Genomic DNA, 55,283 nt, shown 5'->3' on the forward strand with positions numbered 1-55,283 from the left:
GGCCAGCTTCCCCGGCCTGGAGGCCAAGGTGACCCGGCTGCACTCGCTGGACGAGCTGGAGCACTTCATCGCCGCCGGCATCCCCGTGGTGACCAGCCAGTCCTTCCTCGCCAGCGAGCTGGACGGGGCGGGCTACGGCACGGCGGGGCACCTCATGGTGGTGGTCGGCTTCACCGCCACCGGCGACGTGATCGCCAACGACCCGGCCTCGCCCAGCGACGCCGCCGTCCGGCACGTCTACCGACGCGACCAGTTCGAGCAGATCTGGCTGCGTACCCGGCGGACCACCGGGGGCGGCGGTACCGGCAGCGGCTCCGGCGGCGTCGTCTACCTGATCAAACCGACCGAGGTGGCCTGGCCCTCCGTGGCCGGTTCCACCAACTGGTGACCCATCCCTTCCCACCCAACGGAGTACCCATGGTCAGACCAGCCCTGCGCGCGGTCGCCCTCGTCGGCGCCGCCGCGCTCGCCCTCGTCGGTGTGACGGCGCCCGCCCACGCCGACAACAACCTGCCCGCCGTCGCGCACGACGAGCAGATCACCTTCCAGGAGTGGTCCACGTACCCCGACTGGCGCGGCGGCACCCACCAGGGCACGTCCGCCATCCCGGGGCACCGCACCGGCATCACCATCGGCGAGCCGACCGGCACCACCGAGTTCACCGACGAGCACACCGGCACGACCCGGACCTGGGAGTACGCGACCTGGACCTCGCCCCAGCGGACGGTCGGCTTCGACGCCACCGAACTGGTCGCCTCCTGGAACGCGGCGACCCCGGCCGGGACCTGGATCCAGGTCGAACTGCAGGGCACCTACAACACCGGAGCGCAGTCCGACTGGTACGTGATGGGCCGCTGGGCCTCCGGCGACCAGGACATCAAGCGGTCCACGCTCGACGGTCAGGGCGACGACTGGTCCAGCATCTGGACCGACACCTTCTCGATCGATGACGCCCAGGCCGGGGTGCTGCTGCGGTCGTACCAGCTCCGGCTGACCCTCTACCGCGCGCCGGGGCAGACCGCCTCGCCGCGGGTCTGGATGCTCGGCGCGATGAGCTCCAACGTGCCGGACCGGTTCACCGTCACCCCGAGCAAGGGCGGGATCGCCTGGGGCCGGGAGCTGGCCGTGCCGCGCTACTCGCAGAACATCCACGTCGGCCAGTACCCCGAGTACGACAACGGCGGGGAAGCCTGGTGCTCCCCCACCTCGACGGAGATGGTCGTTGAGTACTGGGGCCGCAAGCCGTCGGCTGAGGACATCGCCTGGGTCGACCCGAGCTACGCAGACCCGACCGTCGACCACGCCGCCCGGATGACCTACGACTACGAGTACGAGGGCGCCGGCAACTGGCCGTTCAACACCGCGTACGCGGCCAGCTTCCCCGGCCTGGACGCCCGGGTCACCCGGATGCACTCCCTCGACGAGGTGGAACGCTTCATCAAGGCCGGCATCCCGGTGATCACGTCGCAGTCCTTCCTGGCCAGCGAGCTGGACGGGGCGAACTACGGCACCTCCGGGCACCTGTTCGTGATCGTCGGCTTCACGGCCGACGGTGACGTGATCGTCAACGACCCCGCCTCGTCGTCCGACGACGTGGTGCGCAACGTCTACAAGCGGGAGCAGTTCGAGCAGATCTGGCTGCGCACCAAGCGCTACCGGGCGAACGGCACCGTGGCCTCCGGCTCCGGCGGCGTCGCGTACCTGATCAAGCCGACCAACAAGGCCTGGCCGGTCGTGCCCGGCTCGACCAACTGGTGAAACGGCCGGGCCCGGCGCGTTCTCCGTTCGGGGATCGCGCCGGGCCCGGGTCTGGTCAGGCGGACGGGGCGAACGAGGCCGGCGGGGCGGTGGGCTCCGTCGCCCGGCGGCGGTTCCGGATCGCCCGCACGATGATCCACACCCAGGCGACCAGGGCGGCCACACCGGCCACGGTGAGCCCGGTGACCAGCAGGTAGGTCGAGCCGCCGGCGGTGGAGAAGACGCCCTTCCGGGCACCGGAGTCGAGCGCCGGGGCGGTGGCTCCCGCGGTCAGCTCGTCCGGCGCGTCGTAGAGGATCACGTCGGCGCGCTGGGCGCCGCCCTCGGTGGCGACGAAGGTCCCGTGCCACTCGCAGTTACGCCGGCCGCATTCCTCGTTCACCGCGGTGAAGGTGCCCGGCGTGCCGCCACCGTTCTTCGCCTCCCAGGCCGGGGCGAGATCGGTGACGCTCAGCATAAGTCCGATGGCGGCGATGACCGGCAGGCCGATCCAGACGAAGACCTTCGTCCGCCACCCGTAGATCGTGTTCAGGAAACTCACGGCGGCAGACCCTAGCGGTCGGGGCGCGATCCCGCTGCCCCGTTCCCGGCGGCTCAGTTCTCCCGGCGCTCGTCCGTGCGCTCGCCCTGGTCGTCCCCGGCCAGGGCGGAGCGCAGCCGCTCCTTCTCCGCGCGGCGCCGCTCCGCCGCCTCGGACATCTCGCCGGCCATCTCGTCCCGCCAGCCGCGGAGCAGGAAGAACGACAGCGCCGCGGAGAAGACCAGCGCCAGCATCAGCCGCAGGAACATGTTCATCTCGACGAACCAGAGAGCCGCCAGCACGCCGACGAACAGCCCGATCCGGCCCAGCGTGTACTTGACCGCCGCGCTCACTGCGACGCCTCAGTTCGCGACTGCGGGGCTCGCAAACCCGGCTCACTCCTCGCGCTCACGCCCGCACTTCCTTCTCTCTCACGCCTCAGCCCGTCCGCCGGGCCAGCCAGTGCACGCCATGAAACCAGACCACCGCGTAGACCACCGTGAACACCGCCGCGGCCAGCGCGCCGGAGAACAGTGCCGGCAGCCCGGCGGCGAGGCCGGCCGCCAGCAGACCGGCGAAGACGCCGAGCGCGATCCCGGCCAGCGCCGCGAGCACCCTGGACGCGCCGAACTCCCAGGCCCGGAAGTCGTCCCAGAACAGCCAGAGCGGCAGGATCACCGCCAGCCAGCCGTTGGTCCGCCCGAACCGGCCCGCGCCCATGGTGGCGAAGGCCCACTCGAAGAGCACCAGCGCCAGCACCCCGATGACCAGCCCGGCGAGACTCACCCCGAGCAGGTCACCCAGGGTGAGGATGCGCCCCTCGGCGTCCCGCCGGGGGAAGGTGCGCTGCTGCTCCTCGGTGCTCATCGGCGTGCCGTCAGGCCCAGACCTGCTGCGGCTCGGCGCGGCGCTCGGCCAGCGACGGGGCCGCGTCGTACTCGCGGACGATCTCGTAGCGGGTGTTCCGCTCGACCGGGCGGAAGCCCGCGTCCCAGATCAGGTTCAGCAGGTCCTCGCGGTGCATGGTGTTCGGCGTGCCGTACGAGTCGGCGTCGTGCGTGATCTTGTATTCCACGACCGAGCCGTCCAGGTCGTCGACACCGAAGTTCAGCGAGAGCTGCGCCACCGAGAGGCCGTGCATCACCCAGAAGTTCTTCAGGTGCGGCACGTTGTCGAAGAGCAGCCGGGAGACGGCGAACGTCTTCAGCGACTCGGCCGGCGAGGCCATCGTGGTGCGTGCCTGGATCTTGTTGCGGATCTTGCCGTCCGCCGAGTCCACGAAGTCGTGCTGGTAGCGCAGCGGGATGAAGACCGCGAAGCCGCCGGTCTCGTCCTGCAGCTCGCGCAGCCGCAGCACGTGGTCGACCCGGTGCCGGGGCTCCTCGATGTGGCCGTACAGCATCGTCGCCGGGGTCTGCATGCCCTTGCTGTGCGCCAGGGCGTGGATCCGCGACCAGTCCTCCCAGTGGCAGGCGTGGTCGACGATGTGCTGCCGGACCTCCCAGTCGAAGATCTCCGCGCCGCCACCGGTCAGCGACTCCAGGCCGGCGTCCATCAGCTCGTCGAGGATCTCGTCGGCGCTCAGGCCGCTGATCTTCTCGAACCACTGCACCTCGGTCGCGGTGAAGCACTTGAGCTTGACGTTCGGCAGCGCCGCCTTCAGCTCGCGCAGCACCTTGGGGTAGTAGCGCCAGGGCAGGGTCGGGTGCAGGCCGTTGACGATGTGCAGCTCGGTGAGCTGCTCGTCCTCCATCTCCTTGGCCTTGCGGACCGCCTCGTCGATGCGCATCGTGTAGGCGTCCTTCTCACCCGGCTTGCGCTGGAACGAGCAGTACGCGCACGAGGCGGAGCAGACGTTCGTCAGGTTGAGGTGCCGGTTGACGTTGAACATCACCCGGTCACCGTTCATCTCGGTGCGCTTGTGGTGGGCCAGTCGCCCCAGCCAGGCGAGGTCGTCGCTCTCGTAGAGGGCGATGCCGTCCGCGCGGGTGAGCCGCTCCCCCGCGTAGACCTTCGCTTCGAGCTCGCGCTTGAGTCCGGCGTCCATCGAAAGCCACGTCCCTTCCACCTGCGGTCCCGGTCGAGCGTACGTCGCGCGCCCGACGACCCGGCGACCCGGTCAACCGCAGCGACCGACTTCACCGGACTCCCGGCTGACCGTCACCCTCCGCACATCGACATACCTGCGTTGGTGAGGTAAGACAGGATGGGGCGGAACACACACCGGTACCGTCCTGGCCCAGCGCGCCCACCTCGCGCGGAAGGCACCAGATGACGGGGAGCGGAATGGTCGAGAGCACCCAGGGCCGATACCGACGAAACCGGATTCCGGTGATCTCGCCGGTGCTGCGCCCGGCGCTCTGGTCCGCCCTGCTCGGGGCGGTCGCCGCCGCGGCGCTGGCCACCCCGGCCTGGGCCGACCCGCTGCCCGACACCGTCCCCGACACCGGCTCCCGTCCCCGGGCCGCCGGCACCCTCCAACTTCCCACCGTGCCCGGCGCCGTCCCGGGCGCGCCCGGCACGGTCACCGGCCTGCCCGGCACGGTTACCGGCGTGCCCGGCGCCACTCCGGGCCTCCCCGGCGTCACACCGACCGGTGTCACCAACCCCGCCGACGGCCCGCTGATCGCCCAGATCAACCAGGTCGACACGCAGGTCGCCCAGCTCGGCGACACCCTGCTCAACATCAAGGGCGAGCGGGACACCGCGCGGGCCGACCTGGCGCTGGCCGCCGCCCGGCTGAAGGAGGCCCAGGAAGCGCTCGTCCGGGCCCAGGAGAACGCGAAGACCGCCGCCGCCGACGCCGTCAAGGCCGACGCCGCGCTGCCGCCCGGCGAGTTCGGGGCCAGCCTGCGCGACCTCGCCAACCTCCAGCGCATCACCCGGGGCGACAAGGCCGAGGGCGCCACCACCGCGGTCACCGGCGAGCTGACCCGGGCCACCGCCGCCGAACAGGTCGCCCGCCAGGCGCACGACTCGGCCGAGCGGCGCGCCGCCGAGAAGACCGCGGAGTACACCCGGGTCGAGGCCGACCTGCACAAGCAGGAAGCCACGCTGCTCAAGCTGCGCCGCGACAACGCCGCCAAGCTGCGGGAGATCGAGCGCCGCGAGGACGCCGCCGAGCAGCAGATCGGCAGCTCGTACGTCGTCAACCAGAGCGTCAGCGGGCGGGTCGCCGACCCGCGGGCGCTGGCCGCGGTGCGCTACGCCCTCGCCCAGCTCGGCGACCCCTACCTCTGGGCGGCCGAGGGGCCGGACCGGTTCGACTGCTCCGGTCTGGTGCTCGCCTCCTACCAGGCGGCCGGCTACCACGGCCTGCCCCGCGTCTCCCGGGACCAGTACTACGCCACCCGGTCCCGCACGGTCGACCCCAACGCTCTCCTCCCCGGCGACCTGCTCTTCTTCGCCTCGGGCAGCAGCTGGACGAGCATCCATCACGTCACCATGTACATCGGCAACGGCAAGATGGTCGAGGCCCCGCGGACCGGCGACGTCGTCAAGATCTCCGTGGTCCGGTGGTCCCGGCTCTACGCGGCCACCCGGGTGATCGGCGCGGTCCCCGCCCCGGCCACCCCGCCGCCGGCCCCGACGCCGCCGACCACCCCGCCGAAGCCCAGCCCGACGCCGAAGCCGACCAAGACGGCCACGCCGAAGCCGACGCCCAAGCCGACGAAGACGGCCACGCCGAAGCCGACGCCGAGCACGTCGAGCCCGACGCCCACCCCGTCGACCCCGTCGACCTCGCCGACCACCCCGCCGCCGACCACCCCGCCGCCGACGACGCCGCCGCCGAGCCCGTCCGATTCGCCCACCTCGGCGCCGAGCAGCACCGCCGCCGCGCCGACCGACAGCGCGGCCGGGAGCACCTCGGCGAGCGCGAGCGCCACCGACTGACCCAACCATCCGCTCCGGCTGTGCTCTCGGGCCGGAATGTGGCACGGTGAGATCCAGGCACGCCCGACCGGCGCCACGGTCGGGGGCGAGCGTGGGCGCGGAGGGGCGAGATGGGCGAGCAGGACGTTCCGGCGGAGACGGTCCACCCCGGATCCGCGCCCGAGGCCGCCGACGACCGGCCGGCCGACCCCGCGGAGGAGCGGCCGGGCCAGGACGCCCCGGTGGCCGTCGCCCGGGCCCGGGTGAGCGTCGCCGGCGCCGCGGCGCCGCCGCAGGCCGAGGAGCTGCCGGGCGCGCCGGCCAGCGCCACCACGTACCGGGCGGGCGGCCCGGCGGAGTCGGTCCCGGCGCTCGACCGGCGCCAGCCCGGTGCCTCCGTCGCGCCGTCGTCGACCTGGTCCGCCTTCGCCGCCGCCGAACGCCCCGGGACGCAGGCGTCCGTGCCCGCGCAGCCGCCGGCCGCGAAGACCGCCGTCCCCGCTCAGGCGCAGGCCAGGGCCAGCGCGTCGGTCCCCGGGCTGACCCGGGCCTCGGCCGACGAGGTCGCCGCCGCGGTCGCCGGGACGCCCGGCGGCGCCAAGGTCTACCGGGCCGGGCCGGTCAATCCCGAACCGCCGGAGCCGGCCCAGCCGCCGGAGCCGGCCCAGCCCCCGACGCCGCCCGTGCCGGAGCCCGAGCCGGCGCCGACGCCCGTACCGGGTCCGAACCCGCCCTCCCCGGCGCCGCCCGGGCCGGCGCCGGAGCCCCCGTTCCGCCCGGCGCCACCGGTGCCCGCACCGCCGCCGGGCCCGACCCCGCCGGGACCGGTGCCCCCCGTGCCGGGGCCGCCGGTGCCACCGCCGGGACCGCCGGTGCCGCCGCCTCCGTCGCCACCCGGCCCGATGCCCGCGCCGCCGTTCCCGCCGCCGCCCGCCATGGCCGGCGTACCGGGGCCGACGCCGCTCGCGGGCGCCGGGCAGTCGGACGTGCCCGCCGCGCCGTGGGCCGCCGCGCCACCGCCGCCCACCGCGCCACCGGTGGTGCCCGCCCCGGCCCTCCCGGCCTGGCCGCCGTCGACCGGAGCCACCGAATACGGGTCCCCGGCCGCCGGCCGCACCCCCGGGCCGACCGCTCCGGTGGGCGGTCCCGCCGGCAGCGTGTACGGCGGCGGCACCGAGGGGCCGGGCTTCGCCACGGTCTCCTTCCCGCAGGGCAACCCGCTGGAGAACTCCGGCTCGCTGACCGGGCACATCCTGGCCCAGGGCTGGACCGAGGACGCCCCGGCGACCCGGTCGAGCAACACCAAGGTCGTGATCGTCCTGGCCGGCGCGCTGGCGCTGCTGGTCGCGATCAGCCTGGTGGTGGTCTTCCTGGCCAACGACGCGCTCAGCGGGATCACCGGCGCCACGCTGACCAGGTGATCGGGGTGAGCCCGCCCACTACGTACTCGTGGTGCGGTGGCGGGTTCGCCACACCGCCGTACACTTGTGGAGATCACTGACCTGGCGCGCCCGTTGCGCGCCCATGGGCGATCTTGCGGGCGAATCGGCGGCGTCACGAAGCCGCGGCGGGCCATCGCGAAGATGCGCCCCGCTCGAAAGGCATTTCTTGACCACGTTCGCTGCCACCGGCACGTCCCCGTCCGCCGACCCCACCGTCGACACCCCTGACTTCGCCGCCCTCGGCCTGCCCCGCCCGCTGGTCGAGGCGCTCGCCCGGCAGGGCATCACCACCCCGTTCGAGATCCAGCGGGCCACCGTGCCGGACGCCCTCGCCGGGCGTGACGTGCTCGGCCGCGGCCAGACCGGCTCGGGCAAGACCCTCGCCTTCGGCCTGCCGGTGATCGCCCGCCTCGCGGAGCGGAACCGGGCCCGGCCGCTGCACCCGCGCGCCCTGGTCCTGGTGCCGACCCGCGAGCTGGCCATGCAGGTCAACGACGCGCTGGTGCCGCTCGGCAAGGCGGTCGGCATCTTCCTGAAGACCGCCGTCGGCGGTGTCCCGTACGACCGGCAGATCGACGCGCTGCGCCGCGGCGTGGAGATCGTCGTGGCCACCCCCGGGCGGCTCGGCGACCTGATCGAGCGGGGCGTCTGCAAGCTCGACGACGTCGAGATCACCGTGCTGGACGAGGCCGACCAGATGGCCGACATGGGCTTCCTGCCCGAGGTCACCCAGCTGCTGGCGAAGACGCCGGCGGACGCCCAGCGGCTGCTCTTCTCGGCCACTCTGGACAACGACGTCGACAGCCTGGTCAAGCGGTTCATGACCGACCCGGTCACCCACTCGACCGCGCCGGCGACCGCGGCCGTGTCCACCATGGACCACCACCTGCTGCTGATCCCGCCGCACGACAAGTTCGCCGTGACGGCGTCCATCGCGGCCCGCGAGGGCCGCACCATGCTCTTCGCGCGTACCCAGCTCGGCGTCGACCGGCTGGTCGAGCAGCTCACCGCCGTCGGCGTGCGGGCCGGCGGCCTGCACGGCGGCAAGACCCAGCGGATGCGCACCCGCACCCTGGCCGAGTTCCGCGAGGGACGGATGAACGTGCTGGTCGCCACCGACGTGGCGGCCCGCGGCATCCACGTCGACGGCGTGACGCTGGTGCTGCACGTGGACCCGCCCAAGGACCCGAAGGACTACCTGCACCGGGCGGGTCGCACCGCGCGGGCCGGTGAGTCCGGCGCGGTGGCGACGCTGGTGCTGCCGAAGCAGCGCCGGACCACGCTCGCCATGCTGGAGAAGGCGGGCGTCGAGCCGGCCGAAGCCCGGGTCCGCGCCGGTGATGCGGCGCTGGCCGAGCTGACGGGCGCCCGCGAGCCCAGCGGCGTGCCGGTCCGCGAGGAGCCGGAACCCCGCCGGGGCGGCCCGCGCCGCTTCGGCGACCGGGACGGGCGCGGCGAGCGGCGCTTCGGTGACCGGCCGACCGGCCGTGGCTTCGACCGGGGCGAGCGCCGCCACGACGACCGCCCGGCCGGCGGCCGCGGCTACGACCGGCCCTCCGGCGAGCGGCGCTTCGACCGCGACGACCGGGGCTTCGGCGAGCGGCGCCAGGCCGACCGGGGCGGATTCGACCGGGACGCGCGCGGCGACCGGCGCTTCGGCGACCGCGACGAGCGCGGCTCCGGCCGGCCCTCGGGCGACCGCCACTTCGCCGAGCGGGCCGGGCGCGACCAGCACCGGCCGACCGGCGCCGGTCGCGGCTACGACCGGGACGCGCGCGGCGACCGGCGGCACGACGACCGACCCACCGGCGGGCGCACCTACGGCGACCGACCCAGCGGCGGCTACGGCGACCGGGACGGCGCGCGCCGCTACGGCGACCGGCCGACCGGCGGCTACGGCGACCGACCCACCGGCGGTGGTTACGGCGACCGGGACGGCGCTCGGACCAACGGCGACCGGCCCACCGGCGCGCGCGGCCACGGCGACCACGGCCGCCGCTACGAGGACCGCCCGCAGGGCGAGCGGCGCTTCGGCGAGCGGGGCGAGTTCCGCCCGGCCGAGCGCCGGGGCGGCTTCCGGCCGGAGGCCCGGGGCCGGGAGGACCGGCCGCGCGACGACCGGCGCGGCTTCGGCGGCCGTGCGCCGGCCCGCACCCACTGACCGGAGCCACTCCGCAACACCCACGCGAACGCCGCCGTCGAGCCACCGCTCGGCGGCGGCGTTCGCGCATCCGCTGCCGGTGTCCGCCGGGTCGCGTAACGTCCGGTTCATGCCGACCATGCCGAAGTCGCTGTTCTGGACCCGGACCGACACCGCCGGCTCGGAGCACGTGGTGCTCGACGACCGGCAGGGGCTGACCGCGCAGGGCGTGGCGCTGGCCGTCGACCCCATCCCGTACACCTGCCGCTACCAGCTCACGGTGGGCGCGGACTGGTCGACCAACCGGCTGGAGGTCACCGCGGAGGGCGCGGGCTGGTCGCGGAGCGTACGCCTGGAACGGGGCGGGGACGGGTGGCGGGTGCGCACCGGCGAGGAGGGTGACCTGGACGCGGCGTTGCGCGCGGCCGGGCATCCGCCGGCCGGGCTGCCGGGCACCGACGACCCGGGCCGGCTGGACGAGGCGCTCGACGTCGACCTGGGCGGCTCACCGCTGACCAACACCCTGCCGGTCCGCCGGCTCGACCTGGGTCGGGCCCCGGCCGACCAGCCGCGCACCGTGACCGTCGCGTGGGTGCTGCTGCCCGGCCTGGCGGTCCTTCCCGCCGAGCAGGTCTACAGCTCGCTCGGCCCGGGCCGGGTCCGCTACGTCAGCGACTCCTTCACCGCCGACCTGGACGTGGACCAGGAGGGTTACGTGGTGCGTTACCCGGGGCTGGCGGAGCGGATCGACCCGCGCTGACGGCTCAGGCCGGCCAGGCCCCGGTGGCCAGGAAACGGTCGATGGTGGCCAGGTGCGGGGCGAGGTCGAGGCCCTGCGCGGCCACCCACCCGTCGTCGTAGTAGGTGTGCGCGTAGCGGTCGCCCGGGTCGCAGATCAGGGTGACCACCGAGCCGGTCCGGCCGGCGGCCAGCAGCTCCGCGATCAGCGCGAAGGCGCCCCACAGGTTGGTGCCGGTGGAGCCGCCCACCCGGCGGCCGAGCACCGCCGACCCGGCCCGCATGGCGGCCAGCGACGCGGCGTCCGGCACCTGCATCATCCGGTCCACCACGCTGGGCAGGAAGGACGCCTCGACGCAGGGCCGGCCGATGCCCTCGATCCGGGAGCCCTTGTCGGTGCGGACCGACCAGTCGCCGGCCTGCCACGCCGGGTAGAACGCGGAGTTCTCCGGGTCGACCACGCAGAGCTTCGTGGGCAGCCGGCGGTAGCGGGCGTACCGGCCGATGGTCGCGCTCGTGCCGCCGGTGCCGGCGCCCACCACGATCCAGGCCGGCACGGGGTGCCGTTCCAGGGCGAGCTGCGCGTAGATCGACTCGGCGATGTTGTTGTTGCCCCGCCAGTCGGTGGCCCGCTCGGCGTAGGTGAACTGGTCCATGTAGTGCCCGCCGCTGTCCTCGGCGAGCCAGCGCGCCTCGATGACCACCTTGGCCGGGTCCCGCACCAGGTGGCAGCGGCCGCCCTGGAACTCGATCTGGGCGATCTTCTCGGGCGAGGTGGTGGCGGGCATGACCGCGATGAACGGCAACCCGAGCATCCGCGCGAAGTACGCCTCGGAGACCGCGGTCGAGCCGGACGACGCCTCGACGACGGTGGTCTCCGGGCCGATCCAGCCGTTGCAGAGCCCGTACAGGAAGAGCGACCGGGCCAGCCGGTGCTTGAGCGAGCCGGTCGGGTGCACCGACTCGTCCTTGAGATAGAGGTCGATGCCCCACTCCCGGGGCAGCGGGAAGGGCAGGAGGTGGGTGTCGGCGGAGCGGTTGGCGTCCGCCTCGACCGTGGCGATGGCCTCGGTCACCCAGCTCCGGCTGGCCTCGTCACACCGGTCGAGATGAGTCACGCCGGCAACGTTACAAGCGCGGCCCGCTCGCCTCGGGACCCGCCCGGCGCGCCTGCCGGCGCTGGCCGGCCCGGCCGGCGGCCCGGACCACCGGGGTGAGGGCCAGGGCGAGCCGGGGGAAGGCGTCCAGGAGCCGCACCTGGGCGCCGCGCCAGCGCGGCAGGCTGACCACCGGCCGGGGCCGCCGGGCCAGCCGCACGGCCCGCGCGGCCACCCGCTCCGGGGTGAGCAGCGACCCGGTGAAGGACGCCAGGGCCCCCGGGTCGTCGAGCTTGTCGTGCAGCATCGGCGTCCAGATCCCGTCCGGGCAGAGGCACGACACGTGTACGCCCCGGACGCCGGCCATCCGCAGGTCGGCGAGGGTGCCGAGGCTGAACGCCAGCAGGGCGTGCTTGCTGGCCGCGTAGACGGTCTCGCCGGGTGCGGCGATCAGCCCGGCCAGCGAGACGACGTTGAGCACGTGGCCGTGGCCCTGCGCCCGCATCACGGTCAGGGCCGCGTGGGTGCCGTTCATCGCGCCCAGCGCGTTCACCTCGACGAGCCGCCGCCGGGTCGTCGCGTCGTGCGTCCAGGACGGCCCGGTGGCCAGGATGCCGGCGTTGTTGACCCAGAGCGCGAGCCCACCCGGCGCACCGGCCGCCTCGGCGGCCACCGTCGCGCAGGCCGCCTCGTCGCGGACGTCGAGCGGGCGGGACCAGCCACCGAGGGGTGCCGCCGCGGTGGCCACGACGTCGGCGTCCAGATCGGTGAGCAGCACCCGCCAGCCGTCGGCGTGCAGCGCGGCGGCGATCGCCCGGCCGAGGCCGCCGGCCGCCCCGGTCACCACGGCGGCGCCCCGCCCCGGAGTCGTCATCGGCGCACGGTAGCGCCCCCGGGGCGGCCGGGACCAGAGCGAGCGGTCAGGAGGCGGCGGATTCGAGCGGCTGGGGCCGGTTCTCCCACTTGGTCGACAGGGCGATGCCGGTGCGGGTGGAGGCCACCCCGGCGGTCCGGTTCAGCCGGACGATCAGCTGCTCCAGCTCGGCGATGGTGCCCACCCGGGCCTTCAGCAGGAACGATTCGACGCCGGCCATGAAATAGCAGGACTCGATCTCCGGGATCTGCCGGAACGCCTCCAGCACGTCGTCGGTGTCCGCGGTCGAGTCTTCCACGATGCCGATCAGCGCCGTGACGCCGAGCCCGATCGCCTCCGGTTCCACCTCGGCCCGGTACGCGCGGATGACGCCGCTCGACTCCAGCTTGCCGACTCGTTCATGCACGGCCGGGGCGGAGAGGCCGACCTGGCGGGCCAGTTCGGCGTACGACAGTCGGGCGTTGCCCCGCAACAGCTCCACGAGGCTCAGGTCGATCGCGTCCACGGACAGTGACCCTATCCTTTCGGGCGTAACGCCAGACACCGGGCATCAGTTGAACATGACGTCGCGTTGCCATTCACAAACGTGCCGTCACGGGGGTTCTGCGCCGGTAGCATTTACTAACTTCTCACTGTGTGCGTTTTTCGCGTTTGGCGGACACGCCAGGTCGCTGGTGCTGTAATTGCCATACGTCCCTCATGACGGCTCTGGGCTCGCACCGGCCGGGGGCAGTGTGTTCAGCCGGGGGCTTCGTCGACGCGAGGAGGGGGCTGTGGACACTGGAGATCGCCTGCTGACACCGGGTGAGGTCGCCGCGCTGTTTCGGGTTGACCCGAAGACCGTCACCAGATGGGCAGCGGCCGGCCGGATCGGCAGCATCCGGACTCCAGGCGGGCATCGCCGGTTTCGGGAATCCGAGGTGCGGGCCCTGCTTGAGGGGGAGGGCATGCTGGACGAGGCGGAGGACATGGGCAAGGCACGCAACATGGGTCCGACCGCCTCGACCGGCCCAGGGCCGGCGAACGCCGGAATGTACTGAGGCGACACCGATCGGGGCGCGGTCCGGCTCGGTCCGCGTCCCGATCCGCGCCGTCATGCCGGGTCCACGTCCCGGCGGGCGGCGGCCAGCTCCCCGGACCAGCGGCGGAACAGCGTGTGCGGCACGCCGAGCGCGTCCAGCACCTTCCCGGCCACGAAGTCGACAAGTTGCTGGGCGGAGGCCGCCGCCCCGGCGCCGTAGAAGCCGGGGCTCGCCGGCAGGACCACCGCGCCGGCGTCGTGCAGCGCGATGAGGTGCTCCAGGTGGCTGCGGGTCACCGGCGTCTCCCGGGGGACCACCACCACGGGCCGCCGCTCCTTGAGGTTCACCTCGGCGGCGCGCTGCAACAGGTCCTTGGACAGCCCGATGGCGATGCCGGCGCAGGCCGCCGTGCTGGCGGGGACGACCGCCATGCCGCGTACCCGGTAGGAGCCGCTGCTCGGGCCGGCGGCCAGGTCACCGGCCGGCCAGTGCCGTAGGTCCGCGTCGGCGAGATCGCGGCCCAGCCAGGCGGCCAGGTCCTCGGCCCAGTGACCGTCGCGGAACGCCCGGCCGGTCTCGTCGAGGATGGTCAGCCGGGCGGCCCGGGAGACGATGAGGTCCACCGCCTGGCCGGCGTCGAGCAGGCCGCGGACGACCGCGGCCGCGTACGGCGTGCCGGAGGCGCCGGAGACGCCGACCACCCATGGTTCGCGCATGCCGTCCAGACTGCCTGGTCGACCCGGAGGCCGGGCGCCCACCCCGGCAGTGTCCCGCTTGTCCGCGACCAGCGGCGTTGTCCGGCGGGTCGGCGGGCGTGCCGGGAACGTGGGATTCTTCCCTCGGCGATCCACGTCCATGGAAGGGATCGGTGATGACGGCGGCGGTGCTGCGGGCGTTGCGGTCCGACTTTCCGATCGCGCCCCGGCTCTCCCCGCACGCCGACGGTGTGCAGGAGTGGCTCGTCGGCCAGCTCGACCGGCTCGGCCTGCCGCTGGATCCGGCCATGCGGGAGCGGTTGGCCCGGGCCGGCTTCGCGCGCTACGCCGGCCGCCTCTACCCGGAGGCCAGCGAGCCCGACCTGCGGGCACTGGCCGCCCTGTTCACGTGGTTCTTTCTGGTGGACGACGCCTGCGAGGGGCCGGACCGGCTCGCTCCGGCGCAGATCCGGGCGCTGCGCGACGGGGCGCTCGCCCTGCTCCGGGAGGGTCCCCGGGCCCGCCATCCCGGCTTCTCCGGCCCGCTGCGCCGGCTGCTGGTCCAGGCGTGGCGGGAGCCGCGGCGCCGGATGCCGGCCCGCTGGCGGTTGCGCTTCGCCGACGCCGTGGCCGACCACCTCGACGGCGCCTGGCGGGAGGCGGTCGCCACCGTCGCCGGGCGGCAGCCGGGCGTCGCCGAGTACGTGCAGCTGCGCCGGGCCACCTCGGCCGCGTACGTGTCGTACCCCTTGATCGAGTTCGCCGCCGGGCGGCCGCTGCCGGACGCGGTCTACCACCATCCCGCGTTGCGCCGGCTCGCCGACCTCGCCAACGACCTGCTGTCCTGGTACAACGACCTGGCCTCGCTGGAGCGCGACCGGGCCGGCGCCGGCGGCCACAACCTGGTGCTGGCGGTGGCCGCCGAGGAGGGCGTGCCGGTGCCGGCCGCGGTGGACGTGGTCGCCGAGCGCTGGCGCGCCGAGATGGCCCGCTTCGTGGCGCTGCGCGCCGCGGTGCCGTCGTTCGGGCCGGCGCTGGACGAGGCGGTCACCGCCCACCTCGACGGGCTGGCCAACGCGGTCCGCGGCACGATCGACTGGACGATGGAGAGCGCCCGCTACCCCGTGGCCGGGTGACGCCCCGTCAGGGGCGCAGGTCGAGGCGGACCACCAGGTCCAGCAGGGCGAAGACGAACAGCGCGATGCCGACGAAGCCGTTGGCGGTGAAGAACGCCCGGTTGACCTTGCTCAGGTCGGTCGGGCTGACCACCAGGTGCTGGTAGCCGAAGGCGACCGCGGTGAACGCGAGCCCGATCCACCAGAGCCAGCCGAAGCCGACCAGCGCGCCGAACCAGATGAACAGCGCGAAGGTGACCACATGCGCGACGGTGGAGGCGTGCAGCGCGAAACGCCGGCCGTAGCGGGCGGGAACGCTGTGCACCCCGATCTCCCGGTCGATTTCGGAGTCCTGGCAGGCGTAGATGAGGTCGAAGCCGCCGATCCAGAGGCCGACGGCCGCGCCGAGCAGCCAGGCCGGCCCGGAACCGGCGAGGGTGCCGGTGACGGCCAGCCAGGCGCCGACCGGGCCGACCGCCTGGGCGATCGCCAGGATGGCGTGCGGCCAGTCGGTGAACCGCTTGCCGTAGGGGTAGACGACCAGCGGCACCACGGCGAGCGGGGCGAGCGCCAGGCAGAGCGGGTTGAGCAGGGCGGCGGCGGCCAGGAAGACCACCAGCGCGACGGCCGCGCCGGTCCAGGCCGTCCGCACGCTCACCGCCCCGGTCACCAGCTCCCGGTTGGCGGTACGCGGGTTCCGCGCGTCGATCCGCCGGTCGAGGATCCGGTTGGCGGCCATGGCGAATGTCCGCGCGCCGACCATCGCCACGGTGATCAGCAGCAGGTCGAGCCAGCGCACCCGCCCGCCGTCGACCTGCATGGCGGTCAGCGCCGACAGGTACGCGAACGGCAGCGCGAAGACCGAGTGCTCGATCGTGACCAGCTTGAGGAAGGACTTGACCCGGCCCGGGCGCTCCACGGGGACCTCGGCGACGGTGGCCATCAGATGCCGTACTCCTTCCAGCGCTTGTCGACCAGCGAGACCACCTCGGGCGACATGGTCATCTCCTCGGGCCAACCCCGGGTGTAGCCCTCGGTGGGCAGCTTGCGGGTCGCGTCGAGGCCCGCCTTCCCGCCCCAGAACTGCTGGTACGAGGCGTGGTCCAGATGGTCCACCGGGCCCTCGGTGACGAGCAGGTCCCGGGCGTAGTCGACGTTGCCGAAGGCGCGGAACGCGACCTCGTTGTAGTCGTGCACGTCGCAGTCCTCGTCCACGATCACGATGAGCTTGGTCAGCGACATGAGGTGCGCGCCCCAGATCGCGTTCATCACCTTCTGCGCGTGCTTCGGGTAGCGCTTGCGGATGGAGACGATCGCGCAGTTGTGGAAGACGCCGGCGGCCGGCAGGTCGTAGTCGACGATGTCCGGGATCATCAGCTTGAGCAGCGGCAGGAAGATCCGCTCGGTGGCCTTGCCGAGGCCGTGGTCCTCCTGCGGCGGCTTCGAGGTGATGATCGAGTGGTAGACCGGGTCGCGCTGCATGGTCATCGTCTCGACGTGCAGCACCGGGAACGGCTCGACCGGGGTGTAGAAGCCGGTGTGGTCGCCGAAGGGGCCCTCGGGCAGCCGCTCGCCGGGCTCCAGGTAGCCCTCCAGCACGATCTGCGCGTTCGCCGGCACCTGCAGCGGCACGGTCAAGCAGTCGACCATCTCGACCCGCTCGCCACGCAGGAAGCCGGCGAACAGGTACTCGTCGATGTCGCTGGGCAGCGGCGCGGTGGCGGCGTACGAGACGACCGGGTCGCAGCCGATCGCGATGGCGACCGGGAGCCGCTGGCCGAGCCGCTCGGCGACGGCGTGGTGGGCGGTGGAGTCCTTGTGGATCTGCCAGTGCATGCCGAGGGTGTTCCGGCCGTGCTGCTGGAGCCGGTAGAGGCCGAGGTTGCGCTTGCCGGTCTCCGGGTGCTTGGTGTGGGTCAGCCCGAAGTTGTGGAAGATCCCGCCGTCGCCGGGCCAGACCTGGAGGCCGGGCAGCCGGTTCAGGTCGACGTCGTCACCGCGGTAGACCACCTGCTGGCAGGGGGCGGTCTTGACCTTCCGCGGCGGCAGCGACTTGAGCTGCATGACCTTGCCGAGGCCCTCGCGGATGCCGGACCAGCCGACGGGCAGCTCCGGCTTGATCATCGCGCCGATCCGCTCGCCGATCTCGTCCAGCGTGTCGACGCCCAGCGCCATGGCCATCCGCTTCTCGGTGCCGAACAGGTTGATCGCCACCGGCATCTCGCCCCGGGTGGGCCGCTCGAAGAGCAGCGCCGGGCCGCCGTCACGGACGGTCCGCGTGACCACCTCGCTGATCTCCAGCGAGGGGTCGACCGGGACGCTCACCCGCCGCAGCTCGCCCGCGGCCTCCAGGGCCGCGAGGAAATCCTTGAGATCGGTGTACGGGAAGCCACGAGCCGCCATGCCCGCCAGTCTCCCGCACCGGTCTTCCCAGCGTCCAAGCCGGGTGGTGTGAGCTGAGCGATGGCGTCGGACGAGCGCGGCCGGCCCCGGTTCGGCGGGCCCGGCATGGCCCTCCACTCGCCGGGTAGTCGAGCTGCCGGACGAGAGGGGGCGCCGATGGGCGAGGGACGGGTCCCGGCGGGGTTCACCGAGCAGCGGACCCGGGTCGGTGACGTGACGATCAACCACGTCCGCGGGGGCAGCGGGCCCACCCTGGTGCTCCTGCACGGCTATCCGCAGTGCTGGCGGATGTGGCGGCACCTGCTGCCGGAACTGGCCGAGTCGTTCGAGGTGGTCGCGCCCGACCTGCGCGGCTTCGGCGACAGCGACGCTCCCACCGCCGGGTACGACAAGAAGAGCGTCGCCGCCGACCTGCACGGGCTGCTGACCGGGCTCGGACTGGTCGAGGACATCCGCCTGGTCGGCCACGACCTCGGCACGATGGTCGCCTACGCCTACGCCGCCGCCCATCCCGACCGGGTGTCCCGGCTGGTGCTCACCGAGGCGCCGATCCCCGACGAGAGCATCTTCGCGATCCCGGCCCTGACCGCCGCCGGCCCGGCGGTGTGGAACTTCGGCTTCTTCAACCTGACCAACGGTCTGCCCGAGCAACTCGTCACCGGCCGGGAACCGCTCTGGGTGGACCGGTTCACCGACTCGATCATGGTCAACAAGGGCAGCATCGGCCCGGAGGTGGCGGCGGAGTACGCCCGGCACCTCCGGGACCCGGCCCACCTCTGGGCCAGCTTCGCCTACTTCCGCGCGTTCGGTCAGGACGTGGCGGACAACGCGGCGTACCGGGCGCAGAAGCTGCCGATGCCGGTACTCGCCGTCGGCGCCCGGGCCAGCCTCGGTGAGCAGGTGGCCGAGCAGGTCCGCCGGTACGCCGACACGGTCACCGGCGAGGTGGTGGAGGGGTGTGGCCACTGGCTCTTCGAGGAGCGGCCGGCCGAACTGGCGGAGCTGCTGCTGCCGTTCCTGCGAAGCTGAGGCCGCCGGTCAGGCGGCCGGGGACCAGGCGTACGCGGCCAGGGACGGGTCGAGCGGGGCGTCGGTGAGGCGGTTGGCGAAGGTCGAGATCGTGTACGTGCCGACGCCGAGCACCACGTCCAGCGCGTGCCGCGGCTGCCAGCCGGCGGTGAGGAAGGCATCCAGCTCGTCGTCGGGGACGTCGCCCCGGTGGTCGAGCACGGCGACGGTGAACCGGCGCAGCGCCTCCAGGCGCGGATCGGGCAGCGCGGTGCCGGCCCGGAGCGCCTCGATCAGCTCGGGCGCCCCGCTGCGCCGGGTGAGCGTCGCGGTGTGCATGGCCACGCAGAGGTGGCACTCGTTGCGGGTGGCCACGGTCAGCACGACCACCTCCCGGGCGACCGGGTCGAGGTCGGTGGACTCGAAGGTGGCGCTGGCGGTGAGGAAGCCCTTGAGCAGCTCGGGCGACTCGGCCATCAGGGCCACCGCGCCAGGCAGGTGGCCGAGCTTGCGGTGGACGCCGACCATGGTGGGACGGGCGGCCGCGGGCGCGGTGTCGGGGGTGTGGGTGGTGAAGACCGGACGGGACATGACGGGTTCCCTCGCATAAGATAGTCAACGTGGTTGACGAAATAGTAAACGAGGTTGTCGAACATGGCAACGCCTGACCGCCCCGGCTTCGTGCTCCCGCTGCTCCTGCTCGCCGGCTTCCGCACGCTCATCGACGACCTGCACGCCGAGCTGGCCCGGCAGGGGCACACCGAGCTGCGGCCGGCCCACGGCTTCGTGCTCCAGGCCGTCGGCCCCGCCGGCACCACCGCCTCCGACCTGGGCCAGCGCCTCGGCGTCTCGAAACAGGCGGCCGGCAAGACCGTCGACCGCCTGGTCGCCCTCGGCTACCTGGAACGCGCCGACGACCCGGCCGACGCCCGGCGCAAGCTGGTCCGGATGACGGCCCGGGGCCACGACGGGCTGCGCCGCTCGGCGATCGTCTTCGACGCCCTACGCGACCGCTGGGTGGCGACCCTCGGCGCCGACCGGGTCGCGGCCATGGAGGACGACCTGCGCCGGATGGTCCCGGCCGACGTCTTCCGCCTCGACGTCCCCGGCTGGTTCGGCGCGTGACAAACATCGTCGCGCCTTGACCCACCGGCCGGACCAGGGGCCACGATGTCCGCATGGACGACGCGTACGTGGTGGGCGACCCGGACGGGCTCAGCCCCCTACAGGCCGAGATCCGGGACGCCGTGGCCCGCGAGCTGCACGCCCAGTTCGCGCTGCGGGCCGACCGCCTCGACCTGGCCGACCTCCCCGAGGTGGCCTACCAGATCACCCTGCGCGTCGACGGGCTGCTGACCGGCCGCCGGGGCCGCTGACCGCCGGGGTCAGAGGCCGGCGTAGGAGTGCAGGCCGGTGAAGAAGAAGTTGACCCCGAACAGGTTCATCAGCATGGTCAGGAAGCCCACGACCGAGATCCAGGTGGCCACGTTGCGCTTGACGCTCGGGGTGGCCCGGGCGTGCAGGTAGCCCGCGTAGACCACCCAGGAGATGAACGCCCAGGTCTCCTTCGGGTCCCAGCCCCAGGCGCGACCCCAGGCCGCCTCGGCCCAGATCGCACCCGCGATCACCGCGAAGGTGAAGACCGGGAAGGCGAAGGCGTGCAGCGTGAAGGTCAGCCGCTCCAGGCCGGCCGCCGCCGGCAGCCGCCGGGCGAGGGTGTACGGGAAGCTCCGCTTCCCCTGCTCCCAGCCGGCCCGCATCAGGTAGGCCACGGCCGGCACCACGCCCAGCAGGAAGATGCCGGAGGCGAAGATGATCGTGGACACGTGGATGACGAACCAGTAGGACTGCAGCGCCGGCATCAACGGCACGACCTGCACGTAGAGCTTCAGCTCGGCGAACGCCAGCAGCAGCACCATGACCAGGGTGAGGAACAGCCCGAGCCGGCGCAGCGACGGCTGCTTCCAGAGCACCACGAGCCAGGCGGCCGCCCCGATCCAGGTGACGGTCAGCACGAACTCGTACATGTTGCCCCAGGGCATCCGCTCGGCGGCGATGCCCCGGGTGACCACCGCGCCGATGTGCAGCGCGGCGGCGAGCACGGTGATCCAGGCGGCGATCCGCCCGGCCAGCGCGGCCCGGGCGGCGGAGCGGCCGGCTCGGGCCGCGGCCGTGGGGACCGGACCCGCCGGCTCCTCGACCGTCCCGCCGGGGCCGCCGACGCCGGCGCCGACCAGCTCCCGGGCCGGGGCCGCCGCCGGCACCTTCCGGGCGTTGCCCAGGGCGTACTCGACGGCGTGGCTGATCATCGCGACCAGGTACGCCAGGATCGCGAACGTGACCAGCTGGTCGGAGAGTGCGGACATCACTCGTCTCCTTCTCGCGCCCGCGGGTCGTCCCGCCCGTCGTCGCTGACCGCGGCGACGAGCTGTGCGAACTCGTCGGCGAACCCTGGATGCTCGGTGCGCGGGAGCCCACCGGCCTCCACCAAACTACTACCGCTCGTCGGAGATTCACCCGCCGGGGCGGAAACCCGGAACCAGACCCGGCGCCGCCGGGCGAACAGCGAGCCCATCAGCCCGAGGAGCAGCGTCACGCAGGCGACCAGCATCAGGGTCTGGCCGGGGGCGTGTCGGACCGAGATGGTGATGTACGGCTTCGTGCCGACGAACTCCAGCGTGCTGCCATCGTCCAGCGTCCACTTCTCGCCGGGGCGCAGCACCTTCTCGCCGATCTGCTTGAGCTTGCCGTTGGCGACCTGCCGCTGGTCGAGCTTGTAGACCGAGCCCGGGATGCCGGCGTCCAGCCCCAGGTTGCCCCGGTACGCGGCCAGCACCACCGCGGGGTTCCGCTCGGCGGGGAACTGGGACGCGACGAACGGCGCGCGGTCCGGGGCGGTGGGCAGGTAGAGCCCGTCGAAGGCGACCTGCTGATCCGGGGAGCGCTTGCCGGTCTTCGGATCGACGTTCGCGTCCGGGAAGGCGGCCACGCCCTCCTCGGTGGCGTTCTGGTCGCCGCTGCGCAGGAACGGCTCGTCGCTGGTCTGCGTGCGGCCGTACCGGTCGGTGTACCTCAGGATCGGCGCGTACCCGTTGCCGAGCAGGTAGACGTTGGCCGCGCCGAGCCGCAGCGGCGAGTTGACCGAGAAGCCGGCGGTGCGCGTGGACCCGTCGTCCACGTGGTCCACGGTCACCGTGGCCCAGTAGCGGGAGGCCTGCCCGGACGCCAGGTAGTCGGCCTCGAACCGGTCCAGGGTGAGGCAGAACGGCGGCAGGTCCGCGCTGTCGACGCGCGGCCCGAGCGACGCCTCGGCGTACTGCTGGCGGCTGTTGCAGAAGGCGTTGTCCGCGCCGGCCGTCAGCAACTTGTTGCCGTGCCAGCCGTACCAGGAGCCGAGCGCGACCCCGAGCAGGAGGGCGACCAGCGAGACGTGGAAGAGCAGGTTGCCGGTCTCCTTGAGGTAGCCCTTCTCGGCGGAGACCTCGTTGCCACGGACCGTGACCCGCCAGCGGCGGCGGCGCAGCACCGCCGCGATCGCCTCGGGGTCGGCGGCGGCCGGGGCCTCCAGCACGGCGTGCTGAGGCAACCGCTCCAGGCGCTTCGGGGCGGCGGGCGGCCGCATCCGCAGCGCGCGGACGTGGTCGCGGGCGCGGGGCAGGATGCAGCCGACCAGCGAGGTGAAGAGCAGCAGGTAGATGGCGGAGAACCAGACCGAGCCGAAGACCTCGAACATGCCGAGCTGGTCGAGCCGGGGCGCCAGGTCGGGGTGGTCGACGAAGTACTCGTTGACCTTCTCCGGGCTGACCCCGCGCTGCGGCAGCACCGAGCCGGGGATGGCGGCGATCGCCAGCAGGAAGAGCAGGATGAGCGCGGTACGCATGCTGGTGAGCTGCCGCCACGAGTTGCGCAGCAGGGCCAGCACCGGGTTGGCCCGTCGCCGGGGGGCGTCCGCGGGCGGCGCGGCCGGGCGGTCGTCCACGGTCGTCATCAGATGCTCACCTCGCCCACGCCCACGTGCGTCTGCAACCAGATCACGAAGTCCTGCCAGCCGCCGGTGACCAGCGCCACGCCGATCAGGATCAGCAGTGCGCCGCCGATCCGGGTGACCCAGCGGCTGTTGCGCCGGACGGCGCGGAACACCCCGAGGAGGCGGTGGAAGCCCAGCCCGAAGACGACGAACGGTACCCCCAGCCCGAGGCAGTACGCCACGGCGAGCAGCACGGCCCGGTCGGTCCGCCCGTCGACCGTGGCCATGCCGAGCACCGCGCCGAGCGTCGGGCCGGTGCACGGCAGCCAGCTCAGCGCGAAGACGGCGCCGAGGACCGGGGCGCCGAGCAGGCCGGCGGCCGGGAGCCGCCGGATGCGGAACTCGCGCTGCATGCCGGGGACCACGCCCAGGTAGCCGAGGCCGAGCACCACGACGAGGGCGCCGATGACGATCTCCAACGTGCGCTCGTGCGCGAAGAGGAGCTTGCCGACGCCGGAGAAGAGGATCGCGGTGGCGGTGAACACCGCGGTGAAGCCGGCGATGAAGAGCATGGTGCCGGCCAGCACCCGCCCCTTCACGGCGGCGACCGGCCGTGCCGCCGGGGGCGCCGCGACGGCCACGCCGCCGCCGCTCGGCTCGCCCGCGACGGGAACGGGACTCTCCGTCCGGTTCCGGCCCTCCAGGTCCGCCCCGGCCAGCCCGGTGACGTACGACAGGTAGCCGGGCATCAGCGGCAGGACGCACGGGGAGAGGAAGCTGACCAGCCCGGCGAGCGCCGCGGCACCGACGGCCAGCAGCAGCGGGCCGGACTCGGCGAGCTGGCGGAAGGTCTCGCCCATCAGCGGGACCCGGACGGGGGCTGCTCGGCCGCGATCCGCTCGACGACGGGCTGGAGCTCGTCCCGGGTGATCGCCCGGCGGATCACCACGGCGACCCGGCCGTCGCGGTCCAGGACGACGGTCGCCGGGGTGGTGTTGGGCGGGATGTCGAAGTCGAGCGCCTGCCGGCTGGCCGGGTCGAAGAGGCTCGGGTAGGTGACCCGGCCCTCCTCGAAGGCGGCCGCCTTGTCCTTGCTGTCCTGCACGTTGATGCCGAGGAAGGTGACGCCGGACGCCTTGGTGGCCTGGTGCACGGCCTCCAGGTCGTCGGCCTCCGCCCGGCAGGGCGCGCACCAGGATCCCCAGAAGTTGACGACGACCACCTGGCCGCGGGCCTCGGCGATGTCGTAGCTGCCGCCGGTGAGCAGCTCGCCGCTCACCTTCGGGGTCTTCGACCGCTGGTCGGGGGCGCAGGTGATGGTGACGCCGTCGCTCGCGCAGCGGCTCTCCTCGCTGCCGGAGGAGCAGCCGACCAGCGCCGTCCCGGCGGTGACGGCGGCGAGCAGGGCGGCGACGAGCCTCCGGCTGGGCATCAGGCTCCCTTGGCCGTCCGGGCGGTCGGCGAGATCGAGACCAGGTGGGCCGCGGGCTCGGAGTAGCCGATGCCGACGATCTTGGCACCGTCGAAGTGGAACGAGGTGAGGCTGGCCAGGCCGCACTGCCGCTTGCGCGGGTCGTGCCAGAGCCGCTTGCGCTCGACGTAGCGGCGCAGGGTCCAGATGGGCAGCTGGTGGGAGACGAGCACGGCCTCGCGCCCCTCGGCGGCGATCCGGGCGGCGTGCAGCGCGCCGAACATCCGCTCGGCGATCACCCGGTAGGCCTCGCCCCAGGACGGGGTGACCGGGTCGCGCAGCACCCACCAGTTGCGCGGGTCGCGGAAGGAGCCGTCGCCCGGGGACACCTTCTTGCCCTCGAACCAGTTCGCGCTCTCGATCAGCCGCTCGTCCACCCCGACCGGCAGCCCGAACTGGGCGGCGATCGGCTCGGCGGTCTGCTGGGCGCGTTCGAGCGGGCTGGCCACCACGTGCACCACGGTGCGCTCGGCGAGCGCCTGGGCGGCCGCCTTGGCCATCTGGACGCCCAGCTCGGAGAGGCGGAACCCGGGCAGCCGCCCGTAGAGGATGCCGTCCGGGTTGTACACCTCGCCGTGCCGCAGCACGTGGACCACCGTCTCGCTCACGCCTGAGCCCCCTTCGTTCGCGGCTGCGGGGCTCGCAAACCCGGCTCACTCCTCGCGCTCACCGTTACCCCCCGTGTCCCGCCGCTGCCGCCGCCGCTGCCGCCGCCGGCAGGGCCGCGGCGATCTGCTCCAGGGCGGCGTCGTCGATCGCCGCCGACACGAACCACGACTCGAACGCGCTCGGCGGCAGGTAGACGCCGGCGGCGAGCATGGCGTGGAAGAACGCCTTGAACGCGGGCACCTGCTGGGTGCGGGCGCTGTCGTAGTCGGTCACGTCGGCGTCGGTGAAGAAGATCGAGAACATGTTGCCCGCGTACGACAGGCGGTGCGGGACCCCGGCGGCGGCCAGCGCCTCGGCGGCGAGCTTGCCCACGGCGGCGGCCGTCTCGTCGAGGCGGCGGTAGAGCGCGTCGTCGGCCAGCCGCAGCGTGGCCAGGCCGGCGGCGCACGCGAGGGGGTTACCGGAGAGGGTGCCGGCCTGGTAGACCGGGCCGGCCGGGGCCAGCCTCGCCATGATCTCGGTGCGTCCGCCGAACGCCGCGGCGGGCAGGCCGCCGCCCATGACCTTCCCGTACGTCCACAGGTCGGCGTCGGACGGGTCGAGGCCGTGCCAGCCGGCGCGGGAGACCCGGAACCCGGTCATCACCTCGTCGACGATGAGCAGCGCGCCGTGCGCGTGGGCGATCCGGGCGAGCTGCTGGTTGAAGTCGCCGCGCGGGGCGACCACGCCCATGTTGCCGGCGGCCGCCTCGGTGATGATGGCCGCGATGTGCGGGCCCTCGGCGGCGAAGGCCTCCTCGACCGCGCGCAGGTCGTTGTACGGCAGCACGATCGTGTCGCCGGCGGCCGCCCCGGTGACGCCGGGCGAGTCGGGCAGGCCGAGGGTGGCCACGCCCGAGCCGGCGGCGGCGAGCAGCGCGTCGGAGTGGCCGTGGTAGCAGCCGGAGAACTTGATGATCTTGGCCCGGCCGGTGAAGCCGCGGGCCAGCCGGATCGCCGACATGGTCGCCTCGGTGCCCGAGTTGACCAGGCGGACCTGCTCCACCGGGGTCCGCGTGACGATCTCCGCGGCCAGCTCGACCTCGCCCGGGGTGGGGGTGCCGAAGCTGGTGCCGAGCGCGGCGGCCTCGCGCAGCGCCTCGACCACGGCCGGGTGGGCGTGACCGAGGATCAGCGGGCCCCAGGAGCAGACCAGGTCGACGTAGCGGCGACCGTCGGCGTCGAAGAGCCAGGGACCCTCCCCCCGGACCATGAAGCGCGGGGTGCCGCCGACGGCACGGAACGCGCGTACGGGTGAGTTGACCCCGCCGGGCACGATGGCCTTGGCGCGGTCGAACAGGGCCTCGGAGGCCGGTGCGTCGGCCGGGTAGCGGCCGGATCCGGCGGGAAACGTATCGGTCACGATGCCGCCATTGTGTCAGCGCCGGGCAGCTGATCGGCAGGCACCCCGCACCGAGGGTTACCGGGCTCACGCCCCGCGGGTGCGGCACGGGCCAGCAACCGGCGGGTCGCTCGACAGGCCCGTGGGTCGAGATCGCGATAGGGTGACCGGGTGGATCGTGCCGAACTGTCCATCACGCTACACCGGACGGGTGACGAAGCGGTGCTTCGCCTCGCCGGTGAGATCGACATGCTCACGGCCGCCCAGCTGTCGACAGTCGTCAACGAGGTGCTGGCCGACCCCCCGCCGCGCATCGTGCTCGACCTGGGCGGGGTCACCTTCTGCGACTCGCAGGGCCTCGGGACGCTCGTGGTGCTCAGCCGCAAGGCCAGCCACGCCCAGAGCCTGCTGGTCCTGAGCAACGTCGGCGACTTCCTCCTCCGCGTCCTGGACATCACCGGCCTCCGCTCGGCTCTGATGATCCGCAACGAAACCGCCCCCTGACCCGTCCTGGTCGGCGTTGATCAAGAAGTTTGCGTCTGCCGAGGGCTGATGCCGGACGCAAACTTCTTGATCAACTAGGTCTGCGCGGTCAGGTGACCGGGACGTCGCGGCGGCGGAAGGCCGTCAGGCCGGCTGCCGTCAGGGCCAGGGCCACGGCGGCCAGGGTCCACAGCGGGGTGGCGCTCCAGGTGTCGCGAAGGACCTGGGGGGTGTGCGTGAACGGGGACAGGTCCAGCAGCCACTGGTCGAGTTCGAGCACCGCGCCGAGCTGGCCGAGCAGCACGCAGACCGCCAGCACCGCCCAGGCCGTCGGGGCCAGCCGGGGCAGCAGGCCGTAGAGCAGCACGGCGAGCCCGGCCAGCACCCAGGCGGCGGGCGCGTGGGCCAACCCGGCACCGAGCATCCGGGGCAGCTCCCGCGGCACGTCGTGCACGCTCAGCCCGTACGTCAGGCCGGTCGCCAGGCCGGTCACGGCGAGCACCACGGCCGGGCCGACCAGCGCGAACACCACGTGCGACAGCAGCCAGGTGGAGCGGCGCGCGCCGGTGACGAGCACCGGTTCGGCGTGCCCGGCGGACTCCTCGGCGCGCATCCGCAGCGCGGCCTGGATGCCGTAACCCGCGGCGGCCAGCCCGGCCAGGCTGAGCGTGGCGCCCAGGTAGGCGTCGGCCAGGCCGGAGGCCCCACCGATCCGGGCCATGATCTGCTCCAGCTCCTCGTTACCCTCGACCGAGCGGCCGGCCGCCTGCGCGGCGCCGCCGAGGATCAGCCCGAGCAGGCCGAAGCCGACCGACCACCAGAGGATCTGCCCCCGGTGCAGCCGCCAGGCCAGCCCGAACGGGCCGGCGAGCCCGCGGCCGGCAGTGGCCGGCCCGAGCCGGGGCGGCAGCACCCCCGCGCCCAGGTCGCGGCGCACCGAGACCGGGTACGCGACCGCGGCGAGCAGCGCCGACGCGACCAGCGGCAGCGCCAGCACCCACCAGCGTTCCCCCTCGAAGGGCCGGATCCGGGGTGCCCAGCCCAGCGGGGAGAGCCAGCTCGGCCAGTCGTTGGCGGCGGTGTCCCCCACCATCCGCAGCGCGAAGGAGGCGCCGAGGACGGCGATCCCGATGCCCCGTGCCCCGCCCGCGCTCTCGGTGAGCTGGGCGGTCAGCCCGCCGAGGGTGGCGAAGACCACGCCGGTGAGCGCCGTGCCGAGGCCGTACGCGTACGAGCCGGTGGCGGAGAGCCCGGTGGACGCCAGCCCGGCCGCGGTGAGCAGGCCGAGCAGCAGGTCGGCCGCGTACGTGACGAGCAGCGCGGCGGTCAGGCCGGCGTGCCGGCCCAGCACCCCGCCGCCGAGCAGCTCCCGCCGGCCGGCCTCCTCCTCGACGCGGGTGTGCCGGACGACGGTGAGCACGCTGGCCAGCGCCACGATGACCAGCAGGAAGCCGCCGCGCTGGGCGGTCAGCGCGCCGACGCTGTCCCCGTAGACCGGGCCGAGCAGCGCGATGATCGAGGGGTTGCGGGCGGTGCCGGTGACGTACGCGGCCCGCTCGGCGTCGGTCGGGAACAGCTCGAAGAAGCTGGTCGCGTAGGTCGTCGGCAGCACGGCGAGGAACAGCACCCAGAGCGGGAGCACGAGACGGTCCCGGCGCAGCACGAGTCGGGCCAGCTGCCAGGTGCCGGTGAGGGTGCTCATCGGGTCAGCTCCTCGGGGACCGCCTCGTAGTGCCGCAGGAACAGCTCCTCCAGCGTCGGCGGCGTGCTGACCAGGCTGCGGACGCCCAGCTCGGTGAGGCGCCGCAGCGCGACGTCCAGCGCGGCGGTGTCCACGTCGAAGCGGACGCGGTTGCAGTCCACCCGCAGGTCGTGCACGCCGGGCAGGTCGGCCAGCCCGTTCAGCGGGGCGGTCACCTCGGCGTCGATCGAGGTGCGGTGCAGGTGGCGCAGCTCGGTGAGGGTGCCGGACTCGACGGCCCGGCCGTTCCGGATGATCGTCACCCGGTCGCAGAGCGCCTCCACCTCGGCCAGGATGTGGCTGGAGAGCAGCACGGTGCGGCCGTCCTGCTTGGCCCGGCGTACCCAGTGCTGGAAGACCTCCTCCATGAGCGGGTCGAGCCCGGAGGTGGGCTCGTCGAGGATGAGCAGCTCGACGTCGGAGGCGAGCGCGGCCACCAGGCCGACCTTCTGCCGGTTGCCCTTGGAGTAGGCGCGGCCCTTCTTGCGCGGGTCCAGCTCGAAGGACTCCAGCAGCTCGGCCCGGCGCTTCGGGTCGAGCCCGCCGCGCAGCCGGCCGAGCAGGTCGATCACCTCGCCGCCGCTCAGGTTGGGCCAGAGGGTGACGTCGCCGGGCACGTACGCGAGCCGGCGGTGCAGGGCGACGGCGTCCCGCCAGGGGTCGCCGCCGAGCAGCCGGACGGCCCCCGCGTCCGCCCGCAGCAGACCGAGCAGCACCCGGATGGTGGTCGACTTGCCGGAGCCGTTGGGGCCCAGGAAGCCGTGCACCTCGCCGGCGCGGACGGTCAGGTCGAGTCCGTCGAGCGCTCGGGTCCGGCCGAAGGTCTTCACCAGGCCGGACACCTCAATGGGAGTTTCCATACTTCGGAAGCTACGCTCGTTTCACAAACTTGTGAAGACAGTGAGATCTGAGAGACGATCGGATGCGATGAGCACCGAGGAGACGATGTCGATGACCCCGCCGCGCCCGGACGAGGAAGAGGTCCACCGCTTCGTGGAACGGATGGCGATGGCCTTCGCGGACGTCGGCTTCCCCCGGATGGCCGGCCGGGTGCTCTTCACCGTGATGAGCGCGGACGAGCCGCTCACGGCCGGCGAGATCGCCGAGCGACTGGGGGTCAGCGCGGCGGCCGTGTCCGGCGCCGTGCGCTACCTGACCCAGTTCGCCATGCTGGTCCGCGAGCCGGTCAAGGGCTCCCGGCGGGACCGCTACCGGATGCCGGCCAACCCCTGGTACGAGGCCACCATCACCAAGACCGGCCTCTACAAGAACTTCATCGACATCGCCAAGGGCGGGATGGACGCGCTGGGTGGGCGGGACACCCCGGCGGGCGAGCGGGTGGCCGAGATGCGGGACTTCTTCCTCTTCGTCCAGGAGGAGATCGACGCCCTCGGCGAACGGTGGCGGGCCCGGCGCGCCGCGACGGGACACGGCGACCCGGCCGACGCCTGAGCGCCTCAGGCGTTGTTGCCCCAGCGGGCCTGCTCCAGCAGGTCCACCGCACGCTCCCGGGACTCCGCGTCGTCGTCGGCGCGCAGCAGCGCGGTCGCCTCGTCCACCGCGTCGGTGAGCACCCGCCACTGCGCGTCGCGCTCCCGCACCAGGTCCGACTGGGCGGCGAGCTGCCGGGTCTTCACCCACAGCTCGACGAAGACCGACACCTTCGCCCGCAGCACCCACGGGTCGAAGGGCTTGGTCAGGTAGTCGACCGCGCCGACCGCGTAGCCCCGCAGGGCGAGCTGGGCGTCCTTGTCCGCGGCGGTGAGGAAGATGATCGGCACATGCCGGGTCCGCTCCCGCCGCTTGATGTGGGTGGCCGTCTCGAAGCCGTCCATGTCCGGCATCTGGGCGTCCAGCAGGATCACCGCGAAGTCGTCCACCAGGAGCTGCTTGAGCGCCGCCTCGCCGCTCTCCACGGCGACGGACTGCACCGGAAGCCCCTGGAGGATCGCCTCCAGGGCCATCAGGTTCTCCCGCCGGTCGTCCACCAGCAGCGCCTTGGCCATCTGGGTCACGGAGTCTCCTCGCCTCGGCTCCGGCCGATCCAGGACGCCATCAGCTCGATCAGCTCGTCCAGGTCCACCGGCTTGGTGATGTAGTCGCTGCCCCCGGCCGCGATCGCCGACTCCCGGTCACCGGGCATCGCCTTCGCGGTCAGGAACACGATCGGCAGGTCCGCGAAGCGATGGTTGCGCCGGATCTGCGCGGTCGTCTCGTAGCCGTCCTGGTCCGGCATCATCGCGTCCATCAGCACGATGTCCACCTCCGGATGCTCGGCCAGTTGGCGGACGCCGTCCGCCCCGTTGTCCGAGTACAACACGGTCATACCGTGGAGTTCCAACGCGGAGGTCAGCGCGAACACGTTCCGGACGTCGTCGTCGATGATCAGAACGGTCACGCCCTCCAGCCGACGGGTGGCCGGAGTCTCCTGCGGCTGCGGCAGCTCCATGGGCATGAGCAGGGAGGACGGCAGGCCCGCGCGCTGCGGCGAGGGCGGCGCCGGCGCCACCACCGCGTCCGGCGCCAGCACATCGGGTACGAAGAGAGTGAACGTCGACCCCTGCCCGGGCGCGGAGGACACGGTGATCGTGCCGCCGAGCAGCCGGGCCAGGTCCCGGCTGATCGACAGGCCCAGGCCGGTGCCGCCGTAGCGCCGGCTCGTGGTGCCGTCGGCCTGCTGGAACGCCTCGAAGATCAGCGAGAGCTTGTCGTCCGAGATGCCGATGCCCGTGTCGATCACCGTGAACGCGATGACCTGCCGGGCGTTGGTCAGCGCCGGCACGTCGAAGACGGCGTTCTCGGCGGCCGGCGCGATGCGCAGGGTGACCGCGCCGTTGTCGGTGAACTTCACGGCGTTGGAGAGCAGGTTGCGCAGGATCTGCTGGAGCCGCTGGGCGTCGGTGACCAGCGCCGGCGACAGGTCCTTGCTGATCCGCACCTGGAAGTCGAGGCCCTTCTCCTCGGCCTGCGGCGCGAACGCCTGCTCGACGTAGCCGCGGATCTCCGAGAAGTGGATCTCGGTCGGCTCCACGTCCATCCGGCCCGCCTCGATCTTGGACAGGTCGAGGATGTCGTCGATCAGCGAGAGCAGGTCCGATCCGGCGCTGTGGATGGTCCGGGCGAACTCGATCTGCTTGGCGCTCAGGTTCTGCTCCGGGTTCTCGGCGAGCAGCCGGGCCAGCAGGAGCAGCGAGTTCAGCGGCGTACGCAGCTCGTGGCTCATGTTGGCCAGGAACTCCGACTTGTACGCCGACGCCCGGGTGAGCTGCTGCGCCTTCTCCTCCAGGCCGAGCCGGGCCAGCTCGATCTCCCGGTTCTGCGTCTCGATGTTGGTCTTCTGCTCGGAGAGCAGCTTCGCCTTGTCCTCCAGCTCGGCGTTGGTGCGCTGGAGTTCCGCCGACTGCTCCTGCATCTCGTGCGCCAGCCGCTGCGACTGCGCCAGCAGCTCCTCCGTACGCCGGTTGGCCTGGATGGTGTTGACCGCGACGCCGATGGTGAGCACCAGCCGCTCCAGGAACGCCAGGTGCAGGTCGGAGAAGGTGGTGACCCCGGCGAACTCGATCACGCCGAGCAGCTCGCCCTCGAAGAGGACCGGCAGCACCACGAGGTCGGCCGGGGGTGTCTCGGCCAGGCCGGAGCGGAGCACCAGGCGCCCGTCGGGCTGGGTGTTGACCCGGATGGTCCGCCGGGACAGGGCGGCCTGCCCGACCAGCCCCTCGCCGGGCCCGAAGGTCACGTCGTGCCCGCGCGCGACGTAGCCGTAGGAGGCGGTGAGCCGCAGCCGCACGCTGCCCTCGGAGCTGTCCGCCAGGAAGAACGCGCCGAGCTGCGCGTCGACCAGCGGGGTCACCTCCATCATGATCATGCGGCAGACCTCGCCGAGGTCCCGCTGGCCCTGGAGCAGGCCGCCGATGCGGGCCAGGTTCGAGTCGAGCCAGCCCTGCTCGGCGTTCTTCTTGGTCGTCTCCCGGAGGGTGACGATCATCTGGTTGATGTTGTCCTTCAGCTCGGCGACCTCGCCCTGCGCCTTCACGCTGATCCGCTGGGTCAGGTCGCCGCGGGTCACCGAGGTGGAGACCTGCGAGATCGCGCGGAGCTGGGTGGTCAGGGTCGAGGCGAGCTGGTTGACGTTCTCGGTGAGGTCGCGCCAGGTGCCGCTGACCCCCTTCACCTGGGCCTGGCCACCGAGCTTGCCCTCGATGCCGACTTCGCGGGCCACCCGCGTGACCTCGTCGGCGAACGAGGACAGCTGGTCGACCATCGTGTTGACGGTGTTCTTCAGCTCCAGGATCTCGCCCTGCGCGTCCACCGTGATCTTCTGACCCAGGTCACCCTTGGCCACGGCCGTGGTGACCGAGGCGATGTTCCGCACCTGGCTGGTCAGGTTCGAGGCCATCGAGTTCACGTTGTCGGTCAGGTCGCGCCAGGTGCCGCTCACGCCCTTCACCTGGGCCTGCCCGCCGAGCTTGCCCTCGGTGCCCACCTCGCGGGCCACCCGCGTGACCTCGTCGGCGAACGACGAGAGCTGGTCGACCATGGTGTTGACCGTCGACTTCAGCTCCAGGATCTCGCCCTGCGCGTCCACCGTGATCTTCTGCGACAGGTCGCCCTTGGCCACGGCCGTCGACACCTGGGCGATGTTCCGCACCTGCGCGGTCAGGTTCGACGCCATCGAGTTCACGTTGTCGGTCAGGTCCCGCCAGGTGCCGGCCACGCCGCGTACCTGGGCCTGCCCGCCCAGCTTGCCCTCGGTGCCCACCTCGCGGGCCACCCGGGTCACCTCGTCGGCGAACGACGACAGCTGGTCCACCATCGTGTTGACCGTCGACTTCAGCTCCAGGATCTCGCCCCGGGCGTCCACGGTGATCTTCTGGCCCAGGTCGCCCTTCGCCACCGCCGTGGTGACCGAGGCGATGTTCCGCACCTGGCTGGTCAGGTTCGACGCCATCGAGTTCACGTTGTCGGTCAGGTCCCGCCAGGTGCCGCTCACGCCCTTCACCTGCGCCTGGCCGCCCAGCTTGCCCTCGGTGCCCACCTCCCGGGCCACCCGGGTCACCTCGTCCGCGAACGACGACAGCTGGTCCACCATCGTGTTCACGGTGTTCTTCAGCTCCAGGATCTCGCCCTGGGCGTCCACCGTGATCTTCTGCGACAGATCGCCCTTGGCCACCGCCGTGGACACCTGCGAGATGTTCCGCACCTGGCTGGTCAGGTTGCCGGCGAGCTGGTTCACGTTCTCGGTGAGGTCGCGCCAGGTGCCGGAGACCCCGCGTACCTGGGCCTGGCCGCCCAGCTTGCCCTCGATGCCCACCTCGCGGGCCACCCGGGTCACCTCGTCGGCGAACGACGAGAGCTGGTCCACCATCGTGTTCACGGTGTCCTTCAGCTCCAGGATCTCGCCCTGGGCGGCCACCGTGATCTTCTGGGACAGGTCGCCACGGGCCACCGCCGTGGAGACCTGGGCGATGTTGCGGACCTGGCTGGTCAGGTTCGACGCCATCGAGTTGACGCTGTCGGTCAGGTCCTTCCAGGTGCCGGCCACGTTCGGCACCTCGGCCTGGCCGCCGAGCTTCCCGTCGGTGCCCACCTCGCGGGCCACCCGGGTCACCTGCTCGGCGAAGAGCCGCAGCGTGTCGGTGAGCGAGTTCATCGTGTCGGCCAGCTCGGCCACCTCGCCCCGGGCGCCCACCGTGATCTTCTGCGACAGGTCGCCCTTCGCCACCGCCGTCGCCACCTGGGAGATCGACCGCACCTGACCGGTGAGGTTCGACGCCATGGTGTTCACCGAGTCGGTGAGGTCCTTCCAGGTGCCGGCCACACCCCGGACGTCCGCCTGGCCGCCCAGCTTGCCCTCGGTGCCCACCTCCCGGGCCACCCGGGTCACCTCGTCGGCGAACGACGAGAGCTGGTCGACCATCGTGTTCACGGTCCGGCCGATGCGCAGGTACTCACCGCGCAGCGGACGGCCGTCGATCTCCAGCGCCATGTGCTGGGACAGGTCGCCGTCGGCCACCGCCACGATCACCCGGGCGATCTCCGTGGTCGGGCGGCCCAGGTCGTCGATCAGCGAGTTGACCGCCCGCTGCCCCTCCGCCCACGAGCCGTCCAGGCCCTCGTCGTCGAGGCGCTCGGTCAGCCGGCCGTCGCGGCCGACGACCCGGCTGATCCGGCGCAGGTCCAGGTGCTGCCGCTCCTGCAGCGACACCACGTCGTTGAAGGAGTCCGCCACCTCGCCCGCCAGGCCGGCCCGCCGGGGCAGCCGGACCCGGAGGTCGCCGCGACGCACCCGCCGCAGCGCCTCGACCAGCTCACCGAGGAGCACCTCGTGGTCGTCCCCGGCTACCAGTTGTTTCGCCGTGGTCATCAGTTCCTCGCTCAGCTCGGGGGCCATCAGGCTCGTGCCGACACGCGGCCATCCCACCATTCTGCCGCGTGTCACGTCGAGGCCACGGGCTCCAGCCGCCCGCCACGCCCGATCTGTCCCCCGCCGACCGGATCGGCGGACCGGCTTGGCACCCGGGGCGGCGGCGGTGGAGGATACGGAGGTGTCAGCGGAGACGGGGCCGGCGATGAACGGCGGCTCGGACGAACACGTCCGGCGGGTCCGCCTCCCCGCAGATCGGCGCACGCCCGCGGCGGCCCGGGCGCTGGTGCGGTCCGTGCTCGCCGAGGCGGACCTGCACGAGCTGCTCAACGAGGCGCTGCTGCTGACCACCGAGCTCACCACCAACGCGGTGGAGCACGCGCGCACCGAACTGGACATCGAGGTCGAAGCCGACCCGGCGGGGCTCACCGTCACGGTCACCGACTTCGCCTCCGGCCCGGTCGACGAGCTGATGATCGGCGTCCGGAACACCACCTCCGACATCACCGAGGTGGCCGAGCGCGGGCGCGGGCTGCTGCTGGTCGACCACTTCGCCAGCCGGTGGGGCACCACCTACCTGCCCACCGGGAAGGGCGTCTGGTTCCGGCTCGACCGGCCCCACCTCGGGGCGGCCGCTCGGCCGGCCGAGACCCGCGCCACACTCGCCGACAGCGCGGCGGACGGGGGAACCCCGAGCGCCGCCGCGATGAGCGAGCTGATGCAGACCACCCCCGACCCGAACGCGGACGACCCGCTGCCCGAGTTCGCCGCCGGGCTGCTCACCCGGGTCGCCGACATGGTCGGCGCGGCCGGCGGTGTGGTGCGGCTGGACCGCGGCGACGGGCAGGGCCGCCAGGTGCTCGCCCGCTACGGCCGGCAGCCCCGGGAGGGCAGCGAGCTGCTCCGCGTCCCGCTCGCCGTGCACCGCCCGTACGCCGGGGAGCTGGAGCTGGACGCGGCGCCCTCCGCGTACGCCCGGCCCCTCGCGGTGCTCGCCGCCGAACGGCTCTCCCTGCACCTGGAGAACGACCGGCTGCGCCGCGCCGACGTCCGGCGGTCGGCCTGGCTGACCTTCCTGGCCGAGGCGAGCGAGCTGCTCGCCCAGTCGCTCGACGTCGAGCTGACCATGGCGCTCGTCCCCCAGCTCGTGGTGCCCCGGCTCGGCCAGTGGTGCGCGGTGCACACCAGCGACGAGTGGGGGCGGCTGCGGCTCGCCGCGGCCAGCCACGCCGACGAGTCGGTGCTGCCGCAACTGCACCGGGTCCTTCAGGAGACCGGGCCCGACTCGATCCAGGCCCGGCTGCGGGAGGCCTCCCGCAGCGCCGCGCAGGTACCGCTGAGCGGGCCGATGGAGGGCTTCGCCGTACCCCTGATCGCCCGCGGGCAGCGGCTCGGCACCCTGGCCGTGGGCCGCCACCAGCGGCACCGGCACGACCCTGACGAGGTCTCGGTGCTGGAGGACGTGGCCCGGCGGGCCGCCCTGGCCATCGAGAACGCCCGGATCCACGCCGAGCGCCGACGCGTCGCGCAGACCCTCCAGCAGTCGCTGCTGCCGCCCGTGCTCCCGGTGGTCGAGGGCATCGGCTTCGCCGCCGAGTACGTCCCGACCGGCGACGACGCCGAGGTCGGCGGCGACTTCTACGACGTGGTGCCACTGTCGGACGGCCGGTGGCTCGTGGTGGTCGGCGACGTCTCCGGCAAGGGCGTCCAGGCGGCGGCCGTGACCGGGCTGGTCCGGGACGTGATCCGGGTGCTGGTCGGCGACGGCAAGCCGCTGCCCGAGGTGCTCGGCCGGCTCAACGAGACGCTGGTCGAGCGGGGTGGCGGCCGCTACTGCACGCTGGCGCTGGCGGCGGTCGGCCCCGGCGACGGCGACCAGCTCGACGTCTCCCTGCACCTGGCCGGGCACGACCGGCCGGTCCTGCTGCACGGCGGCGGCGGTGCGGGCTTCGTCGGCACCGGCGGCACGGCGCTCGGGCTGCTCGACACGATCGCCACCCCGACCGCCGAGATCGCCCTCAAGCCGGGCGACGCGCTGATCTTCTACACCGACGGGGTCACCGAGCGGCGGCGCGGCCGGGAACTGTTCGGCACCGACCGACTGCGCGAGGCCGCCGCGCCCCTGGCCGGCTACTCGGCCGACGTGGTCGCCGCCCGCCTCCGCGCCACAGCCATCGCCTTCTCCGTCGAACCCCCCAGAGACGACATAGCAGTCCTGGTCCTCCGCAACGACGCCCTGTAACCCCTCCCCCTGCCCCCTCCCCCTGCCCCCTCCCCCCGCCGGACCGCGTCGATCATGAAGTTCGCGGCACTCGGCGCCCGATTTGTCGCCGCCAACGTCATGATCACCGAGGCTGGCGCGCGGGGTTACAGGCCGCCCGGGAGGCGGCCGGGGGACAGGCGGTGGTGGGGGTCCAGGTGCGCCTTGGCCGTGCGGAGGCGGGGCAGGATGGGCAGCTCGCCCCAGAGGTCGACGGCGCGGCGGACCGGTGTGGGAGCGGAGACCACCACGCAGCGGCCCTGGCGGGCGAGGAGCACGCCCCGGACGGCGGCGAGGATCGAGGCCACCCGCTCGGGCGGCAGCGACCCGGGCAGCGCGGCGTGCACGGCGCCGATCCCGGCCGAGCCGCGGACCGGCACCGGCGTGCCGGCCGCGTCGCGCAGCGCGTAGACGGCGGCGTGCAGGTCGTTGATCGGCACCTCGATCCGCAGGGCGGTGTCGCCCGGGGCGAACGGGTAGCGGCCCCACCACTCGGGGGCGGCGTGGTTGACCACGGCCTCGGGGCCGAGCAGCGCGGCGAGCCGGTCGGCGCGTTCCGCCACGTCGGCGGGGCCGCCTTCCAGGAGCACCACGAGGCTGCCCGCGGCGGCCGGCCGCCCCGGGCGCCCGGTCACCGCCGGGTGGTCGGGCCGGTTGGCCACGGACGGGTGGGAGGCGGGGATTCGCCGGCGCGGCAGCGCCACGTGCACCGGCAGGTCCAACTCGACGGCCGCCGGGTCGAGCCGGGCGGCGAGCACCGCCCGGACCAGGTCGTGCACCTCCAGCGGGGTCCACACGGGACGGGACACCCAGACCCGGCCGGCCGGCACGGCCTGCACCCGCATGGTGGCCGAGACCAGCACCCCGAGGCCGCCCTGCGAGCCGCAGAGCAGCCGGGCCACGTCGAGCCCCGGCACCTCGGCCGCGCCGAACAGCGCCGCCGCGCCACCCCGCGCCGGCCCGGCCCGGCCGAGCAGCGCGGTGCCCGGCTCCCCCACGCTGACCAGTTCGCCGTCGGCGTCGAGGTAGCGCACCCCGACGAGCTGGGCGCACGGGCTGCCGTGCCGGTGGCGCAGCGGGCCGGACTCGTCGGCGGCCAGCACCCCGCCGAGGGTCGCCCCGGGGGAGGGCGCGTCGACCGGGAGGCGCCGGCCGGTGCGCCCCAGGGTGGCCTGGACGGCCCGCAGCGGGGTGCCGGCGCCGATCTCGGCCACCGCGGAAGCCTGCGGCTCGTGCCACACCCCGGCCAGCCGGCCGGTGTCGAGCATGATGTCGACCTGCGCCGGCGCGGCGCCCCAGTCGATCTTCGTGCCGGCGCCGCGGGGCACCACGGTCAGGTCGTGCGCCGCGGCCAGCCGGAGCACCTCGGCCGCGGCGTGCGGGCCGCCCGGCACCGCCACCCAGCGGGCCGTCCGGCCGGCCACCTCGTCGGCCGGGCCGGCGAACCGGGCGAACGGCGCGCCGCAGATCTCCGCCAGCTTCCGGGTGATCTCGAGGGCTCCGGGTCGGTCGGTGGAACGCGCTGCAGCCGCCATGGCGGTTATCGTACACATGTTCGAACGATGTGCCGGCGAGTCGCCGCACTTCGGCGACGCGCGGACCTGAGGGCGGCCCACCGCCGGTAACGTGGCGCCCGTGACCACCGAGACTTTCGACAACTCCAGCTCGGCGCGTCGATCGCCGCGCCGCGACCTGGAGCCGTCGCCTGCGCCCGTCGCCAAGCGCATTCCGGCCGAGCGGACCCACCACGGCGACACAGTCGTCGACGAGTACGCCTGGCTCGCCGCCAAGGACGACCCGGAGACGATCGCCTACCTGACCGCGGAGAACGCCTACACGGAGGCGCGCACCGCCCACCTGGCGGGGCTGCGCGCGGAGCTGTTCGAGGAGACCCGCCGGCGCACCCAGGAGACCGACCTGTCGGTGCCGACCCGCAAGGACGGCTACTGGTACTACACCCGCACGGTCGAGGGCCAGCAGTACGGCGTGCAGTGCCGCCGGGCCGTCCGCGACGGCGAGACCGCCCCGCCGGTCAGCGCCGACGGCGCCCCGCTGGACGGCGAGGAGGTGCTGCTCGACGGCAACCAGCTCGCCGAGGGGCACGACTTCTTCTCGCTCGGCGCGTTCGACGTCAGCCCGGACGGACGTTGGCTGGCCTACTCCACCGACTTCTCCGGCGACGAGCGCTTCACCCTGCGGATCAAGGACCTCCAGACCGGCGAGGTGCGTCCCGACGAGATCCCGGACACCTTCTACGGCACGGCCTGGTCGAGCGACGCCTCGACGCTGTTCTACGTCACCGTCGACGACGCCTGGCGGCCGAACCGGGTCTGGCGGCACACCGTGGGCACCCCGTCGAGCGAGGACGTGGTGGTGCACCAGGAGGACGACGAGCGGTTCTGGGTGGGCGTCGAGCTGACCCGCTCCGAGCGCTTCGTGCTGATCGACATCCACAGCAAGATCACCAGCGAGGTGCGGGTCATCCCGGCCGGCAACCCCACCGGCGAGCCGGCCATCGTCGCACCCCGGCGGCAGGGCGTCGAGTACGCGGTGGAGCACCACGGCCACCGCTTCCTGATCCTGCACAACGACGGCGCCGAGGACTTCGCGCTGGCGTACACCTCGGCGGACGCGCCGGGCGACTGGACGCCGCTGATCCCGCACACCCCCGGCACCCGGCTGGAGGCCGTCGACGCGTTCGAGAACCACCTGGTCGTCTCGCTGCGCACCAACGGGCTGACCGGGCTGCGGGTGCTGCCGGTCGGCGGCGGCGACAGCTTCGACATCGACTTCCCCGAGCCGATCTACAGCGTCGGCCTCGACGCCAACCCGGAATACCGCACGGCCGAGGTGCGGCTGCGCTACACCTCGCTGGTCACCCCGGACTCGGTCTACGACTACGACCTGGTCACCCGGCAGATGGTGCTGCGCCGGCGGAAGCCGGTCCGGCCCGGCCCGGACGGGCGCGAGTACGACCCGGCCGACTACGAGCAGCACCGGGACTGGGCGCTCGCCGACGACGGCACCCGGGTGCCGATCTCGCTGGTGTGCCGCACGGGCACCCCGCGCGACGGCTCCGCCCCCGCCGTCATCTACGGCTACGGGTCGTACGAGGCGAGCATGGACCCCTGGTTCTCCATCGCCCGCCTCAGCCTGCTCGACCGGGGCGTGATCTTCGCGGTGGCGCACATCCGCGGCGGCGGTGAGCTGGGCCGGCGCTGGTACGACGAGGGCAAGCTGCTGGCCAAGAAGAACACCTTCACCGACTTCGTGGCCTGCGCCCGGCACCTGGTCAAGGCCGGCTGGACGGCCAGCGACCGGCTGGTCGCCCGGGGCGCCTCGGCCGGCGGCCTGCTGATGGGCGCGGTGGCCAACCTGGCCCCGGACGCGTTCGCCGGCATCGTCGCGCAGGTGCCGTTCGTGGACGCGCTCACCTCGATCCTCGACCCGTCGCTGCCGCTGACGGTCACCGAGTGGGAGGAGTGGGGCAACCCGCTCGACGACCCCGAGGTCTACGAGTACATGAAGTCGTACACGCCGTACGAGAACGTGGCCGCCGTGGACTACCCGGCGATCCTCGCGGTGACGAGCCTCAACGACACCCGGGTGCTCTACCACGAGCCGGCCAAGTGGATCGCGCGGCTGCGGGCGGTCGCCCCGCAGGGCGACTACCTGCTGAAGACCGAGATGGGTGCCGGCCACGGCGGCCCCAGCGGCCGGTACGACGCCTGGCGCGAGGAGGCGTTCGTCAACGCCTGGACCCTCGACCGGCTGAACCGCGCCTGAGATGTAAGGAAGGGGCCCCTGTTAACGCGTCATGCATAGCAGGGGCCCCCTTTTAACCTCCGGAGCCGAGAGCGGCCGCGAGCACCGCCGGGTCGACGTTGCCGCCGGTGACCACCGCGACCGTACGGCCGTGCGGCAGCTCGTCCCGGTGGAACAGGCGCGCCGCGGCGGCCACCGCCCCGCTCGGCTCGGCCACCAGCCGGGCCTCGCGGAGCAGCCGCCCGGTCGCCGTGAGGATCTCGTCCTCGGTGACCGTGACGATGCCGTCGAGCCGGTCCCGCAGGTGGGCCAGGGTCAGCTCGGACAGGTTGGTGCGCAGGCCGTCCGCGCAGGTCCGATAGGTGCGTTCGACCTCCCAGACCACCACCTCCCCGGCGGCCAGGGAGTCGCGGGCGTCGGCGGCGAGCAGCGGCTCCACGCCGATCACGGCGGCCGACGGGCACAGCGCCTTGACCGCGGTGGCCACGCCCGAGGACAGCCCGCCGCCGCCCACCGGCACGAGCACCACGTCCACGTCGGGCAGATCGGCGACGATCTCCAGGCCGACGGTGCCCTGCCCGGCGATGATCCACGGATGGTCGAACGGCGGCACGAGCGCGGCCCCGGTGTCCACCACGACCTGTTCCGCCGCCGCGAGCCGGTGGGCCGGCGGCACGAGCCGTACGTCCGCGCCCAGCGCCCGCATACGGTCCACCTTGATTCGCGGCGCACCCTCCGGCACCACCACGGTGCACGGCACGCCGAACGTCCGGGCCGCGTACGCGAGGGCCTGCCCGTGGTTGCCGGAGGAGTGGGTCACCACGCCCCGGGACCGGGCGGCCGGGTCCAGCCGGGCCACCGCGTGGGTCGCCCCCCGCAGCTTGAACGAGCCGACCGGTTGCAGGCTCTCCGGCTTGAGCCACAGCTCGTCGTCCCAGAGCGTCGGCAGCAGCGGGGTGCGCACCACGGCGCCCGCGACGTCCTCGGCGGCGGCCCGGATGTCGGCGATCGAGACCAGCTCCATCGCCCCATCCTGCCGCGCGCCGGGATCGGCCGCCGCCCCGCGCCCGACGCCTAGACTGCCGGGGTGAGCGAGGACGAGCAGCAGGCGGACAGTGGACGGGGGCCGGCCCGGCGCGCGCCCGTCTGGCTGGTCCTCGGGGTGGTCGCCTCCGCCCTGGTGGTCTGCTGCTGCTCGGCGCTGATCGGCCTGGCCGTCTCCTGGTCCGCCGGCCTCCTCGGCAGCCGCTGACCCCACCCGCCGTGTTAACAGGGGCCCCCGCCTCTACCGGAGGCGTTAAGAGGGGGCCCCTCCTTGCACCAGCGCCGCTGCCTCGCCGGTGCGGACCATCCGCTGCCAGCGCAGCCGGTTGCCGACCACCGCGGTCACCACCGACTGCACCACCACGAGGTACATCACCTGCCGGTAGACGAGCTGCTGCAGCGGCAGCGTCCAGAGCGGGCCGAACCGTTCCCGGTCCAGGCGCAGCGCGTACGCGGCGGTGCCGCCCTGGAGCAGGAGCAGGCCCACCCAGGCCAGCGCCAGCTCGGACCAGGGCAGGAAGAGCAGCCCGTAGAGGGCGAAGATGTCGACGGCCGGCGCGGCCAGCGGCAGCACGATCTGGAACACGGCCAGGTAGGGCAGGCCGCGCCGGCCCAGCTTCCCGCCGGCGCCCGGCTCGCGCAGCGCGTGGCGGTGCTTCCACATGGCCTGCATGGTCCCGTAGCACCAGCGGTAGCGCTGCCGCCACAGCTGGCGCAGCGACGACGGCGCCTCGGTCCAGGCGATGGCGCTCTCCTCGTACACCACCCGCCAGCCGGCCCGGAGCACCTTCATGGTGAGGTCGGTGTCCTCGGCGAGGGTGTCGGCGGGCACGCCGCCGACCCCGAACAGCACCTGGCGGCGGAACGCGCCGATCGCCCCCGGGATGGTGGGCATGCACTCCAGCACGTCGTACATCCGGCGGTCGAGGTTGAAGCCGATCACGTACTCCAGGTGCTGCCAGCGGCCGAGCAGCCGGCGCCGGTTGGCCACCTTCGTGTTGCCGCTGATCGCACCCACGGTCGGGTCGGCGAAGCCCTGGACCAGCCGGTACACGGTGTCCGGCTGGAAGACGGTGTCCCCGTCGACCAGCACCAGCAGGTCGGCCCGGGCGGCCCGGATGCCGGTGTTCAACGCGGCCGGCTTGCCGGCGTTGGCCTGCCGGATGACGCGTACCCCGCGCAGTCGCATCCGTTCGACGATGTCGGCCGTGCCGTCGCTGGAGCCGTCGTCCACCACGATGACCTCCAGCGCCGGATAGGCGCTGGCGACCAGGGACCGCACGGTGGCGGCGATGTTGGCGGCCTCGTTGTACGCCGGCACGATCACCGACACGGGCGCGCTGACCTCGGGCAGCCGGTGGCGGGGCCGGCGTACCCGGCGGACGTGCCGGCGGGCGCAGACCACCTGCACGGCGAGGCGGACCACGCCGAGCACGAGGGCCACCCCGAGCAGCAGGTTCATGGCCGAGGCCAGCCAGTCGGCGCCGGTCTGCGCCGCGCGCAGCACGGTGCCGCTCAGCCGCGCGCCGCCGGTGGCCGGGACCATCGAGTCGGGCGCGCCGATCCCGGCGGAGACGGTGGTGAACCGGTAGCCCTGCGCGGCCAGCCGGGGCAGCAGCTGGTCCAGTGCGGCCACGGTCTGGCCGCGGTCCCCGCCGCCGTCGTGCATCAGCACTACCGCGCCGGCGCCCCCGGTCGGGGTGGCGGCCCGCACGATGGCCGGTACGCCGGGCCGTTGCCAGTCCTTGGCGTCCCGGTCGGCGAGCACCGCCACGTGCCCGCTGCCGGCGGCCGTCCGCAGCGCCCGGTACTGGGCGTCGGTGACGGCAGCCGTGGTCGACGAGAAGGGCGGCCGGAACAGCGTCACCTCGCGGCCGGTCACCCCGGCGATCGCGTTGCGGGTCCAGGAGAGCTCGACGTCGGCGCGCCAGCCCGGCGCGGTGGTCAGGTCGGCGTGGGTGAAGGTGTGCGAGCCGATCTCGTGCCCCTCGGCGAGGATGCGCCGGACCAGGTCGGGGTGCTCGTCCACGCGCGCGCCGACCACGAAGAACGTGGCGTGGGCGTGGTGCCGGCGCAGCACGTCCAGGATCTGCGGCGTCCAGCGCGGGTCGGGGCCGTCGTCGAAGGTGAGCGCCAGGGTGCGCGCGGGCAACCGCCGGCTGACCGGCGCGGGGCCGTCCAGCCGCAGCACCGGCCCGCCGGCGGCGACCGCGCGCGGCGGGGGCGAGGCGGGCGCCTGGTCCGGGCCGGCGCCGCCGCCGACGGCGTTGACCAGGCCGTGGAAGCTCAGCGCGGCGAGCAGGGCGACGAGGCCCAGCAGGAGCAGCACCCAGTGCGCCCGGGGGTCGGGGCGGGCGACGTGTCGCGCCATGGTCAGGGCTTGCCCGGCGGCCGGCTCGGCCGGGCGCTGTTGCGCCGCTCGTCGCCCTGCCCCGGCACGCTGGTGGTCGGGTGGGGCGCCACCGAGGTGGCGGCCCGGCTGGGAGCGGTCGTGCGGCTGGCGGCCGGCGCGGGCGCCGCCGGGCTGGTGCTGGTCACCGACGAGGGCCGGGGGCTCGGGCTGGTCGGCTTCCCGCCGCGGGGCGGAGCGTCGACTCCGGCCTCGATCGGCGGCGGTTTCGTGTCGGACCAGCCGGGCAGCGGCACCGACGAGTCGAAGAACAGCCCGGCCAGGATCAGGCCGAAGCTGGTGAGCAGGCCGAGGCCCATCGCCACGCCGGCGATCACGGTCAGCCGGCGGCGCCGGCCGGTCCGGTCGACGAACACCGGCGGTGTGGCGCCCGGCTGGTTCGGCATGGTGCTGGTCTCCCGCTGTCGCTCCCGCCGGCGCGGTACGCCGGCTCGGGAGACCATCCCGGCCTCCCGAGGCGAACAGCGCCGGGGGCACCCGTGGCGTCACGTCAGGTCGTGCGCAGCTCCTCGACCGTCGTGCTGGCGCGCAGGAAGAGCAGGCCGACGCCGACGGTGAGCAGCACCGCGGCCAGCCCGGCGGCCGCGAACCAGGCCAGCTGCTCCCACGGCACGTGCGGCGGGACGGTCACCTCGGGCACCCACTCGGTGCGGGTGTAGCGGGCCCGGGTGTCCAGGTCCCCGCAGAGCCGCTCGCCGGCGTCGCAGACCTCCTGCGCGTAGCCCCCGCCCCTCGGCGCGGGGAACACGCCCCGGACCAGCAGGTAGCCGACGGCCAGCGCGAGGCCGATCGCGGGCACCGCCGGGGCGAGCGACTGCCAGAGCAGCGAGCGGCCGATGGTGGCGCGCGGCACCCCGGTCGCCACCAGCGCCGCGAACGCCCGGCGCCGGGTGGCGATGCTCTCGACGACCGCCACCAGCAGGCCGCCGCCCGCGATCGCCACGGAGACGGCGACGGCCAGGTCGACCAGATTCATCGCGCCGAGGTAGAAGTCGTCCGGGCCGGCGAGCCCCGCGCCGGTCCGGCGGTTCAGCTCCATGGTGGCCAGGAAGTCGGCCCGGACGCCGGCGGCGCCCGCACCGAAGATCAGTGCCGCCAGCAGGGCGGCGAAGGTGCGGCTGCCCGCCCACGGGTCGGCGGTCAACCGGCGGGCGGCGAGCAGCGCGGCCGGGCGGCGGCCGTAGCGGTGCAGCAGGCGGCCGGCGGCGTGGGAGAGCCAGCCGGTACCGGCGATCACCCCGACCATGGCGGCCAGGGCCCCGAGGATCAGCAGCGTCGGCAGCAGCCAGGGTGGCGGCAGGGTGTGCCGCCGCTCGTACCAGAGGCCGACCGGCCGGAACGCGGCGAACAGGGCCAGCCCCACCAGGATCAGCAGGCCGGGCCAGGGCCAGGGCGCCCGGGTGCGGACCCGACGGACCACGCCGAACGGGGTGGTGGTGACCCGGCGCAGCAGCACCGCGCTGACCAGGGCGGTGAGCAGCGGCAGGCCGAGCACCACGGCCAGCACGGCCGGCGGGGCCGGTTGGACGTCGGTGGGCAGCGGCAGCCGCCCGTCGGCGCCGGGCCGGTGCAGCAGGCGGTGGCCGGCCAGGAAGGCGGCGAGGCCGCCGACGGCGCCGAGCAGGCTGGCCAGCCCGGTCTCCGCGGCCGCGATCCGGGTGACCTGGTGCGGGGTCGCCCCGGCCAGCCGGAAGGCGGCCAGGCGGCGGTCCCGGGCCGGCGCGCCGAGCCGGGCGCACTGCCCGGCCAGCCCGAGCACCGGCACCACGAGCAGCAGCAGGCCGAACGTCAGGCCGCCGCGCAGGCCCGGCTCCCGCAGCAGCCCGTTGGTGTACTGGAGGGACCAGCGGAGGGAGTTGCCCTCGGTGGCCGGTGGGGTCGGTATGGCCAGCACGGTCAGCGCGGCCAGCCCGACCAGCGTGGCCAGGGCGGCGCTCAGCGCGGTCAGGGCGACCCGGGCGGTGTCGGTCCGGGTGCCGGCCCGGGCGAGCCGGAACAGCGTGCCCGGGCTCACCGGTGCCCGCCGGGCACCGGCGCGTCGAGACCGAGGCCCGACTGGTCGACCACCCCGTCGCGCAGGGTCACCTCGCGGTCGGCGTACGCAGCGATCCGCGGCTCGTGCGTGACCAGCACGACGGCGGTGCGCTGCTCCCGCGCGAGCCGGACGAGCTGGGTGAGCACCTGCTCGCCGGTGAGCGTGTCCAGCGCGCCGGTGGGCTCGTCGGCGAAGAGCACCCGCGGCTCGGTGACCAGGGCCCGGGCCAGGGCACACCGCTGCTGCTGGCCGCCGGACATCTCGCCCGGCCGGGCGTCGGCGACCTCGGCCACGCCGAGCCGCTCCAGCCAGGTGACCGCCGCCGTCCGCGCCTCTCGCCGCCCCGTGCCGGCGAGAAGCAGCGGAAGGGCGACGTTCTCCGCCGCGGTCAGCTCGGCGACGAGCTGGCCGAACTGGAAGAGCACCCCGAACTCGGTGCGCCGCAGGCGGGACCGGGCCGACTCGGACCACTCGTCGATCCGCTCCCCGCGCCAGGTGACCTGCCCGGCGTCGGGGCGCAGGATGCCGGCGAGGCAGTGCAGCAGGGTGGACTTGCCGCAGCCGCTCGGGCCGGTGACGGCGACGATCTCGCCCTCTGCCAGGTCGAGGGTCACGCCGCGCAGGGCCGGCGTCGGCCCGTACGCCCGGACCACGCCGCGCGCCTCCAGGAAACTCACGAGTGCACCTCCCGGTGCCAGTCGGCGACGCGTTCGAGGGTGGTGTGCAGCCACCGCAGGTCGGCGTCGAGATGGGCGATGGCGAAGTCGGCCGCGATCACGTCGTCGAGGTCGGCAGCCGGAGCGGTCTTCACCGCGGTCAGCTCGCGCAGCCGCTCGGTGTGCGCCCGGCGCTGGGCGATCAGGTAGGCGCGGGCCCGCTCGACGTCGGCCACCATGAGCGCGACCACCACCTTGGCGAAGAGGGTGCTCGCCACGTACGGCATGGGCGGCTCGACGGTGGCCAGCCACCGGTCGAGCGCGGCGCGCCCCTCCCCGGTGAGCGCGTAGGACGTGCGGTCCGGTCCGCCCTCGCGGGCCTGCCCGGCCGGGACGACCAGGCCGTCCCGCTGGAGCCGGGCCAGGGTGGCGTAGACCTGCCCGAAGGCGAGCGGCCGGGCCCGGGGCAGCCGCTCGTCGTGGGCGCGCTTCAGCTCGTAGCCGTGCCGGGGGCCGCGCGCGAGCAGCCCGAGCAGTACGTGCTGAGTGGACACGCCCACACTATTCATTGAGCGAATAGTGGTGTCAAGAGTGGCCCGTACGGCGGGTCGCCGCACGGGCCGGTCGGGTCAGGGGGTCCAGGAGGGGTCGCGGCCGGTCCGCCCGAGCAGGGCGTCCAGCGTGGTCGGCTCGCCGCTGGTCGGGACGGGCTCCCCGAAGGCGCCCATCTTCTGCCCGGTGTCGCCCATCCGGTCCATGAAGCCGTGTCCCGCCGCGAGGACCGCCGGGTCGACCTCCAGCCGCTGGCCGGTCGCGCGGGCCAGGTCCCAGCCGTGCACGGTGAGGTCGATGAGGGCCATGTCGCCGACGGTCTCCTGCGGCAGACCCATGCCGGGCGAGACGCCCTCCAGCGCCGCCGGGTCCGACCAGGCCCGCGCCAGGCGGTCGGCCTCGGTCGCGAACCGGTCCCGCCAGCCCTCGGTGAGGTGGTCGGTCTTGGCCGACCAGTCGACCTCCCGCCGGCGGGCCAGGTCCTGGAAGTTGACCACCACGTCGAAGAGGTGGTTGAGCAGGTCGCGCACCGTGTAGTCGGGGCACGGGGTGGGCAGGCCGAGCTGGTCGTCGGAGATGCCCTGGACCACCGCCGCCGTCCGGGGCGCGGCGACGGCCAGCAGCTCACTAGTCTTCGTGGTCATACGGACCAGCGTATGAGGGCGGTCTTGAAGAAATGCGACACGAACCGCGGCGGGACACCCGGGGCATCCTCGACCCCGGGCGGCTCCGGCGGCGGGTCCACTTCCGGCGCCGGCTGCCCGCCCCGGCGCTGCGCCCCTGGGTCGAGCACTACTGGCTGATCGACTGGGACCTCACCGAGCCGTTCGACCAGCGGCTCGTCCCGCACCCCGCGGTCAACGTGGTGTTCCAGGTCCAGGCCGGCGAGGCGGAGCACGGCGAGATCGCCGGCGTGGACACCGGCCTGTTCACGGTCACCCTGCACGGCAGCGGCCGGGTCACCGGCGTGCAGTTCCGGCCGGGCGGCTTCCGCCCCTTCTGGCGCCGCCCGGTCTCCGAGCTGACCGGCCGCCGTCTTCCGCTGCCCGCCGGGCCACCGCCGGCCGGCCCGGCCCCCGCCCCGCCGTTCGCCGCCGGGCCGGTCTGCCCGGGCAGCGACGCGCAACGGTGCCGCCGGCTGGACGACCTGCTCACCGCCTGGCAGCCCACGCCGGACCCGCTCACCGCCGAGGCCACCGCCCTGGTCGAGGAGATCCGCGCCGACCGGACCGTCCTGCGCGTGGACGACTTCGCCCGGCGGCACGGGACCTCCACCCGGCGGATCCAGCGGCTGTTCCTCGACCACGTCGGCGTCGGTCCGAAGTGGGTGATCCGCCGCTACCGGCTCCAGGAGGCCATCGAACAGGCCGCCGCCGGGCCGCTGGACTGGTCGCGGGTCGCCGCCGATCTGGGGTACGCCGACCAGGCCCACCTGGTCCGCGAGTTCACCGCGGTGGCCGGTGTGTCGCCGGCCGCGTACGCCCGCTCGCTGGCGGCCTCGCGCGGCGGGTGATCCCGAGGGGGCTCAGCGGCGGCGGACGGCGACCACCGCGACGTCGTCGTGGATCTCCGGAGGCGCCAGCTCGACGAGCAGCCGCTGGCAGAACTGGTCGAGGTCGTCGTCGACCCGGGCGGCCACCGCGGCGAGCGCCGCCATGCCCTCGTCGATGGTGGCGTCCCGCCGCTCGATCAGCCCGTCGGTGTAGAGGACCAGCGTGGCCCCGGCCGGCAGGACGAATTCCAGGTCCGGCGGGCGGGGCGCGCGCACCCCGAGCAGCGGTGCGGACTGCTGCACGAACTCGGTCCGCCCGTCGCCGCTGACCAGGGCCGGCAGGTGACCGGCGCTGGCCAGCCGGATCAGGCCGCTGCCCGGATCGAGCAGCAACACGCAGATGGTGGCCAGCTCGGCCGGCAGCAGCGTGCGCATCAGCTCGTTGACCCGGTCCAGGATCACGCCCGGCGGATGCCCCTCGACCGCGTACGCGCGCACCGCGTGCCGCAGCTCGGCCATCACCGTGGCGGCGTGCAGGGAGTGCCCGGCCACGTCGCCGATCGCCATGAGCAGGTGCCCGTCGAGCATCACCAGCTCGTAGAAGTCCCCGCCCACCTCGGTGTGGGCGCTCGCCGGCTCGTAGCGGACGGCCAGGTCGAGGCCGGCGATCTCGGGCAGCCGCCGCGGCAGCAGGCTGCGCTGGAGGGTCACCGCGATGCGGTGCTCCTGGTCGAAGGAGCGCTGGGCCTCGACCGCCGAGGCGACCGCCTGGGCGAGCTGCACCAGCACCGGGGTCCGTACGGTCTGGGTGGCGGTCGGCACCACCACGTAGAGCGGGGCCCGGTCCTCCCGCAGCCGGGCGGCGGCCACGGTCACCGTGTCGCCGGCGGGCCAGGCGGTCAGGTCCCAGGCGCCCGGTTCGTCGATCCGCACCCGGGTGCCGATCGGGAGCCCGGTGTCGTCCACCGTCCACGGCAGGATCACCGCCGGCGCCTCCGGGCCGGCGGCCACCCCGGCCAGGCAGTCGCCGTCGAAGGTCTCCGCGACCACCGCCGCCGGGCTCTTGAAGATCCGTGCCGCTCCGGCGGCCGCCGCCTCCAGCAGCCGGACGAAGCTCGACGCGGCGTGCATCTCCACGGTCGCGCCGGCCAGCGCGGCCAGCCGCTCGGCGAGCAGTTCGGCCCGCTGCCGGGCCTGGTAGTAGCGGAGCACCGCGTGCGCGGTGGCGACCAGTTCCTCCGGCTCGATCGGCTCGGCCAGGTAGGCGTCCGCGCCCCGGGTCAGCCCCTGCGCCCGGTCCACCACGTCCACCGCGTGCGCAGAGACGTGGATAACCGGGGTCGACGGGCTGAAGTCCTTGATCAGCTCGCAGACCTCGAAGCCGCTCATGTCCGGCAGCCGGACGTCGAGCACCACGAGGTCGACCGGATCCTTGCGGACCCGGTCCAGCGCCTCGGCGCCGTTCTCCGCCTCGATGGTGGTGAAGCCGGCCCGGGTCAGCCAGCTCACCAGCAGGTACCGCTTCGGACTGCTGTCGTCGACCACCAGCACGGTCGCCGGACCGCCCTCCACCGTCAGGCTCCGCCCGCGGGAAGGTGCACCGTGAAGGTGCTGCCCCGGCCCGGTTCGCTGGTCAGCTCCAGCGTCCCGCCGAGCAGCGTGACCAGCCGGCGCGCGTACGGCAGGCCGAGGCCGGTGCCGCCGACCCGGGTCGTGCCGGGCACCTGGTAGAACTCCTCGAAGATCCGCTCGTGCAGCTCCGGCGGGATGCCCGCGCCGGTGTCGCTGACCGACAGCGACCAGCGGTCGTCCCGGCGTTCCGCCCGCAGCCGCACCTCACCCCGCTCGGTGAACTTCAGGCCGTTGTGCAGCAGGTTGCGCAGCACCTGGGCGAGCAGCACCTCGTCCGAGCGGAGCGTCGCCGGCGCGGGCGGCTCCTCCACCACCAGCTCCACGGCCGGCCGGGTGGCCAGCGCCCGCAGGGTGCCGCGGAGCTGCCCGAAGATCCCGCGCAGGTCCACCTCGACCCAGTTCGGCTCGAGCCGGCCCGACTCGGCCTTGGCCAGGTCGAGCAGCTCGTTGACCAGGCCGAGCAGGTCGGCCGCGGAGGACCGGATCAGCCCCACCTGCCGGGCCTGTTCGGCGGTGAGCGGGTCGGAGGCGGAGTCGCCGAGCAGGCGGCCCAGCCCGATGATCGCGGTGACCGGGGCGCGCAGCTCGTGGCTCACGTTGGCCAGGAACCGGCTCTTCGACTCGCTGGCCGCTCGGAGCTGCGCGGACTTCTCGTCCAGCTCGGCGTAGAGCGCCACCACGCCGCGGTTGGTCTCCTCCAGCTCCTCGGTGAGCTGGTTGTAGAGCGCCATCACGCCCCGGTTGGTCTCCTGGAGCTCGGAGTTGAGCACCTCCAGCTCGTCGCGCTGGCTGCGCACCTCGTCGAGGGCGGCGATGAGCTGCGCGTTCTGCGCGGCCAACTCGTCCAGGGCGGTGCCCGGAGCGCTGGCGGCCAGCTCGGTCCGGAGCTGGTCGAGACGCTCCGGCGTCAGCGGCGGCGCGTGGGCCGGAACTCGTCGGGACATCCTCACGACCGTATCGTCCCCGTCGGTCACCACACCCAGCATGTCCACGAGACGCGCCACCGCACCGGACTGCGGCTCGTACCGGCCGCCGGGCAGGGGGCGCGCCGGGGCCAGGTCGAGCCGGAGCATCGGCCGGCCGGTGTGGGCGTCGACGGCGACCGCGAAGGTGACGTCCGCGCCGCCGACCGCACGCAGCAGGTCCCGGGCCACCTCGCTGAGCGCGGTGGCCAGGCGTACCTGGTCCTGGTGCTCCAGCCCGACGGCGGCGGCCACCTCCCGGCCGCGCTGCCGGACCAGGAAGATGTCGTGCTCCACCCGGAGCGCCATGTGCAGCAGCGGGTCCGAGGCGCCCGGTCGGGTCATGGCTCCGCCCGGGCGACCAGGACGCAGGCGTCGTCGCGGCGGATCCCGGCGTCGCGGAGCAGGGTGGCGGCGACCAGCAGCGGCGCGCGGCCGGCCAGGCCGGGGTAGTCGGCCAGGTCCCAGCGGTCCACCACGCCGTCGCTGTGCATGACCAGGGTCGCCCCGGCCGGGAAGGGGTAGTCGTACTCCCGCACCGAGGGGCGCTGGTGTCCGGCGATGCCGGGCAGCGAGACGAGGCCTCGCCGCCGCTCACCCACCGCCACGATCATGGCTGCGATGTTGCCCAGCCCGGCGTAGCGCAGCAAGCCCGACACGAGGTCCGGTTCGGCCACGGCCAGCGCGGCGCCGCGGGTGTGCCCGATGGCCCGGTGCAGGTGCTGCACGACGGTGCCCGGCGACCCGGCCGGCGCGGCCCGGAACGCGGCCACCGCGGCCCCGGTGGCGGCGGCGGCCAGCGGACCGTGTCCCAGGCCGTCGCAGACCAGCACCTGCCGCCGGCCGTCGACCACCCGCACCGCGTAGCCGTCGCCGCTGACCTGCTCGCCGGTGATCGGCCGGACCAGCGCACCGGCCCAGTCCGGTTCGGGGGCCGGACCGTCCCAGACCTGGACGGCCAGCACCGTGCCGCGGCCGGGCAGGGAGTAGCCGTCGAACCGGCTCGCCTGCCGGACGATCGCGCCCAGGCCGATGCCGAGCGTGCCGGTGGTGGAGTGCCCGTCCGCGGAAGAGAGGGCGAGGTCGGCCATGCCGGGGCCGGAGTCGATCGCCACCAGTTCCACCCCGGCCCGCCCGACCCGGCGTACCGGCCGGAGCAGCAGGGTGCCCTGCTGGGCGTGCTTGGCGAGGTTGCTGGTGATCTCGGCGGCGACGATGGCCAGGTCGGCGACGCGCTGCTCGCCGAGTTCCAGCTGCCGGCCGAGCCGCTCCGCGGCCCGTCGTACGCTGCTCGCCGTGTCGCCGCTCTCGATGCGGAACCAGAGACCGTGGTCGGTGACCACGTCGGCGTTCATCGGGACCACTTGGTGACGGTGATCCGGGTGCCCTCACCCACGGCGGTCCAGATGTCGAAGTCGTCCACCAGCCGGCGGGCGCCGCTGAGCCCCAGGCCCAGCCCGCCGCCGGTGGTGAAGCCGTCGGTCAGGGCCGCGTCGAGGTCCGGGATGCCCGGCCCCTCGTCGGCGAAGACGATGCGGACCCCGCGCCGGCGGCCGTCCTCGACGGTGGTCACCTCGGCGGCGCCCCCGCCGCCGTAGATCAGCGTGTTGCGGGCCAGCTCGCTGGCGGCCGTGACCAGCTTCGTCTGGTCGACCAGCGACAGCTTGACCGCGACGGCGGTGGTACGCACCAGCTGCCGCACCCGGACCACGTCCTCGTCGCTGCGGATCGCCTGGGTCGCCGGCACGCCCAGGTCGACGCCGGTGGTCATGACGTGGCCGTCGTCTCGACGTCCTCGTCGCCGTCCGCCTCGTCCCACTCGTCGCCGCGGTTCGCCGCGATCAGCTCCATGCCCCGCTCGACGTTCAGCGCGGTACGGATGCCGTTGAGCGACAGCCCCAGCTCGACCAGCGTGATGGCGACGGCCGGGCGCATCCCGACCACCACCGTCTCGGCGTCGAGCACCTTGGAGATCGACGCGATGGTGGAGAGCATCCGGCCGACGAAGGAGTCGACGATGTCCAGCGCCGTGATGTCGATGATCACGCCGTGGGAGCCGGTGGCGACGATCCGCTCGGCCAGGTCCTCCTGGAGCTGGATCGCCGTCTGGTCGGACATGTCGACCTGGATGGAGACGAGCAGGATGTCACCGATCTTGAGGATCGGCACCCGGTCCATCAGGGCTCCCGGCGCGCGCGGCGGGCGGTGGTCTCGACGCCGGTCAGGCGCAGCACGTGGCGCAGCGCGTCGGCCAGGCTCGCCTTGGTGGCGATGTCGCCGAACTCGATGCCGAGCGCGACGATCGTCTGGGCGATCTGCGGCCGGATGCCGGAGATGATGCAGTCGGCACCCATCAGCCGGGCGGCCACCACGGTCTTGAGGATGTGCTGGGCGACCTGGGTGTCCACGGCCGGCACGCCGGTGATGTCGATGATCGCGTACGGCGAGCTGGTGTCGACCAGGGTCTGGAGCAGCCGCTCCATCACCACCTGGGCGCGGGCCGAGTCGAGGGTGCCGACCAGCGGGACGGCGACCACGCCCTCCCAGAGCTTCACCACCGGCGTGGAGAGCTCCAGCAGCTGTTCCGCCTGGTCGGCGATCAGGCCCTCGCGGGTCCGGACGAAGCTCTCGAAGGTGAACAGCCCCATCTGGTCGATCAGGCCGGAGAAGGCCACGAAGTCGCGCAGGGTGTCCGCACCCGCGTCCCGCTCCATGACCTCCAGCAGCACGTCCTTGATGGCGAACACGCTGATCGCGGTCTCGGTGGCGCTGAAGCCCTGCCGGGCCCGGCTCGTGGACAGCTCGGCCAGCACCGCGCGCAGCTCGCCGCCGTGCTCGTCGGCCAGGTCGGTGAGCCCGCCCCCGGCCGCGTCGGCCATGCTCCGGTGCAGCTCCCGCACCTGCCGGCTCAGCTCGGCCTGGCTGAGGCGACCGCGCAGCGAGCCGACGACGATCTCCGTCCAGCGCTCGGTCAACCGGTCGGCGTGCTCGGTCAGCAGGCGGGCGAGCCGGCCACTCTGTTCGGCGCTCAACGCCATCTTGACCTCCCTGGACTCTGGACTGGCGGACTCTATCACCGGGGCCTGCGGCACTAGTTGCCGCATAGCAACGGAATGATCAACGGCACCCTTCTCGGCTCCCGTTCTGCACGCTGCCAGCTTCGTGGGATACCGTTCCACCGAACACAGGAGGTCGGCGAATGTCCCTGACGGTGCACACGGAACAGCGCGGCGACGTGGTCGTCGTGTCGGTCGCGGGCGAGCTGGACATGGCGACGGCACCGCAGCTCCAGGACCAGATCACGGACCTGCTGGACAAGGGGCGCAACCGCCTCGTGTTCGATCTGGCCGAGGTGTCGTTCTGCGACTCCACCGGGCTGTCGGTGTTCGTGCGCGCCAAGAACAGCTGCGACGAGGCCGGCGGTGTGGTCCGACTGGCCGCCCCGCAGCGCGGCGTGCTCCGCATCCTCGAGGTCAGCGGCCTGGTCGAGGTGCTGCACACCTACCCGACGGTGGAGCAGGCCGTGGCGGGCGACCCCACGCCGGCCTCCTCCTGACCGTCTCTCCTCAGCGCTCGTCCTCGATGTGTCGGGGGCGGGCGATCACCATGCCCGCCGCCGTCTGCACGGCGAGCGCCACCAGCAGGAAGCCGATCGGCGCGGTCCAGCCCCCGGTCGCCTCGTAGAGGATGCCGACCAGCAGCGGGCCGAGCGCGGCGATCAGGTAGCCGGTGCTCTGCGCGAAGGCGGAGAGGGCGACCGTGCCCTCGGCGGTCC

Annotated in this window: 54 protein-coding genes (2 of these 54 cut by a window edge); 18 read left to right on the top strand and 36 right to left on the bottom strand. The window is 73.8% G+C overall.

Annotated features, from left to right (window positions below; translation table 11 throughout):
- Positions 1 to 388 carry the end of a C39 family peptidase gene (locus tag RMN56_RS09880; RefSeq protein WP_313723531.1) on the top strand. It extends 932 nt beyond the left edge of the window, so only the last 388 of its 1,320 coding nucleotides appear in the window; the start codon falls outside the window, past its left edge; its stop codon occupies positions 386 to 388.
- Positions 389 to 417: 29 nt separating this feature from the next.
- A complete protein-coding gene (locus RMN56_RS09885; protein ID WP_313723532.1) occupies positions 418 to 1,758 on the top strand; it encodes a C39 family peptidase in 1,341 nt (446 codons plus the stop codon).
- 55 nt (positions 1,759 to 1,813) lie between these two features.
- Here RMN56_RS09885 and RMN56_RS09890 read toward each other — a convergent pair whose 3' ends face one another.
- The 4 genes from RMN56_RS09890 to mqnE all read right to left on the bottom strand — a co-directional run bounded on the left by RMN56_RS09890 (position 1,814) and on the right by mqnE (position 4,325).
- A complete protein-coding gene (locus RMN56_RS09890) occupies positions 1,814 to 2,299 on the bottom strand; it encodes a hypothetical protein (RefSeq protein ID WP_313723533.1) in 486 nt (161 codons plus the stop codon).
- Between the two features lie 53 nt (positions 2,300 to 2,352).
- Positions 2,353 to 2,631, bottom strand: coding sequence for a DUF4229 domain-containing protein (locus tag RMN56_RS09895; RefSeq protein WP_313723534.1), 279 nt, complete (start codon positions 2,629 to 2,631; stop codon positions 2,353 to 2,355).
- Between the two features lie 85 nt (positions 2,632 to 2,716).
- Complete coding sequence (locus RMN56_RS09900; protein WP_313723535.1) at positions 2,717 to 3,145, bottom strand: hypothetical protein; 429 nt, start codon at positions 3,143 to 3,145, stop codon at positions 2,717 to 2,719.
- A 10-nt stretch (positions 3,146 to 3,155) separates the two neighbouring features.
- Entirely contained in the window at positions 3,156 to 4,325 is a 1,170-nt protein-coding gene (gene mqnE, locus RMN56_RS09905; protein WP_313723536.1) for an aminofutalosine synthase MqnE, read from the bottom strand.
- Between the two features lie 239 nt (positions 4,326 to 4,564).
- Here mqnE and RMN56_RS09910 point away from each other — a divergent pair, with 239 nt between their 5' ends.
- The 4 genes from RMN56_RS09910 (at position 4,565) to RMN56_RS09925 (ending at position 10,493) form a co-directional block, all read left to right on the top strand.
- Positions 4,565 to 6,172: a C40 family peptidase gene (locus RMN56_RS09910; protein WP_313723537.1), complete on the top strand. Its 1,608-nt coding sequence runs from the start codon at positions 4,565 to 4,567 to the stop codon at positions 6,170 to 6,172.
- 110 nt (positions 6,173 to 6,282) lie between these two features.
- Positions 6,283 to 7,572, top strand: a complete 1,290-nt coding sequence (locus tag RMN56_RS09915; protein ID WP_313723538.1) for a hypothetical protein — start codon at positions 6,283 to 6,285, stop codon at positions 7,570 to 7,572.
- Positions 7,573 to 7,759: 187 nt separating this feature from the next.
- The gene (locus RMN56_RS09920; protein WP_313723539.1) at positions 7,760 to 9,754 is read left to right on the top strand and encodes a DEAD/DEAH box helicase; all 1,995 of its coding nucleotides are present in this window, start codon (positions 7,760 to 7,762) and stop codon (positions 9,752 to 9,754) included.
- Between the two features lie 118 nt (positions 9,755 to 9,872).
- On the top strand, positions 9,873 to 10,493 hold the full coding sequence (locus RMN56_RS09925; protein WP_313724697.1) for a putative glycolipid-binding domain-containing protein: 621 nt from the start codon (positions 9,873 to 9,875) through the stop codon (positions 10,491 to 10,493).
- A 4-nt stretch (positions 10,494 to 10,497) separates the two neighbouring features.
- Here the strand turns inward: RMN56_RS09925 and cds1 are convergent, their stop codons facing one another.
- Genes cds1 through RMN56_RS09940 form a run of 3 tightly spaced genes read right to left on the bottom strand, consistent with a single transcriptional unit; the run spans position 10,498 to position 12,947 of the window.
- Entirely contained in the window at positions 10,498 to 11,589 is a 1,092-nt protein-coding gene (gene cds1, locus RMN56_RS09930) for an L-cysteine desulfhydrase Cds1 (RefSeq protein WP_262283384.1), read from the bottom strand.
- 10 nt (positions 11,590 to 11,599) lie between these two features.
- On the bottom strand, positions 11,600 to 12,442 hold the full coding sequence (locus RMN56_RS09935) for an SDR family NAD(P)-dependent oxidoreductase (protein ID WP_313723540.1): 843 nt from the start codon (positions 12,440 to 12,442) through the stop codon (positions 11,600 to 11,602).
- 46 nt (positions 12,443 to 12,488) lie between these two features.
- Positions 12,489 to 12,947, bottom strand: coding sequence for an Lrp/AsnC family transcriptional regulator (locus RMN56_RS09940; protein ID WP_313723541.1), 459 nt, complete (start codon positions 12,945 to 12,947; stop codon positions 12,489 to 12,491).
- A gap of 268 nt (positions 12,948 to 13,215) precedes the next feature.
- On the opposite strand from RMN56_RS09940, the gene RMN56_RS09945 reads away from it, so the two are divergent.
- Positions 13,216 to 13,482, top strand: coding sequence for a BldC family transcriptional regulator (locus RMN56_RS09945; protein WP_013473529.1), 267 nt, complete (start codon positions 13,216 to 13,218; stop codon positions 13,480 to 13,482).
- Between the two features lie 53 nt (positions 13,483 to 13,535).
- On the opposite strand, the gene RMN56_RS09950 is transcribed toward RMN56_RS09945, so the two are convergent.
- The gene (locus RMN56_RS09950) at positions 13,536 to 14,180 is read right to left on the bottom strand and encodes a UbiX family flavin prenyltransferase (protein WP_262283387.1); all 645 of its coding nucleotides are present in this window, start codon (positions 14,178 to 14,180) and stop codon (positions 13,536 to 13,538) included.
- Positions 14,181 to 14,335: 155 nt separating this feature from the next.
- Between RMN56_RS09950 and RMN56_RS09955 the strand changes: the two genes are divergently transcribed.
- Positions 14,336 to 15,295: a terpene synthase family protein gene (locus tag RMN56_RS09955; RefSeq protein WP_313723542.1), complete on the top strand. Its 960-nt coding sequence runs from the start codon at positions 14,336 to 14,338 to the stop codon at positions 15,293 to 15,295.
- Positions 15,296 to 15,302: 7 nt separating this feature from the next.
- On the opposite strand, the gene mqnP is transcribed toward RMN56_RS09955, so the two are convergent.
- Both mqnP and RMN56_RS09965 read right to left on the bottom strand, forming a co-directional pair.
- Complete coding sequence (gene mqnP / locus RMN56_RS09960; protein ID WP_313723543.1) at positions 15,303 to 16,217, bottom strand: menaquinone biosynthesis prenyltransferase MqnP; 915 nt, start codon at positions 16,215 to 16,217, stop codon at positions 15,303 to 15,305.
- Positions 16,217 to 17,677: a menaquinone biosynthesis decarboxylase gene (locus RMN56_RS09965; protein WP_313723544.1), complete on the bottom strand. Its 1,461-nt coding sequence runs from the start codon at positions 17,675 to 17,677 to the stop codon at positions 16,217 to 16,219. Before RMN56_RS09965 ends, mqnP begins: the two co-directional genes overlap by 1 nt.
- A 156-nt stretch (positions 17,678 to 17,833) precedes the next feature.
- On the opposite strand from RMN56_RS09965, the gene RMN56_RS09970 reads away from it, so the two are divergent.
- Positions 17,834 to 18,706, top strand: a complete 873-nt coding sequence (locus RMN56_RS09970; RefSeq protein ID WP_313723545.1) for an alpha/beta fold hydrolase — start codon at positions 17,834 to 17,836, stop codon at positions 18,704 to 18,706.
- Between the two features lie 9 nt (positions 18,707 to 18,715).
- Here RMN56_RS09970 and RMN56_RS09975 read toward each other — a convergent pair whose 3' ends face one another.
- Positions 18,716 to 19,276: a carboxymuconolactone decarboxylase family protein gene (locus RMN56_RS09975; protein WP_313723546.1), complete on the bottom strand. Its 561-nt coding sequence runs from the start codon at positions 19,274 to 19,276 to the stop codon at positions 18,716 to 18,718.
- Between the two features lie 63 nt (positions 19,277 to 19,339).
- Between RMN56_RS09975 and RMN56_RS09980 the strand changes: the two genes are divergently transcribed.
- Both RMN56_RS09980 and RMN56_RS09985 read left to right on the top strand, forming a co-directional pair.
- Positions 19,340 to 19,810, top strand: a complete 471-nt coding sequence (locus RMN56_RS09980; RefSeq protein ID WP_313723547.1) for a MarR family winged helix-turn-helix transcriptional regulator — start codon at positions 19,340 to 19,342, stop codon at positions 19,808 to 19,810.
- Between the two features lie 53 nt (positions 19,811 to 19,863).
- Positions 19,864 to 20,061 (top strand): hypothetical protein, encoded by a 198-nt coding sequence (locus tag RMN56_RS09985; protein WP_313723548.1) that lies wholly within the window; start codon positions 19,864 to 19,866, stop codon positions 20,059 to 20,061.
- Between the two features lie 9 nt (positions 20,062 to 20,070).
- On the opposite strand, the gene ccsB is transcribed toward RMN56_RS09985, so the two are convergent.
- From ccsB to hemL, 6 genes are all read right to left on the bottom strand, one after another.
- On the bottom strand, positions 20,071 to 21,051 hold the full coding sequence (ccsB, locus tag RMN56_RS09990) for a c-type cytochrome biogenesis protein CcsB (protein ID WP_313723549.1): 981 nt from the start codon (positions 21,049 to 21,051) through the stop codon (positions 20,071 to 20,073).
- On the bottom strand, positions 21,051 to 22,673 hold the full coding sequence (locus tag RMN56_RS09995; protein WP_313723550.1) for a cytochrome c biogenesis protein ResB: 1,623 nt from the start codon (positions 22,671 to 22,673) through the stop codon (positions 21,051 to 21,053). The genes ccsB and RMN56_RS09995 overlap by 1 nt, the downstream gene beginning before the upstream one ends.
- Complete coding sequence (locus RMN56_RS10000; protein WP_313723551.1) at positions 22,673 to 23,512, bottom strand: cytochrome c biogenesis CcdA family protein; 840 nt, start codon at positions 23,510 to 23,512, stop codon at positions 22,673 to 22,675. The genes RMN56_RS09995 and RMN56_RS10000 overlap by 1 nt, the downstream gene beginning before the upstream one ends.
- Complete coding sequence (locus RMN56_RS10005) at positions 23,512 to 24,084, bottom strand: TlpA family protein disulfide reductase (RefSeq protein WP_313723552.1); 573 nt, start codon at positions 24,082 to 24,084, stop codon at positions 23,512 to 23,514. The genes RMN56_RS10000 and RMN56_RS10005 overlap by 1 nt, the downstream gene beginning before the upstream one ends.
- Positions 24,084 to 24,731 carry a histidine phosphatase family protein gene (locus RMN56_RS10010; protein WP_313723553.1) on the bottom strand — a complete coding sequence of 216 codons (648 nt, stop codon included), beginning with the start codon at positions 24,729 to 24,731 and terminating at the stop codon, positions 24,084 to 24,086. The genes RMN56_RS10005 and RMN56_RS10010 overlap by 1 nt, the downstream gene beginning before the upstream one ends.
- A gap of 64 nt (positions 24,732 to 24,795) precedes the next feature.
- Positions 24,796 to 26,133: a glutamate-1-semialdehyde 2,1-aminomutase gene (gene hemL / locus RMN56_RS10015; protein WP_313723554.1), complete on the bottom strand. Its 1,338-nt coding sequence runs from the start codon at positions 26,131 to 26,133 to the stop codon at positions 24,796 to 24,798.
- 150 nt (positions 26,134 to 26,283) lie between these two features.
- Here hemL and RMN56_RS10020 point away from each other — a divergent pair, with 150 nt between their 5' ends.
- Complete coding sequence (locus RMN56_RS10020; RefSeq protein WP_091261368.1) at positions 26,284 to 26,616, top strand: STAS domain-containing protein; 333 nt, start codon at positions 26,284 to 26,286, stop codon at positions 26,614 to 26,616.
- 88 nt (positions 26,617 to 26,704) lie between these two features.
- Here the strand turns inward: RMN56_RS10020 and RMN56_RS10025 are convergent, their stop codons facing one another.
- Entirely contained in the window at positions 26,705 to 28,297 is a 1,593-nt protein-coding gene (locus RMN56_RS10025; protein WP_313723555.1) for an ABC transporter permease, read from the bottom strand.
- Positions 28,294 to 29,196: an ABC transporter ATP-binding protein gene (locus tag RMN56_RS10030; RefSeq protein ID WP_313723556.1), complete on the bottom strand. Its 903-nt coding sequence runs from the start codon at positions 29,194 to 29,196 to the stop codon at positions 28,294 to 28,296. The genes RMN56_RS10025 and RMN56_RS10030 overlap by 4 nt, the downstream gene beginning before the upstream one ends.
- Positions 29,197 to 29,263: 67 nt before the next feature.
- Between RMN56_RS10030 and RMN56_RS10035 the strand changes: the two genes are divergently transcribed.
- Complete coding sequence (locus tag RMN56_RS10035) at positions 29,264 to 29,788, top strand: GbsR/MarR family transcriptional regulator (protein WP_313723557.1); 525 nt, start codon at positions 29,264 to 29,266, stop codon at positions 29,786 to 29,788.
- A 5-nt stretch (positions 29,789 to 29,793) separates the two neighbouring features.
- Here the strand turns inward: RMN56_RS10035 and RMN56_RS10040 are convergent, their stop codons facing one another.
- Both RMN56_RS10040 and RMN56_RS10045 read right to left on the bottom strand, forming a co-directional pair.
- Positions 29,794 to 30,351, bottom strand: a complete 558-nt coding sequence (locus RMN56_RS10040; protein ID WP_151463283.1) for a response regulator — start codon at positions 30,349 to 30,351, stop codon at positions 29,794 to 29,796.
- Positions 30,348 to 34,700, bottom strand: a complete 4,353-nt coding sequence (locus RMN56_RS10045; RefSeq protein ID WP_313724698.1) for a hybrid sensor histidine kinase/response regulator — start codon at positions 34,698 to 34,700, stop codon at positions 30,348 to 30,350. Before RMN56_RS10045 ends, RMN56_RS10040 begins: the two co-directional genes overlap by 4 nt.
- A gap of 181 nt (positions 34,701 to 34,881) precedes the next feature.
- On the opposite strand from RMN56_RS10045, the gene RMN56_RS10050 reads away from it, so the two are divergent.
- Complete coding sequence (locus RMN56_RS10050) at positions 34,882 to 36,942, top strand: SpoIIE family protein phosphatase (protein ID WP_313723558.1); 2,061 nt, start codon at positions 34,882 to 34,884, stop codon at positions 36,940 to 36,942.
- A 125-nt stretch (positions 36,943 to 37,067) separates the two neighbouring features.
- Here the strand turns inward: RMN56_RS10050 and RMN56_RS10055 are convergent, their stop codons facing one another.
- Positions 37,068 to 38,495: an FAD-binding oxidoreductase gene (locus tag RMN56_RS10055; protein WP_313723559.1), complete on the bottom strand. Its 1,428-nt coding sequence runs from the start codon at positions 38,493 to 38,495 to the stop codon at positions 37,068 to 37,070.
- A gap of 157 nt (positions 38,496 to 38,652) precedes the next feature.
- Between RMN56_RS10055 and RMN56_RS10060 the strand changes: the two genes are divergently transcribed.
- Positions 38,653 to 40,746, top strand: coding sequence for a S9 family peptidase (locus tag RMN56_RS10060; RefSeq protein WP_313724699.1), 2,094 nt, complete (start codon positions 38,653 to 38,655; stop codon positions 40,744 to 40,746).
- Between the two features lie 52 nt (positions 40,747 to 40,798).
- Here RMN56_RS10060 and RMN56_RS10065 read toward each other — a convergent pair whose 3' ends face one another.
- Positions 40,799 to 41,749 carry a threonine ammonia-lyase gene (locus RMN56_RS10065; RefSeq protein WP_313723560.1) on the bottom strand — a complete coding sequence of 317 codons (951 nt, stop codon included), beginning with the start codon at positions 41,747 to 41,749 and terminating at the stop codon, positions 40,799 to 40,801.
- Between the two features lie 63 nt (positions 41,750 to 41,812).
- Here RMN56_RS10065 and RMN56_RS10070 point away from each other — a divergent pair, with 63 nt between their 5' ends.
- Positions 41,813 to 41,977: a hypothetical protein gene (locus RMN56_RS10070; RefSeq protein ID WP_313723561.1), complete on the top strand. Its 165-nt coding sequence runs from the start codon at positions 41,813 to 41,815 to the stop codon at positions 41,975 to 41,977.
- 45 nt (positions 41,978 to 42,022) lie between these two features.
- On the opposite strand, the gene RMN56_RS10075 is transcribed toward RMN56_RS10070, so the two are convergent.
- The 6 genes from RMN56_RS10075 to RMN56_RS10100 all read right to left on the bottom strand — a co-directional run bounded on the left by RMN56_RS10075 (position 42,023) and on the right by RMN56_RS10100 (position 48,066).
- A complete protein-coding gene (locus RMN56_RS10075; protein WP_313723562.1) occupies positions 42,023 to 44,140 on the bottom strand; it encodes a bifunctional polysaccharide deacetylase/glycosyltransferase family 2 protein in 2,118 nt (705 codons plus the stop codon).
- Positions 44,141 to 44,142: 2 nt separating this feature from the next.
- Positions 44,143 to 44,622 carry a hypothetical protein gene (locus tag RMN56_RS10080; protein WP_313723563.1) on the bottom strand — a complete coding sequence of 160 codons (480 nt, stop codon included), beginning with the start codon at positions 44,620 to 44,622 and terminating at the stop codon, positions 44,143 to 44,145.
- Positions 44,623 to 44,669: 47 nt separating this feature from the next.
- A complete protein-coding gene (locus tag RMN56_RS10085) occupies positions 44,670 to 46,193 on the bottom strand; it encodes an FtsX-like permease family protein (protein WP_313723564.1) in 1,524 nt (507 codons plus the stop codon).
- Complete coding sequence (locus RMN56_RS10090) at positions 46,190 to 46,891, bottom strand: ABC transporter ATP-binding protein (RefSeq protein ID WP_313723565.1); 702 nt, start codon at positions 46,889 to 46,891, stop codon at positions 46,190 to 46,192. Before RMN56_RS10090 ends, RMN56_RS10085 begins: the two co-directional genes overlap by 4 nt.
- A complete protein-coding gene (locus RMN56_RS10095; protein WP_313723566.1) occupies positions 46,888 to 47,424 on the bottom strand; it encodes a PadR family transcriptional regulator in 537 nt (178 codons plus the stop codon). Before RMN56_RS10095 ends, RMN56_RS10090 begins: the two co-directional genes overlap by 4 nt.
- A 75-nt stretch (positions 47,425 to 47,499) precedes the next feature.
- The gene (locus RMN56_RS10100; RefSeq protein ID WP_313723567.1) at positions 47,500 to 48,066 is read right to left on the bottom strand and encodes a TIGR03086 family metal-binding protein; all 567 of its coding nucleotides are present in this window, start codon (positions 48,064 to 48,066) and stop codon (positions 47,500 to 47,502) included.
- 32 nt (positions 48,067 to 48,098) lie between these two features.
- On the opposite strand from RMN56_RS10100, the gene RMN56_RS10105 reads away from it, so the two are divergent.
- Positions 48,099 to 48,935: a DUF6597 domain-containing transcriptional factor gene (locus tag RMN56_RS10105; protein WP_313723568.1), complete on the top strand. Its 837-nt coding sequence runs from the start codon at positions 48,099 to 48,101 to the stop codon at positions 48,933 to 48,935.
- Positions 48,936 to 48,947: 12 nt separating this feature from the next.
- Here the strand turns inward: RMN56_RS10105 and RMN56_RS10110 are convergent, their stop codons facing one another.
- The 6 genes from RMN56_RS10110 to RMN56_RS10135 are packed head-to-tail and all read right to left on the bottom strand — an operon-like array spanning position 48,948 to position 54,546.
- The gene (locus RMN56_RS10110) at positions 48,948 to 50,486 is read right to left on the bottom strand and encodes a SpoIIE family protein phosphatase (protein ID WP_313723569.1); all 1,539 of its coding nucleotides are present in this window, start codon (positions 50,484 to 50,486) and stop codon (positions 48,948 to 48,950) included.
- A 2-nt stretch (positions 50,487 to 50,488) separates the two neighbouring features.
- Positions 50,489 to 51,853, bottom strand: a complete 1,365-nt coding sequence (locus tag RMN56_RS10115) for an ATP-binding protein (protein WP_313723570.1) — start codon at positions 51,851 to 51,853, stop codon at positions 50,489 to 50,491.
- On the bottom strand, positions 51,850 to 52,863 hold the full coding sequence (locus RMN56_RS10120) for a SpoIIE family protein phosphatase (protein ID WP_313724700.1): 1,014 nt from the start codon (positions 52,861 to 52,863) through the stop codon (positions 51,850 to 51,852). The genes RMN56_RS10115 and RMN56_RS10120 overlap by 4 nt, the downstream gene beginning before the upstream one ends.
- A complete protein-coding gene (locus tag RMN56_RS10125; protein WP_313723571.1) occupies positions 52,860 to 53,279 on the bottom strand; it encodes an ATP-binding protein in 420 nt (139 codons plus the stop codon). The genes RMN56_RS10120 and RMN56_RS10125 overlap by 4 nt, the downstream gene beginning before the upstream one ends.
- Entirely contained in the window at positions 53,276 to 53,686 is a 411-nt protein-coding gene (locus RMN56_RS10130) for an STAS domain-containing protein (RefSeq protein WP_313723572.1), read from the bottom strand. The genes RMN56_RS10125 and RMN56_RS10130 overlap by 4 nt, the downstream gene beginning before the upstream one ends.
- Complete coding sequence (locus RMN56_RS10135; protein WP_313723573.1) at positions 53,686 to 54,546, bottom strand: STAS domain-containing protein; 861 nt, start codon at positions 54,544 to 54,546, stop codon at positions 53,686 to 53,688. The genes RMN56_RS10130 and RMN56_RS10135 overlap by 1 nt, the downstream gene beginning before the upstream one ends.
- 161 nt (positions 54,547 to 54,707) lie before the next feature.
- Here RMN56_RS10135 and RMN56_RS10140 point away from each other — a divergent pair, with 161 nt between their 5' ends.
- Positions 54,708 to 55,064 carry an STAS domain-containing protein gene (locus tag RMN56_RS10140; protein WP_091315546.1) on the top strand — a complete coding sequence of 119 codons (357 nt, stop codon included), beginning with the start codon at positions 54,708 to 54,710 and terminating at the stop codon, positions 55,062 to 55,064.
- Positions 55,065 to 55,074: 10 nt separating this feature from the next.
- Here RMN56_RS10140 and RMN56_RS10145 read toward each other — a convergent pair whose 3' ends face one another.
- Positions 55,075 to 55,283, bottom strand: partial view of an MFS transporter gene (locus RMN56_RS10145; RefSeq protein WP_313723574.1) — the 3' portion only. It continues 1,084 nt past the right edge of the window; 209 of the gene's 1,293 nt are visible here — the last part of the coding sequence; its start codon lies beyond the right edge, outside the window; it ends in the stop codon at positions 55,075 to 55,077.

It is taken from the genome of Micromonospora halotolerans (assembly GCF_032108445.1).
GTDB classification, from domain to species: Bacteria; Actinomycetota; Actinomycetes; order Mycobacteriales; family Micromonosporaceae; genus Micromonospora; species Micromonospora halotolerans.

Coding starts and splice junctions, on each gene's coding strand:
- RMN56_RS09975 (WP_313723546.1), bottom strand. CDS start 19,276: ATGTCCCGTCCGGTCTTCACCACCCACACCCCCGACACCGCGCCCGCG.
- RMN56_RS10025 (WP_313723555.1), bottom strand. CDS start 28,297: ATGAGCACCCTCACCGGCACCTGGCAGCTGGCCCGACTCGTGCTGCGC.
- RMN56_RS10130 (WP_313723572.1), bottom strand. CDS start 53,686: ATGGACCGGGTGCCGATCCTCAAGATCGGTGACATCCTGCTCGTCTCC.
- mqnP (WP_313723543.1), bottom strand. CDS start 16,217: ATGGCCACCGTCGCCGAGGTCCCCGTGGAGCGCCCGGGCCGGGTCAAG.
- RMN56_RS10125 (WP_313723571.1), bottom strand. CDS start 53,279: ATGACCACCGGCGTCGACCTGGGCGTGCCGGCGACCCAGGCGATCCGC.
- RMN56_RS10135 (WP_313723573.1), bottom strand. CDS start 54,546: ATGGCGTTGAGCGCCGAACAGAGTGGCCGGCTCGCCCGCCTGCTGACC.
- RMN56_RS10045 (WP_313724698.1), bottom strand. CDS start 34,700: ATGACCACGGCGAAACAACTGGTAGCCGGGGACGACCACGAGGTGCTC.
- RMN56_RS09935 (WP_313723540.1), bottom strand. CDS start 12,442: ATGACGACTCCGGGGCGGGGCGCCGCCGTGGTGACCGGGGCGGCCGGC.
- RMN56_RS09900 (WP_313723535.1), bottom strand. CDS start 3,145: ATGAGCACCGAGGAGCAGCAGCGCACCTTCCCCCGGCGGGACGCCGAG.
- RMN56_RS10000 (WP_313723551.1), bottom strand. CDS start 23,512: ATGGGCGAGACCTTCCGCCAGCTCGCCGAGTCCGGCCCGCTGCTGCTG.
- RMN56_RS10065 (WP_313723560.1), bottom strand. CDS start 41,749: ATGGAGCTGGTCTCGATCGCCGACATCCGGGCCGCCGCCGAGGACGTC.
- RMN56_RS09965 (WP_313723544.1), bottom strand. CDS start 17,677: ATGGCGGCTCGTGGCTTCCCGTACACCGATCTCAAGGATTTCCTCGCG.
- RMN56_RS10055 (WP_313723559.1), bottom strand. CDS start 38,495: ATGGCGGCTGCAGCGCGTTCCACCGACCGACCCGGAGCCCTCGAGATC.
- RMN56_RS10035 (WP_313723557.1), top strand. CDS start 29,264: ATGAGCACCGAGGAGACGATGTCGATGACCCCGCCGCGCCCGGACGAG.
- RMN56_RS10140 (WP_091315546.1), top strand. CDS start 54,708: ATGTCCCTGACGGTGCACACGGAACAGCGCGGCGACGTGGTCGTCGTG.
- RMN56_RS10105 (WP_313723568.1), top strand. CDS start 48,099: ATGCGACACGAACCGCGGCGGGACACCCGGGGCATCCTCGACCCCGGG.
- RMN56_RS09970 (WP_313723545.1), top strand. CDS start 17,834: ATGGGCGAGGGACGGGTCCCGGCGGGGTTCACCGAGCAGCGGACCCGG.
- ccsB (WP_313723549.1), bottom strand. CDS start 21,051: ATGTCCGCACTCTCCGACCAGCTGGTCACGTTCGCGATCCTGGCGTAC.
- RMN56_RS10080 (WP_313723563.1), bottom strand. CDS start 44,622: ATGGTCTCCCGAGCCGGCGTACCGCGCCGGCGGGAGCGACAGCGGGAG.
- RMN56_RS09995 (WP_313723550.1), bottom strand. CDS start 22,673: ATGACGACCGTGGACGACCGCCCGGCCGCGCCGCCCGCGGACGCCCCC.
- mqnE (WP_313723536.1), bottom strand. CDS start 4,325: ATGGACGCCGGACTCAAGCGCGAGCTCGAAGCGAAGGTCTACGCGGGG.
- RMN56_RS10115 (WP_313723570.1), bottom strand. CDS start 51,853: ATGACCCGACCGGGCGCCTCGGACCCGCTGCTGCACATGGCGCTCCGG.
- RMN56_RS10120 (WP_313724700.1), bottom strand. CDS start 52,863: ATGAACGCCGACGTGGTCACCGACCACGGTCTCTGGTTCCGCATCGAG.
- RMN56_RS09980 (WP_313723547.1), top strand. CDS start 19,340: ATGGCAACGCCTGACCGCCCCGGCTTCGTGCTCCCGCTGCTCCTGCTC.
- RMN56_RS10030 (WP_313723556.1), bottom strand. CDS start 29,196: ATGGAAACTCCCATTGAGGTGTCCGGCCTGGTGAAGACCTTCGGCCGG.
- RMN56_RS10075 (WP_313723562.1), bottom strand. CDS start 44,140: ATGGCGCGACACGTCGCCCGCCCCGACCCCCGGGCGCACTGGGTGCTG.
- RMN56_RS09915 (WP_313723538.1), top strand. CDS start 6,283: ATGGGCGAGCAGGACGTTCCGGCGGAGACGGTCCACCCCGGATCCGCG.
- RMN56_RS09925 (WP_313724697.1), top strand. CDS start 9,873: ATGCCGAAGTCGCTGTTCTGGACCCGGACCGACACCGCCGGCTCGGAG.
- RMN56_RS09910 (WP_313723537.1), top strand. CDS start 4,565: ATGGTCGAGAGCACCCAGGGCCGATACCGACGAAACCGGATTCCGGTG.
- RMN56_RS09950 (WP_262283387.1), bottom strand. CDS start 14,180: ATGCGCGAACCATGGGTGGTCGGCGTCTCCGGCGCCTCCGGCACGCCG.
- RMN56_RS09985 (WP_313723548.1), top strand. CDS start 19,864: ATGGACGACGCGTACGTGGTGGGCGACCCGGACGGGCTCAGCCCCCTA.
- RMN56_RS10005 (WP_313723552.1), bottom strand. CDS start 24,084: ATGCCCAGCCGGAGGCTCGTCGCCGCCCTGCTCGCCGCCGTCACCGCC.
- RMN56_RS09955 (WP_313723542.1), top strand. CDS start 14,336: ATGACGGCGGCGGTGCTGCGGGCGTTGCGGTCCGACTTTCCGATCGCG.
- RMN56_RS10100 (WP_313723567.1), bottom strand. CDS start 48,066: ATGACCACGAAGACTAGTGAGCTGCTGGCCGTCGCCGCGCCCCGGACG.
- RMN56_RS09885 (WP_313723532.1), top strand. CDS start 418: ATGGTCAGACCAGCCCTGCGCGCGGTCGCCCTCGTCGGCGCCGCCGCG.